At 42.5% G+C, this 57,671-nt stretch carries 38 protein-coding genes (1 of these 38 running past the window's edge); 17 read left to right on the plus strand and 21 right to left on the minus strand.

Features of this window, described 5'->3' with window-relative positions; genetic code table 11:
* Positions 1-374 precede the first annotated feature (374 nt).
* From Q5866_RS11085 to Q5866_RS11125, 9 genes are all read right to left on the minus strand, one after another.
* On the minus strand, positions 375-896 hold the full coding sequence (locus Q5866_RS11085) for a TlpA disulfide reductase family protein (protein ID WP_292268047.1): 522 nt from the start codon (positions 894-896) through the stop codon (positions 375-377).
* A 166-nt stretch (positions 897-1,062) separates the two neighbouring features.
* Positions 1,063-2,148, minus strand: a complete 1,086-nt coding sequence (locus Q5866_RS11090) for a thioredoxin domain-containing protein (RefSeq protein ID WP_292268045.1) — start codon at positions 2,146-2,148, stop codon at positions 1,063-1,065.
* 176 nt (positions 2,149-2,324) lie between these two features.
* Entirely contained in the window at positions 2,325-2,858 is a 534-nt protein-coding gene (locus tag Q5866_RS11095) for a hypothetical protein (protein ID WP_292268043.1), read from the minus strand.
* Positions 2,859-2,870: 12 nt separating this feature from the next.
* Positions 2,871-4,301 (minus strand): RagB/SusD family nutrient uptake outer membrane protein, encoded by a 1,431-nt coding sequence (locus Q5866_RS11100; RefSeq protein ID WP_292268041.1) that lies wholly within the window; start codon positions 4,299-4,301, stop codon positions 2,871-2,873.
* A gap of 16 nt (positions 4,302-4,317) precedes the next feature.
* Positions 4,318-7,593 (minus strand): SusC/RagA family TonB-linked outer membrane protein, encoded by a 3,276-nt coding sequence (locus tag Q5866_RS11105; RefSeq protein ID WP_292268039.1) that lies wholly within the window; start codon positions 7,591-7,593, stop codon positions 4,318-4,320.
* A gap of 173 nt (positions 7,594-7,766) precedes the next feature.
* Positions 7,767-8,924 (minus strand): FecR family protein, encoded by a 1,158-nt coding sequence (locus tag Q5866_RS11110; RefSeq protein WP_292268037.1) that lies wholly within the window; start codon positions 8,922-8,924, stop codon positions 7,767-7,769.
* 152 nt (positions 8,925-9,076) lie between these two features.
* Complete coding sequence (locus Q5866_RS11115; RefSeq protein ID WP_099290835.1) at positions 9,077-10,609, minus strand: RNA-binding domain-containing protein; 1,533 nt, start codon at positions 10,607-10,609, stop codon at positions 9,077-9,079.
* 30 nt (positions 10,610-10,639) lie between these two features.
* Entirely contained in the window at positions 10,640-11,992 is a 1,353-nt protein-coding gene (locus tag Q5866_RS11120; protein WP_099290836.1) for an ATP-binding protein, read from the minus strand.
* A 64-nt stretch (positions 11,993-12,056) separates the two neighbouring features.
* Positions 12,057-12,623, minus strand: a complete 567-nt coding sequence (locus Q5866_RS11125; RefSeq protein ID WP_303180312.1) for an RNA polymerase sigma-70 factor — start codon at positions 12,621-12,623, stop codon at positions 12,057-12,059.
* A gap of 178 nt (positions 12,624-12,801) precedes the next feature.
* Here Q5866_RS11125 and hisS point away from each other — a divergent pair, with 178 nt between their 5' ends.
* The 3 genes from hisS (at position 12,802) to Q5866_RS11140 (ending at position 22,125) form a co-directional block, all read left to right on the plus strand.
* Positions 12,802-14,163, plus strand: a complete 1,362-nt coding sequence (hisS, locus tag Q5866_RS11130; RefSeq protein WP_099290838.1) for a histidine--tRNA ligase — start codon at positions 12,802-12,804, stop codon at positions 14,161-14,163.
* Between the two features lie 238 nt (positions 14,164-14,401).
* Positions 14,402-15,898, plus strand: a complete 1,497-nt coding sequence (gene hutH, locus Q5866_RS11135) for a histidine ammonia-lyase (protein ID WP_303180272.1) — start codon at positions 14,402-14,404, stop codon at positions 15,896-15,898.
* A gap of 443 nt (positions 15,899-16,341) precedes the next feature.
* Positions 16,342-22,125, plus strand: a complete 5,784-nt coding sequence (locus tag Q5866_RS11140) for an alpha-2-macroglobulin (protein ID WP_303180273.1) — start codon at positions 16,342-16,344, stop codon at positions 22,123-22,125.
* Positions 22,126-22,193: 68 nt separating this feature from the next.
* Here the strand turns inward: Q5866_RS11140 and Q5866_RS11145 are convergent, their stop codons facing one another.
* From Q5866_RS11145 to alaS, 6 genes are all read right to left on the minus strand, one after another.
* Entirely contained in the window at positions 22,194-22,880 is a 687-nt protein-coding gene (locus tag Q5866_RS11145; protein WP_099290841.1) for a response regulator transcription factor, read from the minus strand.
* Positions 22,881-22,890: 10 nt separating this feature from the next.
* A complete protein-coding gene (locus Q5866_RS11150; RefSeq protein ID WP_255301885.1) occupies positions 22,891-24,498 on the minus strand; it encodes a sensor histidine kinase KdpD in 1,608 nt (535 codons plus the stop codon).
* Between the two features lie 154 nt (positions 24,499-24,652).
* Positions 24,653-25,336 carry a hypothetical protein gene (locus Q5866_RS11155; protein ID WP_099290842.1) on the minus strand — a complete coding sequence of 228 codons (684 nt, stop codon included), beginning with the start codon at positions 25,334-25,336 and terminating at the stop codon, positions 24,653-24,655.
* A 142-nt stretch (positions 25,337-25,478) separates the two neighbouring features.
* On the minus strand, positions 25,479-26,780 hold the full coding sequence (locus Q5866_RS11160) for a redoxin family protein (RefSeq protein ID WP_303180275.1): 1,302 nt from the start codon (positions 26,778-26,780) through the stop codon (positions 25,479-25,481).
* A 121-nt stretch (positions 26,781-26,901) separates the two neighbouring features.
* Positions 26,902-28,623 (minus strand): tetratricopeptide repeat protein, encoded by a 1,722-nt coding sequence (locus Q5866_RS11165; protein WP_099290844.1) that lies wholly within the window; start codon positions 28,621-28,623, stop codon positions 26,902-26,904.
* Positions 28,624-28,739: 116 nt separating this feature from the next.
* Positions 28,740-31,367, minus strand: a complete 2,628-nt coding sequence (gene alaS / locus Q5866_RS11170) for an alanine--tRNA ligase (RefSeq protein WP_303180277.1) — start codon at positions 31,365-31,367, stop codon at positions 28,740-28,742.
* A 161-nt stretch (positions 31,368-31,528) separates the two neighbouring features.
* Between alaS and Q5866_RS11175 the strand changes: the two genes are divergently transcribed.
* The 5 genes from Q5866_RS11175 (at position 31,529) to Q5866_RS11195 (ending at position 37,420) form a co-directional block, all read left to right on the plus strand.
* Positions 31,529-32,497, plus strand: coding sequence for a M23 family metallopeptidase (locus tag Q5866_RS11175; protein ID WP_303180279.1), 969 nt, complete (start codon positions 31,529-31,531; stop codon positions 32,495-32,497).
* A gap of 101 nt (positions 32,498-32,598) precedes the next feature.
* Positions 32,599-32,934, plus strand: coding sequence for a MerR family transcriptional regulator (locus tag Q5866_RS11180; protein WP_218014302.1), 336 nt, complete (start codon positions 32,599-32,601; stop codon positions 32,932-32,934).
* A 66-nt stretch (positions 32,935-33,000) separates the two neighbouring features.
* Positions 33,001-33,786 (plus strand): Nif3-like dinuclear metal center hexameric protein, encoded by a 786-nt coding sequence (locus tag Q5866_RS11185; protein ID WP_303180281.1) that lies wholly within the window; start codon positions 33,001-33,003, stop codon positions 33,784-33,786.
* 3 nt (positions 33,787-33,789) lie between these two features.
* Positions 33,790-34,632: a zinc ribbon domain-containing protein gene (locus Q5866_RS11190; RefSeq protein WP_099290848.1), complete on the plus strand. Its 843-nt coding sequence runs from the start codon at positions 33,790-33,792 to the stop codon at positions 34,630-34,632.
* A gap of 166 nt (positions 34,633-34,798) precedes the next feature.
* On the plus strand, positions 34,799-37,420 hold the full coding sequence (locus Q5866_RS11195; RefSeq protein ID WP_303180283.1) for a valine--tRNA ligase: 2,622 nt from the start codon (positions 34,799-34,801) through the stop codon (positions 37,418-37,420).
* Positions 37,421-37,495: 75 nt separating this feature from the next.
* On the opposite strand, the gene Q5866_RS11200 is transcribed toward Q5866_RS11195, so the two are convergent.
* The 3 genes from Q5866_RS11200 to Q5866_RS11210 form a co-directional block, all read right to left on the minus strand.
* On the minus strand, positions 37,496-40,786 hold the full coding sequence (locus tag Q5866_RS11200; protein ID WP_303180285.1) for a hypothetical protein: 3,291 nt from the start codon (positions 40,784-40,786) through the stop codon (positions 37,496-37,498).
* Between the two features lie 135 nt (positions 40,787-40,921).
* Positions 40,922-41,323 carry an immunoglobulin domain-containing protein gene (locus Q5866_RS11205; protein WP_303180286.1) on the minus strand — a complete coding sequence of 134 codons (402 nt, stop codon included), beginning with the start codon at positions 41,321-41,323 and terminating at the stop codon, positions 40,922-40,924.
* Between the two features lie 137 nt (positions 41,324-41,460).
* Positions 41,461-44,421 carry a hypothetical protein gene (locus Q5866_RS11210; protein WP_303180288.1) on the minus strand — a complete coding sequence of 987 codons (2,961 nt, stop codon included), beginning with the start codon at positions 44,419-44,421 and terminating at the stop codon, positions 41,461-41,463.
* 690 nt (positions 44,422-45,111) lie between these two features.
* On the opposite strand from Q5866_RS11210, the gene Q5866_RS11215 reads away from it, so the two are divergent.
* The 8 genes from Q5866_RS11215 (at position 45,112) to Q5866_RS11250 (ending at position 54,179) form a co-directional block, all read left to right on the plus strand.
* A complete protein-coding gene (locus Q5866_RS11215) occupies positions 45,112-45,918 on the plus strand; it encodes a M48 family metallopeptidase (protein WP_099290850.1) in 807 nt (268 codons plus the stop codon).
* A gap of 285 nt (positions 45,919-46,203) precedes the next feature.
* On the plus strand, positions 46,204-47,673 hold the full coding sequence (gene cysS, locus Q5866_RS11220) for a cysteine--tRNA ligase (RefSeq protein ID WP_303180290.1): 1,470 nt from the start codon (positions 46,204-46,206) through the stop codon (positions 47,671-47,673).
* Positions 47,674-47,689: 16 nt separating this feature from the next.
* A complete protein-coding gene (locus tag Q5866_RS11225) occupies positions 47,690-48,811 on the plus strand; it encodes a glutaminyl-peptide cyclotransferase (RefSeq protein WP_303180292.1) in 1,122 nt (373 codons plus the stop codon).
* A 102-nt stretch (positions 48,812-48,913) separates the two neighbouring features.
* The gene (gene ung, locus Q5866_RS11230) at positions 48,914-49,582 is read left to right on the plus strand and encodes a uracil-DNA glycosylase (RefSeq protein WP_099290853.1); all 669 of its coding nucleotides are present in this window, start codon (positions 48,914-48,916) and stop codon (positions 49,580-49,582) included.
* A gap of 202 nt (positions 49,583-49,784) precedes the next feature.
* Positions 49,785-50,780, plus strand: a complete 996-nt coding sequence (locus Q5866_RS11235) for a class II fructose-bisphosphate aldolase (RefSeq protein WP_099290854.1) — start codon at positions 49,785-49,787, stop codon at positions 50,778-50,780.
* A gap of 82 nt (positions 50,781-50,862) precedes the next feature.
* Positions 50,863-52,671, plus strand: coding sequence for a translational GTPase TypA (gene typA / locus Q5866_RS11240; RefSeq protein ID WP_099290855.1), 1,809 nt, complete (start codon positions 50,863-50,865; stop codon positions 52,669-52,671).
* A 100-nt stretch (positions 52,672-52,771) separates the two neighbouring features.
* On the plus strand, positions 52,772-53,821 hold the full coding sequence (locus Q5866_RS11245; protein ID WP_303180293.1) for a winged helix DNA-binding domain-containing protein: 1,050 nt from the start codon (positions 52,772-52,774) through the stop codon (positions 53,819-53,821).
* 79 nt (positions 53,822-53,900) lie between these two features.
* Complete coding sequence (locus Q5866_RS11250) at positions 53,901-54,179, plus strand: hypothetical protein (protein WP_227215682.1); 279 nt, start codon at positions 53,901-53,903, stop codon at positions 54,177-54,179.
* Here the strand turns inward: Q5866_RS11250 and Q5866_RS11255 are convergent.
* From Q5866_RS11255 to cobC, 3 genes are read right to left on the minus strand one after another with little or no spacing between them, the layout of a single operon-like run.
* Positions 54,174-56,591 carry a GAF domain-containing sensor histidine kinase gene (locus Q5866_RS11255; RefSeq protein WP_303180294.1) on the minus strand — a complete coding sequence of 806 codons (2,418 nt, stop codon included), beginning with the start codon at positions 56,589-56,591 and terminating at the stop codon, positions 54,174-54,176. The two genes, Q5866_RS11250 and Q5866_RS11255, sit on opposite strands and share 6 nt — an antisense overlap.
* A complete protein-coding gene (locus tag Q5866_RS11260; RefSeq protein ID WP_303180295.1) occupies positions 56,581-56,979 on the minus strand; it encodes a hypothetical protein in 399 nt (132 codons plus the stop codon). The genes Q5866_RS11255 and Q5866_RS11260 overlap by 11 nt, the downstream gene beginning before the upstream one ends.
* Positions 56,976-57,503, minus strand: a complete 528-nt coding sequence (gene cobC / locus Q5866_RS11265; RefSeq protein WP_303180297.1) for an alpha-ribazole phosphatase — start codon at positions 57,501-57,503, stop codon at positions 56,976-56,978. The genes Q5866_RS11260 and cobC overlap by 4 nt, the downstream gene beginning before the upstream one ends.
* Positions 57,504-57,608: 105 nt before the next feature.
* Here cobC and Q5866_RS11270 point away from each other — a divergent pair, with 105 nt between their 5' ends.
* A protein-coding gene (locus tag Q5866_RS11270) for a WG repeat-containing protein (RefSeq protein ID WP_303180298.1) crosses the window boundary here: on the plus strand, positions 57,609-57,671 show its beginning. It continues 1,347 nt past the right edge of the window; only the first 63 of its 1,410 coding nucleotides appear in the window; it begins with the start codon at positions 57,609-57,611; its stop codon lies off the right edge, out of view.

The raw sequence follows: 57,671 nt of genomic DNA on the forward strand, positions 1-57,671 counted from the left end.
GCATTCCCTTGAATAAAGGCAACACCCCTTCCTTCTTCAACGAATCAAGCAAAGCGGCTTCTTGACGAGTGTAATCCCGATAAACGACATTTCCATCCCCCTGCGCAAAACATTTCATGCTTCCGACTAAAACACAGCACAACACAATACTCAATAACTTACAATAGAATCCCATAATTACATTTTTAATCTAAGTATCCACAGATATGACAATTCAAATCGAAAAAAGAGGTATCAACAAGTAGAAAATATTTGCTCCAACTTTTTTCCTCTTCCAAGAAGGTCGACACTCCATAGGTCCGATGACAATGCTCTTTAAGGATTAGAAACAAGCTATCTGCTATCGTCACGATTAACGTGCAACTTGATAGCATTTACACCCCTTTCAACCCACTCAATATTTTCTCGAATTGCGGATCCGAGGGCTTTGGCAACTTTAAATCCACCACTCGTCCCTTTTTATCCAACAATATCAACCGGGGAATCGATGACACCTGAAACGCAAGCATGAAAGAGTTATCCCCCGCTATCCACCATTGATACCCGGTCATTTTTCCCCATCCCAACTCATTCCGCCACCTCTGTTCCTGGTGATCACAAGAAATACTCACGAAAACGATATTCCGATTTTTATACTTCTCCGCTATTTTTTTCAATGTAGGGTACTCTTGTTTACAAGGATGGCACCATGACGCCCAAACATCTATAACTACATACTTTTTTTTAAATTGCTTCAACGAAACTTCTTTCCCCTCGGTATCTTTAAAAATAAACCCCGGGCAACTATCACCTTTCTTTACCTCGTTTACTTTCTTTACACTCTCGCTCTTTTTAGACCCCTGACACCAAGCAATCACGGGAATTAACAACATAATAATCATCAATAATTTTCTCATAATCAATACAATTTACAAATCCCATTAAACTTTATATATCGGACAATACCGGATTTCGTTTTCCGGATTGTCCGAGTTCAATTCATTTTCAAATTCACTTCATACAAGATGTATTCCAGCCAAAACTTAAGAAATATTCATCTTTTCTAAAGATTTTTGCCGGATATCAAAACTTTGGTATCGCTTCCGCAAAATACTGCAAAGAGTACTGCATCTGTTGTGATTCCATTCTTTTTATCAATTGTTGAGTAAACTTGATAAATCCCGTTTTTTGTTCATCAGTCCATTTTCCCTTTCCTTGAAAAAGAAGAATTGGGCGAAAATACAAATAACTCAATTTCCCCTCGCTCATATTCTCGTAAACTCTCGGGTACAATGAATAAATTTTATCAGTGTCGCCCTTGTTAATAGCCCGCATCATCTCAATATAATCATACAAATAAGTAACCTTCAAATTATAATTTTTCAATTCCTTCTCGGCTGCATCCAGATCAGCATCCGTGGCAGGTATTCTTCCCCGCAACATCTCCTCCAACCTATTATCACATAGGAATAAAAGCTTTGCATCCACCTTCTCCTCCCCAACCGTTTTACGGAATCTATCCACGTTCTCTTGGAAAAACTTCAGGTTTTCGGAACCAATTGGCGACAACTGGGGATTGTCATAAATAGACCAATAAGCCTCGGAACACTTTTTCTTGTCTGGCAAAGACGCCAATATTTCCCCGGCAACCTCTCTCGCCTTGTCATACAGCCCAGAAGCCAATAAAGAATTTATATATTCAAATAGATAACCTTCCTCCCGGTCTCCCCTCAGGTAACGTTCTTCCATCTTAAACGCAGATTTCTCCCCAAACCCTTCTTCCACTTTTGCGATAAATTCGTCAGCAGTTTCCGTTCCACCCACAATTTTATAAATTAACGAACCATCCGTCTTCAATATCAAAAACGTGGGATAAGCAGGAACACCATATTTAGCAGCAATATCCACACCTTCACCTTGTTCCGCATTAATTTTCACGCACACGAAACGTTCATTCAAGTACTTCCCTAATTTTTCTTGCGGGAATACTTTATCCGCCATATATTTGCAAGGACCACACCACGACGTGTAACAATCCACGAAAACCATTTTATCCTCTTTCTTCGCTTGCTCCAGAGCTTGAGCAAGCGTTATGTCCCGAAAATTCGTCTGAGCGAATAAACCTATAAATAAAAACATACACCCAAATAACAATACAATTCTTCTCATTTTCATTATTTTAAATATTAAACATCTATGTCAAAATTTTACATCTTACGTATACAACTTCCTTGTGTTCAATTCCTTAAACACAAAATTCAATACTTATTTTTATTTCGCTATCGCTATAAAGAATAACTAACCTTTATAAATCAACCAATATATCTATTACCACACTTACAATCTTAATACCCCTGAAACAAAATAAATCGACCTTTCATCAAACAAGAATCCCCCACTACCAAATCCTCTGAATCCACCAACCGGAAATCCGCTTGAAGCGTATTTCCCATTTTTACAGGGTTATACTTCACTATTACCGGAATATTTACATAAGCAGAATCCCCCGGTATCGTCAAATAGGATTCCATCAACGGATCATCGAAAGCAATATAATCTTCTCCAGGAACCGCAGGTAAAAAATAATTATATTCCATTTCCGCCTCATACGTTTCAAACTTTACCTTTCTCGGTTTATCGGACGGGCGTCCAATCAAATGGAGACGGAAATAGACCGTATCTTGACGTTTTGTAGAACTTAGCATGGGACGATATCCCTCATATGGCAAAAACACGGGAGAAATATAAGTCTGCTCCACCGGCCATATATAATAAAATTGTACCCAATTATCCTCTCCCTCGTAATATTCTGCTCTCTCTTCTGTACAAGCAATAAAACCAAGAATACAGCATATTATAATAAAGAAAATTTTTCTCATAATTTCACAACTTTAGTCATTTAACAATTCTGCGCTAGGAATAACCAACCGGTACTGCTCATCAGTCAATTCACGAACACCAAATAACATATTTTTAGTATTATAACGCTTATATGTATAGAAATTTTGTCCTTCCCCGCAAAATTCCCGAATATACTCTAACAAAATTCTCTCTCTTCTATCACTTTCAGTCAAAGGTATATAAGGAACATTTCGAGCATCGCAATATTCCTTGTACACTTCATTTGCCTCAGTCAATGGAGCGGTTTCTGCCACAATCAAATATATCTCCGCCAAACGCATAATCGGAAAATTTTTCGGAGATGTTGAAGAAGCGTAAAAATTCAAGTACTTCGAGCAATAATACCCACTTGTTCCAAAACGATTGTAATAATACGCCCAAAACCATAGATAACGCTTATCTTCGACATTACCCGCAAACAAATCCTCAAAAAATGTATTATTATAATTGAGAACATAAACATTTTGCGGTCGCCATGACGTTCCTCTGGTATAATCATAATTATCACATTTTGTTCCGATAAGATGTTCACAATAACAAGTCAAATCCGTAGATGCATTATTATAAAGCACGGTATCCGCCGGGGTCATTAATCTCAACTTGAAAGAACCATCTTCATTTCTAGCCTCCTTTACCATCCGAGCATAGCGTAACGCATCTTCCGTATCCCCTTTCCATAAACGTACGCGCGCCTGTAAACCCAACACACCGTAATAATTAACATGACTCTTCCGAAATGACCATTCTGCAGTTGAAACATCCATGGTCTCAAACTTTTCCTTGAGAACAGGATCTGAATCCGACAGTAACATTTCTGCCGAATCTAAATCAGTCAACAAATAATTCATGTATTTCTCATACGTTATATACTCGTAAAGATTAATATCATTTACACGCACATAAGGTAAGTAAGTCTCCGAGGCATCCACATTCGAAGGTACCGGTCCATATAACCGGAGTAAATCAAAATGCATCAAAGCCCGAATAGCCAAAGCTTCTCCTCGCCCAAGATTATACACATCTTTTTTCAATTTGGATTGATTCTCTTTTGCCCCGGCAATTAAAGAATTCGCATTAGCTATAACATTGTAAAGCCCTTGAAAAATCATCGTGTTGTTTGTATTATCCGGTTGATCACTGTAATAATGTCCAGCCCACATGTATCCCGGAGTTCCTTCACTCCATGTATAAGTGCATCCCATTGATTCAACACACCCAGCTCCCCCCAAATAACCTTCCGGTGTATATAATCCCCGCATGTTGAGATAAAGCCCATTTAAACTTTGCAATACCCCCTCGTTCGTCGTAAACAACTTATCTCCAGTGATTGCCGTTTCTGGTTCAACCGTTAGCCAATCTTCACATCCGATAGAAAAAAACACCAAAACCACGCTTAATATAGAATATAATTTCTTTTTCATACGATTAATTATTAAATTAAAATGTACAAGATATTGACAAATTTGGATTAATCGAATAAGGATAAGAAGTCCCTCTTTCCCTATGAATCGTGGAAAAATAGAATATATCCGAAAGTTCCGTGGAAATAGATAGCATCTCCATTCCTAATTTCTTTGTCCACCTTTTAGGAAAATTATAACGGACATTTATGCTGTTACAAGTGAATATATTATTCTTATGTATGAACATATCACACGGGTAAGTGTTCATTACATTATAACCTTGTTTCTTATACAACGCTTCGTCTCCAATTTTCTGCCAGCCATCCTTCAAAACCTGGCGATCCACGTTATAAGTCAAATCCAAGTTTTCCCTTTTATTCAATTCTGTATAATTTTCCGCAACCCCTCCCCACTGAAAACCAAAACCTAATGACACTGACAAGCCCTCATAAGAAAGTGTCGTAAAGAGAGACCCATTCACTTTAGGTTCAGTATCTCCTAGATACACCAAATCTTCCCCGCTCTGATACAGTGTCATTTGTCCATCCTTCGATAAAAATATTCGTTGACCGGAAAGCGGGTCCACCCCTATCGTGCGCAAACCGTAAACAGCCGTCATTGAATATCCTTCACGATAACGCAAATAAGTAGAAGCTGAACTTAACGACTTATCATACAATTCTAACGTGTTTTTAAATCCTTCTGATAGCTTTACTAATTTTGACTTGTTATGCGAAAACTTTCCGCTAATACTCCAATCCCACTTCTTCGTCCCGACCAATTTTACTATCACGCTTCCATCATATCCCGTGTTCCGAATCTCTCCCACGTTACCACTGACCTTATCAAAACCATGAGAAATCGGCAAGTAAATATCCGTAAGAGTATTATCTGTCAACTTCGTATAGTAATTAAGTACGATTGCGATTTTATTATTGAAAAATCCCAAGTTCATTCCCACATTATGCTGGAATGTATTCTGTTGCTTCAAATTCGGGTTCGCAAAAGCAGACATCATAACCCCCAAATTACCATTATACGTGTAGTTCGCATCTCTCTTAAAAACCTCCATTGACTGTTCTGGTGAAAAAGCCATATTCCCGGAAACGCCGTAAGAATAACGTACCGACCAGTCTGAAACAAACGGTAAATACTCCATCACGTACTCTTCTTTACTGATTGTCCACCCCGCTCCTATCGCATAATATGAAGAAAAACGACTATTTTTCCCGAAAGAAGAACCACCATCCATACGATACGTCAAATCCAAGAAATATCGTGAATCATAATAATAATTACAAAAACCGCCAAACGATATACGACGAGAAGTTGATTCGTAACCGTAAGTTCCTCCCGTGGAGGGATATCCCAATGATGTCGCCAAGTGATTCACTTCTGAAGTCAAAAATCCTGTTGCAGACCAAGAAACACGATCATCCACTGTTTCTGACATTTCCCCGGATAGACCAATCGTTAACATGTGCCTATCGTTGAATGTTTTAGCATAATTTAAAGTCACTCGAGTCTCCCATAAACTTTCCGTTTTCTCGCCTCTGGAATATTTACCTTTTTGTTCCATATTTTCTTCGTCAGCAAACCATTTATGAGTAGGGGGAATAAACGAATCCTGAATACCGAATTTCCACGTTAATCCCAACATCGCTGTCACTTGAAAAGATGGAGATATTTGATAACGGGCCTGTGTCGTACTCCGTAAAGATGTATATTTCGACTCGTTCCAACATCCCACCTCTTTATCATACATTGGATTATCTATTACATATTGACTTTTCATCGGATGCACGTACTCCTCTATCAATGTACCATCCTCATCGTAAGGAGTCCAGTACCTATTCATTTTTACATAATTAGAGTAAAGCCCATAAGGACTATCTTGATTTTTATTCTTCCCGATCGTCAAAAGCTGTCGGACATTCCATTTCCCATGAACATAATCAAACGACATTGAACCATTAAAATTTTTCCGATCAGAACCTTTCATTACCCCAATAGTAGCATCATACATTAAAGCCAAACTAAAACGCCATGCTTCAGAACCACCCATAATATTCAACACATGCTGTTGACCAATACCTGTACGAAGTGGTTCATCCAACCAATTGTAATTTAAGCCGGAATCCACGGCATCTTTCAACTCACGATATTGTTCTTGAAGATTCGAATCATCCCATATTCCATAAACACGTTCTAATTCCAATTTCTCTTTAGCATTTGTTAAATCATCGTATGAACTTAATTCAGGAACTTCTATTTTAATCTTCCCTTGATACGATACCATAATTTTCCCAGACTTTGGGCGAAGAGTTGTTATAACAATCACACCATTCGCTCCTCGCGAACCATAAAGCGCCGTGGCACTTGCATCTTTCAATATCGTGATATTTTCAATCTCATTATCGTTCAAATCCATCACTCGTTCTAACGAAACTTCAAAACCATCCATGATAAACAGAGGTTGATTCAATTCATAATTACTCTCGTTATTTCGTATATCATCCGTAGAACGTAATGTAGACGCCCCCCTCAATTGAATTTCCGGCAAAGCATTCGGGTTAGAACCTTGTGCATTGTTCTCTATTAAACGTAAACTAGGATCCAAATTAGCTAACGTGTGTATCAAATTTCTAGAATAATGAGTTTTTAGTTCTTCTCTAGATATAGCCGTTACCGCACCAGTAAAACTTTCTTTGGGACGATTAAAAATACCAGTTACAACCACTTCTTCCATCTCTTGCAAATCTTCCTGTAACACCACACGTAAAGTATCCGTGCTACCGGAAAAATCAATTTGTTGTTTCTTGTACCCCACGAAAGAAAATTCCAGCTTTCCTTTTTGCATCGGCAACTCGATTGAAAACCACCCCCTCACGTTCGTAGAGGTACCCAAGGGTACACCGACGACCTTTACCGTTACCCCCGGTAAAGGCACCTTCTTCTCGTCATATACAAATCCTCTCACACGAACAGACTTTTTCTCCGGTTCGTCCTCCCCTACTGTAGGTTTAATAATAACCATTTTGTCAATATATTCCCACGAGAATCTTCTCCCTAGCATTTGCCGCAATACCTCATCAACCTTCGCATCTTTCACGTCAAGCGAGATCGCTTGGTTCACGTCCACCTCGTCAAAACTGTAAAAGAAATCCAGTTGCGTCTGTCGCTTCAATTCGGAGATAACCTTGGTAAAAGGCATTCCCTCGACCTTCAATGTCACCATCTGATCCTGTGCCCGCACGGACGCAGAAAGCGAAAAGACAAAACCACACATCAATAAAAAAGTCAGTTTCATAACCATTAAAATTTTCGCACGTGATTTTTTTAACGGGAACCACGTGCCCGTTCGTTTTTTTTTCATAGTTTTGTAATAAGAGTTAAACATTCATCCTCGGGAAATCGCAAGTTTCCCCGGATGGTTTCGCTACACCGGGAGTTGTTGCTGCAATTCCCGGTTTATTTTTAGATTCATCTATTCAGTTCAGTCACGACAACCGTCCTACCGTTCACGGTAAATTTCACCCGCGTGGTTTTCTCTATTATCGAGAATATCTCGTTTGCCGTGTATTCTTTCTTGATTACCCCGGCAAAGACAAAACGCTTCACTCGCTCGGAAGCAAAGAAGAAATCAACATCATACCAGCGCTGCAATTGCGCAGCGATTTCCTCCAATGTCGCACCTTCTTCGAAATAGAATTTTCCATCTATCCAAGCCGAAACTGCTGCCGCATCCACCTCTTTCGTCAAGATTCTACCTTCTTCCCACACGGCTTGCTGCCCGGGTGCAAGAATGGTTGACGCTCTATCTTTTCGATCGCTTACCTGCACCTTTCCGGATACCAACGTCGTACGAATCACTTCGTCCGGAGTATAAGCATTCACGTTAAACCGGGTACCCAGTACCCGCACATCCACTTCACCAACGTCAACGATAAAAGGTTTCCCGGCATCGGGTGCCACCTCGAAGAAGGCTTCTCCCTTAAGATACACTTTGCGTTCCTCACCCGAGAAGAATGTCGGGAAGCGAATTTCCGATTCGGAATTCAAGTAAACCCTAGAACCGTCTGCCAGTGTCAACTGATACTCTCCTTTACGCGGGACTACAATCGTGTTGTATTCCACCTCGGTCGATTGCCCCTCTCCCTGTTCATAGGTCACGCTTCGAGCCGAATCCAAGCGAACACGCACGCCTCCTTTAGTTGTTAAAGTATCAACTTGGACGGATGCCAAATTTATCCGTTCTCCTTTCGCCATAATCAACACGGCTTGAGGACTGCCCGCCTCCAGTACCGGAACTTGTGCCACGGGAATCTCTTTTGTTTCACGCAACGAGAACCATATCGTGCCACCCACGAATAACGGGATCATTACCGCTGCAACCCAACGCCACAACATTGCCACCCGACGCCGATTCTGACCTTCACCCCGGTATCCCTCGACAACTCTCCACATTTTCTCCCGATCGAACATCACATCACCCCGCTCCATCATTCCCACTTCCCGCAACACGCCCCGCACCCTCGCGAAATCCGCATCCCGCCAAATTTTCCGCCACTCGGCATCGCCCGGCTTCACTCTCCCTTCCAGCACCGCTCGTAACCATTCTTTTTCGTCTTTTGTGCTCATAGTTTTTCTGTTTTCTACCCTCTAAGCGAGAAGGGGTGAAAAAAGGGTGAAAAGAAAATGAGATTTTTTCAGAAAAATTGAAAAAAATCTTCGGCAAGCACAAAATTCTAAGACCAATATAGCACTAAATGTCTATAATAACATACTAATTCTTATTCACCACCTTGTTGCTCTTTGATTATCCAATGCCCATAAGTCTTTCCACCTTCACGTATAAGATTAATGCCAAGTTTCCTAATCGCAGAAAAATCACGCTGCACAGTTTTTTCTGATACTCGAAGTCTTTCAGACATTTCCTGTCCAGTCATCGTTGGCGTACAATAGATAAATTCTAATATAGATTTCTGACGATCAGTAAGTTCCTTTAGGACATCCTTTGAGACATTCTTTAAGACATTCTTCAAGACATCCGACATGTCATTAGGCTTCTCTTCTACAAGAGTTTCTATATGCAGTATCAATTTTACCTGCATTAATTCCGGTTGCTCAATGAGTTCCGGCTTCAACCAATGCTTCTCATTCCACGCACTAAGGATAAGCGGGAAGCCTGACCCAAGATTCTCCCCGTAACCAATCGCACGAAGCATTGCTTGCATACGCTGATTACGAGCTCTTGACTCTCCACCTGCATAAATTTGTTCTACAGGAAGTTTTAGTAAGCCCGGATTTGTAAGAACAAAACGATCATCATATTTTTCTACTTTCAATACACCATTAAGCATTAGGTCTGCATGAATGATAGCATTGGTCAAAGCTTCACGCACAGCCTTATGTTGAGGTGTATCATCTTTCCTGATAACCCCCTCCATCCTGAATGGTCGTGGTAGATCTTTTGTCAATTTAGGCAACACATTTTGTATGAAATTAAAAAGGTTATTTTCCCAAGTTCCATCGTATGTAAGGCGGTCACTATAACGTTGCTCTCCTATAAGATTGGTTTTATCAATATAATCCATACGAAGATTATCAAAACGGTCACGTACGGGTAAGCCCTTACCAAACATCAACAATCCTGCCATAGTCAATCCTTCAGTCTGTTCTTTACGATTCACCACATAGCCACCAATCTGTACTAGGAATTCCTTATGTTCAAGGCTATTCCATACATGCTCTGGATGATCTGTCCTGAACAACATACGATACCGTTCCAAAGAAGGAATGTCAATATCATCCATCGTATAATATTCTAAGAACATACGATCATTGCCTGTTTCATTAGAATCACGCACCATCATTCTTAGTTCTTGTTCCGTGCAATGATAATCACCTTCGTGATTTCGCTTGTAAGTTCCTCTTGAAAGATTATTGTTAATGTACACAGGGCGAATAGTATAATCTGCTCGTGGTACATTTATTACTATCACGTTCTTCCCCTCCACAGACACAACTTGCACATCCTCGTCACGCAACAAATTGATACTTACCTTCTCATGACTATTTATCGTGTTCCACAAGTCCTTACGCATCCTATCCGCCTCTCCCACACCGGTAATGACAAATCTCTTTGCCTGGCCCTCCCCTACCATGTTCTCGTCAACACCAAGAAGAATGGTACCACCATATGTATTAGCAAAAGCAGAATACGTTTCCCATAAAGAACTTGGCACACCTTTCTGTGCTTTCTTACATTCCAATGTCACACACTCTCCATCCGCAAGTAGTTTATATATATCTTGTTCTTTCATTTTTCCAATTTTATAAACATACCCAGAAAACTACATATCCTCCAAAGAGAAGAATTTCGTTTCAATGGAATATTTCGCCATTTCCTTTTGCTTCACGTGTTCCACTTTCTCCATGAACAACTTATGATTATAGTTATTCACATTTCGTTTCACCTCTGCCACCAATGCCTCGTTGCCTCGTGCCCGTAAAGCAATAATATCAATCTCAAAAGCCTCTATCTTTTGTTTACCGGACATACTTTTCATTTCCCACCATGAGCCGATTTCTTTGAAACCTCCGGCTTCCGCAAGTTTTTGCCTGAAATACTTTTCCAATACCCGTCCGGAATAAGTCGGATAATCAGCCTGCGCCAAGTGATACAAATCATCAAAATTTTGTAATTCGATATAGGAACGATTACCCTCTATATATTTGAACCAGAAACTCAAAAAATTATCTATTATAATATAGCGAACATTTTTTTTACTACCCGGCTTCGCGAAAATAGGACGTTCACGTGTGATCAAATGATAAACATTTTCCAGTTTATTCAAATGTCCCCCGATGGCTATTCCTCCCAAACGAGCTTCAATCTCGCCCTGCGTGTAATACCCGTTAGCCAATTCTTGGAGTATAGAAAAATATGTCCCGTAATTCTTCCCGAATTCCGTGATTAACAAATTCCGCCCCTCATCTAAAAAAGGCGACATTTCAGAGAAAACAAAACGATACATCTTCTCGACAGTCAATCGATCGTTATCACAAAACAACTCCACGTATTTAGGGACTCCCCCGGTAATCGTGTACAGAGCAAGTAAATCATCGTTACTATAACCGGGAGCGTATTCTTCCATAATCTGTTTCAAAACTTCCACTTTGAACGGACGCAACTGTAAGATATTATCCGCCCGCCCGAACAGGGGTTCACTATGCTCCGTGAATATCTTCTGCATCAAAGAAAAAACGGAACCACAAATGACCAGATTTACACGTGTATCCTGCCGATATGAATCCCACAAATTTTGCAAATCACTGAAAACTGTTTCATTAATATTATAGAACTCTTGAAATTCATCTATCACGAGATTGAAGGAACGTGTTTTACCCAATTCAAAAAGATATTGCATCAAATTTGAAAACGAAATCATCCCTTCCGGTACAAACACGGATAACACTTCACGCACATGTCCCGCAAATTCGGAAACCAAAACACTTTCCGACTTCCGACCGACAAAGAAATAAAGCGTCACAGAACCATCATCCTGAAATGCCTGCTTTATCAAACTGGTCTTCCCGATACGCCTCCGCCCTGTTACAACAAGCATTCGGGAATTTCGCGTGAAAGCAAGTCCCTGCACCCGCTTCAATTCTTCAATTTCCTTTTCTCGATTATAAAACTTCATTTGAACTAAAATTATTATTTTTGCAACCACGGTTGATTCAACCGCTGTTGCAAAAATAATAATTTTACTCGAAAGCGACTAAAAGAATCATCATAAATCTCTTGTCCTTATCGCCGAATTCATCCTTAATTTTCTTATACGCTGTTTTCATCTGTGTCTTTACCGTGTTCACGGAAATATCCAGTTGCTCGGCGATTTCTTTATAACTCATGCTTTCCATGCATCCCAAGATAAAAATTTCCCTACATTTCGGGGGGAGGGTTTCCATAATGGATTGCAAACGGTCATAAAGTTCCTCGAAATTATCATTCTCGTCAGAATCATCCACTCCGGTCATCATCATTTCCTGACGATAACGTTCCTCGACCTTCTCGTGAAGTTTGTAATCGATACATGAATTTTTAACGGAACGGCAAAGATAGGCATAAACGGAACCCGTGTAAGTAATTTTATCCCGATTCGTCCACAAGTAAATAAAAACTTCCTGCACAATATCCTCCGCCTCTTCCCGATGCTTCACGAATCCCAAGGCATAATGAAATAATTGTTCCGCATAACGGTCAAAAAAGGAGTTGAAAGCACTCCAGTCACCCTCTTGCATTTTCCAGAATAATATGTCCTCTCTTATCATCACACTAAACCACTGGTCCACGAAACAAATATCAGAAAATTCTATCTAATAAACAACCTCAAAATCCGAAATCAACAATCATAAATCTAAAATCAATTAATTCCCCGAAGAAGTTTCAAAAGAAATTAGAATCGTTTATATTTGCAACACATTTAAATCTAAAGCTTAAAAACGAAAAATGGCACAGACTCCATCTATTCCTAAAGGGACAAGAGATTATTCACCGGAAATTATGGTGAAAAGAAATTATATATTCGACACGATTAAATCCGTATTCAAACTGTATGGCTATTTGCCACTGGAAACTCCTGCCATGGAGAACCTTTCCACGTTGATGGGTAAATACGGGGAAGAGGGTGATAAATTACTTTTCAAGATACTAAATTCCGGCGATTTTCTTTCCTCTGTTACCGATAGCGAAATGACGGAGCGCAACATTCCTCGCCTGACAAACAAAATTTGCGAGAAGGGCTTGCGTTACGATTTGACGGTACCTTTCGCCCGTTTCGTGGTGCAACACCAGAACGAAATCACGTTCCCGTTCAAGCGTTACCAGATACAACCCGTGTGGCGTGCCGACCGTCCGCAAAAGGGACGTTACCGGGAGTTTTACCAATGCGACGTGGATGTCGTGGGTAGCGACTCCCTGTTAAACGAGGTGGAAATAGTGCAAATCGTGGACGAGGTCTACAAACGCTTGAAGATAAATGTCCGCCTGTTGATGAACAACCGGAAAGTGTTAGCCGGAATTGCCGAAACCATCGGTCACCCGGAAAAATTGGTTGACATCACCGTGGCTATCGACAAAATGGATAAAATCGGGGCAGAGAATGTAAACGCCGAATTACGGGAAAAAGGAGTATCGGAAGAGGCCATCGAAAAATTACAACCTATCCTGCATCTGGAAGGAACGAACGAAGAGAAATTAGCCCGCCTGCAAGAAATACTGCAAGGAAGCGAAATCGGTTTAAAAGGCGTGGCAGAATTAAGTACCGTGTTCCGTTACCTGCAACAACTCGATATCCGAATTGAAGTAAAATTAGACCTCACGCTTGCCCGCGGGTTAAGCTATTACACGGGGGCCATTTTCGAGGTCAAGGCATTAGACGTGGAAATCGGAAGTATCACCGGGGGAGGACGTTATGACGACCTGACCGGAATATTCGGGATGAAAAATATGTCGGGCGTGGGAATCTCGTTCGGTGCCGACCGTATCTTCGACGTGATGAACCAATTGGATATCTTCCCGAAAGACGCCACGGCAACCACTCGTATCCTGTTCGTCAACTTCGGGGAAAAAGAAGAGGCTTTCTGCCTCCCGCTCTTGAAAAATTTACGGGCAGCAGGCATTAACGCCGAGATATACCCGGAAGCCGCCAAGATGAAAAAACAAATGACGTACGCCGATAAGAAAAATATCCCGTACGTGGCATTAGTAGGGGAAAACGAAATCGCCAACAACATGGTAACCCTGAAAAATATGCTCACGGGAGAACAAGAAAGTGTTGCAATCATCGAATTGGCAGAGAAATTAAAATAAAAGCGTATGCAACTATACCGCAAAGAACAACGCCCGCTAAAAAACCACGGCTTCGATACTCGTTTTCCCTGACGGGAAAAGAGTTCATAAAGTTTATAAAGTTCATAAGGTTTATAAAGTAAAAAACTTTCAGAACCGCAGGTTCAACTTTATGAACCTTACGAACCTTATAAACCAAGGGGACCTCGTCCCCGCATGTGTGCAATCTAAAATCTAAAATTTAAAATCTAAAATTCCAATGACTCATTATATTACCCCGGAGTATTTAACCTTCGATCAAATAGAGAAAATCATTAATAAAAAATATAAACTCGCTTTATCTGACGAGAGCAAGAAGTTAATTAATGACTGTAAGGCATATCTGGATCACAAGATTGCCACTTCCGAAAAGCCGTTGTACGGCATCACGACCGGATTCGGTTCTTTATGCAAGATCACCATTTCGCCCGAAGACCTGAGTCAACTGCAAGCCAATCTCGTGATGTCACACGCTTGTAGCGTGGGAAAACCCGTGCATCAGGATATTATCCGTTTAATGTTGTTACTGAAGGCTCACGCTCTTTCCTTGGGTAAATCAGGAGTACAACTGGTGACCGTGGAGCGTATCATCGATATGTTCAACAAAGACGTGCTTCCCGTGGTAAAAGAATTAGGCTCATTGGGTGCATCCGGTGACCTTGCCCCGCTTGCTAACTTATTTTTACCGCTGATTGGAGAGGGTGAAGTATTCTATAAAAACAAAATCTATCCCGCCAAAGAGATCAACCAAAAATTCGGTTGGGAACCTATCCAATTGGGTGCAAAAGAAGGCTTGGCCTTGTTGAACGGGACTCAATTCATGAGCTCACATGCCGTTTACGCTCTATTGAACGCTTTCAAGGTGGTTAAATATGCCGATATTATCGGTGCTCTCTCTTTGGAAGCATACGACGGACGCATCGACCCGTTCTTGCCGCAAATTCACGAGGCCCGTCCTCATCCGGGACAAATCGAAACGGCACGCAATATCCGCACTTTACTCGAAGGTTCTGAATTCCAAAAGGTGGAAAAAACTCACGTGCAAGACCCGTATTCTTTCCGCTGCATGCCGCAAGTACACGGTGCAGTGAAAGATACCGTGAATTACGTGGCTTCCGTGGTGGAACGCGAAATCAACTCCGTGACCGACAACCCGACCATTTTCATGGACGACGACCTGATTATCTCCGGTGGTAACTTCCACGGCGAACCGCTGGCACTGGTTCTCGACTTCCTTAGTATAGCTATCGCCGAGTTAGGCAGTATATCTGAAAGACGGGTATACCGTTTGATTGCCGGTGACCGCAAGACTCCCGAATTCTTGGTTGCCAATTCCGGTTTGAACTCCGGTTTCATGATCCCGCAATACGCCGCAGCCGCTATCGTGAGCAAGAACAAACAACTGTGCAGCCCGTGTTCCGTTGACTCTATCCCCTCTTCCAATGAGCAGGAAGACCACGTCAGCATGGGTGGTAACGCAGCCGTGAAGACGGTACAAGTAATCGAAAACGTGGAATGCGTACTGGCTATCGAGTTAATGAACGCCGCGCAAGCTATCGACATGCAACGCCCGACCAAAACTTCCGAGTATTTGGAAAACTTCCTGTCTGAATTCCGCACTATCGTGCCGTTCAACAGCGAGGACCGCGTGATGTATCAAGATATTGAAGCTGCCGTTGAGTTCCTGAAACAAGGCGAATTCGCGAACTTCAAATAAAGTTGTCCAAAAAGCACTCATCTGCTGCGTTCCTACCTTGCATCTAAGTACTTTTTGAACAACTTTCTAAAATGAAAAAAAGGCTGTCTTTTCAGGGGCAGCCTTTTGCATATAAAACACTAGAGAGCAACACAACAAACCCACAAAATTCTTTCAACTCCTTCCCTTCATTCGTTCTTCTCTCGTTTATCTTTCGTTCTTCAGACACTCCCACATGTAGAAAGAACGACATAAAATGAACTGAAATTCATTCACCGGAACTTATTTCAACTGCAATTCGACAGAAACATTCCGGCAATAATCTATTTCCTCCAGAGATACATTAAAGAATTTTATTCGTACTTTTATGGAATTTCTGTTCCGTTTGCATCTATGTAATAACTTTCCCGTTGGGAATTGCGAATAACGTAGGATGAAAAAGTATAATTCAAACAGATAACGATATGATAAAAAGACTACTAATTATTACGGTATTATTATTCGGAGTACATGTTGCGTTCAGTCAGCAGAATCTCTCCGACAAAGAAAACGAGGCAGCCCCGAAAACGGCCTTGCTTCAAGCACAGAAGGACTATCGACAAGCGGTAAAAGAAAAAAACTCCCCGCTACTGATACAATCTCTGATTCGCCAGATCAAGTATCAGGCTTTGATTGACATGGATAGTATCCCTCCCATGTTACAGGATCTGGAAAAATACATCGGGGAAGACCGGAATACAGTAGAAAAAAGCATTCTTCATTCATTGATAGCGGAACTCTATCAAATGTATTACATGAGTGAACTTACCAAAATATACAACAGGACTCCCGTTACCGGATACATTCCCCGCAACATGGCGGAATGGACCGGTAACATATATATCGAGAAAATATTTCAGCATGCACTAGACGCAGTGAAAGCGCAACCGCAACTTGCAGAAGTAAATTGTCTGGATTACAAGGAAATAATGATTCTCGGGAAAAACTCCCCGGCTCTTCGACCGACAATGTACGATTTTCTGGTATATCGCAGTATTGATATATTAAACGGCCTCTATAATATTTCACAATATTACAAACAGAGTCCGGTCACCGATAATCAATTATTTGCTCCAGTAGCGGATTTCGTGGGAATGACTATCGAGGCTAACCCCTTCGACGTTTCTTCAAATATCATCAAACTCTATCAATCTCTATTACAATCGGAACTGACAGCCAAACGTGTGGATGCCGTTCTCATTTCCGATCTGGATCGTCTGGAATATATTCGTAGAGTAATCAACACGAACGACAGCGATTCACTATATACAAGCGCTTTAGAACAATTGGCTCACCAGTATAACAAAAGCCCTTACAACACGGAAGTTCTTTACAAACTCGCGCTGACTTATTATGAACCCGCCAGATTCAATTATGCCAATCCCGGTACCACGGAAAAACCTGAATACAAAAAAGCACTGGATATATGCAATAAAGGTATTCGCCAATACCCGAATTATTTCCGGATCAACATCTTGAAACAAATGGCTCAAGAGATAACACGAACGAACATATTTTATACGCTTGAACCCAATGTCTATCCGGGACATACTCAAAACATAAAACTCTCGTTCAAAAATTTATCCGACATATCGTTCACGCTATATAAAGTTGATGAAACCACATTAGACTATTTGCATCTTGACAAAAAAACACCGAAACTGAAAAAGATATCTACCCACACGTACCGCCTCCCCAAAGAACTGTATTCACAGGATACCGTTTTACAGATTCCCGTGACAAGTACCGGACGTTATCAACTGACAGTTTCTTACGGAACGGCAAAACAGCAAGCGGATTCCTCTTATTTCAGTTCCAGTCGTCTGTCAACCATTGCCAGCAAAACGAGTGACAAAAACTACAATGTACTTGTATGCGATCTCGTCAGCGGAAAACCGATTCAAGGGGCAAAAGTGAAAATTTACAGCAGAAGCGGACGTAAATATGTTCTGGATACAGAATTCACTTCCGACGCGAATGGAATTGCCTCTATAAAAAACGTCCCCCAAGACCGTCTCTATCAAGTTACTTTAGGGAGTGACGACCACGGGGTAGTAACCCGCCTCCCGAATCAATATTTCAGTTCCTCGAAACCGATAGTAAAAGAAACCAGTCTTTTTACCGATCGGGCAATATATAGACCGGGACAAATCGTCTATTTCAGCGGAATTTCTTGGGAAGCAACCGCCGAAGCCTCAAAAGCCGTCACGGGAAAGAAATACACGGTAACGTTATCGGATGTCAATAACCAAGTCGTGGCGAAAGAAGAAGTACAAACCAATGAATTCGGTTCCTTTGCCGGTAAATTCACGTTACCGCAAGACGTACTGAACGGACTTTTCTTCATTACCGCGGGCGAAGCCAATCACACCATTACCGTAGCCGAATACAAACGCCCGAAGTTCGAAATCACCTTTAACCCGATAAAAGGAGCTTACAAAGCTGGTGACCGACTTACGGTTTCCGGTATCGCCAAGAACTATTCCGGCGCCAACGCGGGCAATAGTAAAGTCACCTACTCCATCCAAAGCCGCTCTTTCGCGTGGAGATTCCAAGAAAATACAATTGCCGCCGGTAAAACTCAAACAAACGAGAAAGGCGAATTCAGTATTTCATTCGACACGGAAAAAACAACAGACAATTCTCCCGGGGCTCTTTATAGAAATTTCGTCACGTACACGGTTTCGGTCACGGTCACCACTCCCAACGGGGAAACACAAGAGTCCAATTATTCGGTACAAGTAGCACCCCAAAACTATCGGTTGAATTCTTCCGTTTATCCTTACATGAATAAAGAGAAACCGAATAGTATTACAGTCACGACGCTAAACTATAATGAATATCCATTAACCGAAAATATCACTTACGAATTATCCGCGTTAAAACCGCTACAAAAACTCGGGGAAGAATATGACCGGAGTAATTTACCCGTGGATAAAAAAGTATTGGAAGGCACATTTACTACCAATACGGACAAACCATTGGAGTTGAATCTATCCTCATTACCTTCCGGAGCGTATCTGTTAAAACTTTCCGGCACAGGTGACAATAGTAATATTACCGACGAAAATATCATATATCTTTATTCCCCTCAGGATAAACGCCCGCCTTATCTCACCTATTTCTGGAGCGTGGAAGAGAAAACAACTTGCATCCCGGGAGAAGATGCCAGAATCTTATTAGGCTCATCCGCTAAAGACGTGTATGTATTATATGAAATATACTCCGACCAGAAACTCATGGAACGAAAACGATTGGTACTAAACAACTCCAATGCGACTCTGGATATACCGTATAAAGAGGATTTCGGGAAGAAAGCAGAGGTAATTGTCAGCTTTATCAAAGACGGCGAATTTTTCACGAATAATTTCATGCTGACTCGTGAAGAAGCTGACAAAAAACTGGATATTATCACGAAAACATTCCGGGATCACCTTACTCCCGGGCAAAAAGAAGAATGGTCATTCATCATTAAAAACGGACAGGGAAAAGCTGTCATTGCAGAGATAATGGCAGGTATGTATGATGCTTCTCTGGACAAAATCCGTCCAAATATTTGGAATTTCAACCCGGTTTACTACAATTACAGCACAACGCCCCGGTGGAGGTTCGACAACTATCCGTTAAGGGGAACTCTCGGCTATAATCAGAAACGCATGGAGGTACCCAGATTTGAATTTAATAGATTAAACCTCTACGGATTAAGCCAATACACATTCCTCGGTTGGGATAATGCTGTTGTCGCGGGATATGGCCATTCCAGAGGAGGGGCAAAACAAGAAATTATGGTAGAAGAAATGGCAGAAGAAGAAATAGCATTGCCCAGAAAGGTTGCCGGTATTGCGGAAGATAATGATAACACGAAATTTTATATCAGAGGGTTGAGTTCATTCAAAGCATCAGCCGATTCCGGTGTTCCGGGAGTCTTATCGGAAGAAAGTGTTATTGACGCGACTCCGCAAATCAGACAAAATTTCCAAGAAACAGCATTCTTCTACCCGCAACTTTTAACGGACTCAACGGGTAACGTGGTAATCAAATTCACGGTACCAGAATCCACCACGACGTGGAAATTCATGGCACTGGCACATACCCGGGATATGCAATTCGGACAAATTGAAAGATCGGTTATCACAAGCAAAGAGTTTATGGTCAATACCAATCTGCCCCGATTCGTACGCACGGGAGATAAGGTCGTGCTGCAAGCGACAATCAATAATCTCACGACAACCGCACAACAAGGTGAAGCATACCTCGAACTGTTCGTTCCCTCGACGGATGTCGTGATCAGTAAACAACAACAACCGTTCAACGTGAATGCACAAGAGAACCAAACCGTAAATTTCGAGTTTACCGCCCCGGAAGATACGGATCTACTCGGGTGTCGTATTGTTGCATCTTCAGCACAATTCAGTGACGGAGAACAACATGTGCTTCCCGTGGTTCCCGATGCCACACTGGTGACTCAAACCTTACCGATATTCGCGAGCAAACAAGGGCAACAAACGTTCAAGTTGAATGCACCGAAAGGAATTACCCCATATCGCCTGACGCTGGAACTCACCGCCAACCCGGTATGGTACGCCGTTCTCGCCCTGCCTACGATAAACACGCCGCAAACCGAGAATGTAACCGAAATCACGGCGTCCTATTATGTCAGTACATTGGCGACGGCTATCGCTAACGCGAATCCGCGAATCACGGATGCCATCCGGCAATGGATGCAAAAACCGGATGCCGCACTAACTTCCCCGCTGGAAAAGAATCAGGAATTAAAATCCATTCTGCTACAACTTTCCCCGTGGGTAACCGAAGCACAGAGTGAAACACAACAAATGCACTCTTTAGGTGAACTTCTGGACGTGAACCGCCAAAACTATATCGCCCGGCAAGCCATCAAAAAATTGGCTGAACTGCAAAACGAAGATGGTGGTTGGTCATGGTTCAAGGGATTCTATTCCAGTACCTTCATGACTGAAAATGTCCTTGAGGCAATGGCACGGCTTGTCTCGTTAAACGCCACGAGCCACCCGGAAGAAGTAAAGATGATGCAAATCAAAGCGTTGAACTTCCTCGATAAACAAATCCAAGAATCCTACAAGAACATCAAAACTGCCGGATATTCCCAAATATTATACCTGTACACCCGCAGTTCATACCGGGATATCCCGTTGACCGATGCTCTGAAAGCTCACAAGTTCTATCTGGGACAACTGGAAACTTCATGGACCAAACTTTCACTGTACGAGAAAGCCTTGTCAGCCATCACTCTTTATCGATACGGTAAAACGGATGCGGCGAAACAAATCATACATTCTTTGAAAGAATACTCCACCACCACGCCCGAAACGGGTATGTACTGGGCGAACAACCGTTCAACCCTTTTCACCAACTCCGCTATCCAGACTCACGTCGCGATCATGAGTGCTTTCCGTGAAATTGAAGGCAATTCCACGGATACCGAAGAGATGAAACAATGGTTATTGCGCCAGAAACAAACTCAAAACTGGGGATCAACACCCACTACGGTCGACGCTATCTACGCTTTACTCCTCACGGGAAATAATCAATTGGCATCCCAAGAAGAACTGGCGGTAAAACTCGGTAACAAGAAATTGAATATTACCCCGGAAGAATCCAAATTGGGATACATCAAACAAAGTTTCACGGGCAAAGAGATTACCCCGAAAATGCTGAATGTAACGCTCTCGAAACAACAACAGCAAGCAAGCTGGGGTGGTTTATACCTGCAATATTTCGAGAAACTGGACAAAATCACCGGTCATTCGGGCGGAATCTCTGTCAAGAAACAGTTATTCATCCAACAAGAAGAAGATACCGGAAGTACGTTAATCCCGCTGGCAGAACAAGAATTAAAAGTCGGTGATAAAATCTGTATCCGTATCACGGTATCCAACGATCAGGATATGCAATTCGTGCATCTGAAAGATTTAAGAGCCGGATGTTTTGAACCGACGGAACAACTTTCCGGCAACCGTTGGCAAGAGGCTCTCGTGTATTATCAGGAAACGACAGATGTTGCTACCAACTTCTTCTTCGACTTCCTCCCGAAAGGTACGCATGTATTCGAGTACACGGTATGGATCGCACAAAGCGGAACCTATCAAGACGGTATCAGTACTCTACAATGTGTATACGCCCCACAATATTCGGCAAACAGTGATGCAGGAACCATTACCGTACACTGAACAAATTGAAATAAAAAAATAGAAGTGAGGAAAAATCCTCACTTCTATTTTTTTATTTCAATTACCGGCTATTCAAGAATCAGACGGAATCCGGAACCATGCACGTTCTCGATCTTAATGGATGAGTCGTCTTTAAAATACTTTCTCAATTTCGTCACGTACACATCCATACTACGAGCCGTGAAATAATCGCTGGCACCCCAGATTTCATTCAAAGCCTTGTCCCGTTGCAACAGACCATCCTTGTGATAGTACAACAATTCCAACAACCGGGATTCTTTCGGAGTCAATTTAATCACTTCATCCCCTTTCGTGATCGTGCGCAATTCCGTGTTGAACAGATAAGCTCCCAACTCGATCATTTTCGGTTTAACCTCCGTATCCTCGTGTTCGCAACGGCTAAGGATTGCTTTGATTTTAAAAATCAACAATTCGGAATCAAAGGGTTTTATAATATAGTCATCCGCTCCAATCTCGTATCCCTGCTTCATATCATCTTTCATACTCTTTGCCGTGATATAAACAAAGGGCACGGTTACATCCAGTTCTCTGATTTTTTTCCCTAATGTAAAACCATCCATCTCGGGCATCATGACATCCAAAAGACACAAATCGAACTTCTCTTTGCGAAATGCCTCGAATCCATCCACCCCGTTCGTGCAATGCACTACATCATAATCGGATAATTCCAGATAGGATTTCAATACTGATCCGAAACAAGGATCGTCTTCTACTAAAAGTATTTTATGTCCCATATATTCAATTTTAATTTTCCATTTTAAAAATAATCTCTACCAAAGTACCTTTATTTTTTTTCGAGGTCAAGTGAATCTCACCCCCGTGCAATTCCACGATCGATCTGGCGTAACTCAACCCCAACCCGAATCCCTTTACATTATGCACGTTACCGCTCGGCACGCGATAGAATCGCTTAAACACCTTATCCTGAGCCTCTTTCGGTATCCCGATTCCGGTATCCCGAACTCCGATGATAAAACGATTCCCCTCCCGCTTCGTAAATATATATATATTCAACGAATCATGCGAATATTTTATCGCATTATCTACCAGATTACATACCACGTTGAGCATATGTACCTCGTCGGCTTGCATCACGTATCCTTCCGGATCAAGGTCAGCTTTGATAACTCCGCCCCGTTCTTCTACCTGCAAACGGAAATGCTCAACCGTTTCATCCACCAGCACGTTCAGATTTACATTCACTTTCTTCAAATGTACTTCCCGACGATCAAGTTTAGCCTGCAACAGAATACGCTCCACGTACTTGTTCATACGTTCATTCTCGTTCCGGATCATCGAGTTGAATTTCAGCAATTGGTTTTTATCGTTTAGCACCTTTTCTTTCTCGATAGCAGCCGTTGCCAAAGAAATCGTGGCTAACGGTGTCTTAAACTCGTGTGTCATGTTATTAATAAAGTCATTCTTGATCACGGAAAGCTTCTGTTGCCTCATAATCACGACGATCGTTATAATAAACACGGACATCAAACCGATAATACAAAAACCGGAAGCAATGAACATCCACCCGATATTATTATAGAAGAGCGAATCTTTCGTGTCGAACATGATACACAAGTTAGCGTCTTTCTTGATTTGATCATTCGGGAAAAGATCCGTGTAATAGAACCCCTTCTTGCCGTGTTCCTTGATATATTTCAGCAATTCCTCGCCTTTCATCACCTTCCATTTGAAATGATTCTTTATTCCCGTGCTCGCCATCTCATCTTTCAAATAGATATCCAAATCCACCCCCTCAAGCCGTTTGGCTACATCGGCATTATGCGGATCTTCCTCTTTCATATAACGGATCACCACTTTCCGAATCATATCCGACAAACGCTGTCCGTCCAATGAATCTGTCTGTTGTTTTACCTCTTCCTCTTCCGATTTTATCAACTGATGCGGAAAACTCCTGTCCGTGGCTTCCCTTATCGTTCTGGAGATTTCTTGAAGATATCTTGAATACCCCTCTAAAGGATCCTGATACCCGACACTCATATGCCTTATCGTCACCTGTCCGTTCGCCTGCTGCATCTCAAACGAAAGACTCGCAGAATTTGTTCGCAAGCGCTGCTCTTTTCCTTTTTCCAAAGAATCCAACATCTGGTCTGTGGCCGCAATCTGTTCCTCCAGAATATTGTATTGTTCTTTGACCTCCTGATAAAGTTTTCGTTCACTGACCTGATCCACTAAACTGACAGCTTTACCTAACACGTCATACACTTTCGAGGTAAAACGTGCTTCTCCTTCCCGCATACTGTATTTCATCCAAATCCACTGCACGCTTACCACAGCAATAAAAGCAATAAGCATGACAATAGACAGTATCCTGATAATAATTTTTTTAATCATAAGCTGACATATACAATTAGCGAAGTTAGTGTTTTTTATGTCATCATGCAACGCCTGACACAAAAAATTAAAAAGAGGTACCCGGGTAGGTACCTCTAAAAAACAACTAAGTAATAAAAACGGGAAAATAAAAACCAATTAATGGTTTTATACTTTATTGCAATTTGGTTTCCAATACTTTATAAATATTGCTTTCTTTATTTTCGATCTTCATTTTCTTGAAAAGACGCTTTTGCAACGCTAAACTATCTTGTAACTCATCTTTAAGCAAGAACAAAGACAATTCTTTACCGGGATTCGCTTCAATCAATTGTTTCGTCCAATTAGCACGTTGTCTCAGGAAACGTTGTTTCTGTAACTGGTGGATACCCAACATCACCTCGTCATCCTTCGACAGCTTCTCTTTCTTGCTGATCTTCTCTATCAACCGATCTACTTTTCCAAGATCCTTTCCGTATCTCTCTTTATATTGCTTTTTCAGGTCATCGTACTCGTCCATCAAGCCGGAACCTTTAGCTTCAATCTGATCCGGGAACTTTATTTTTCCTTGAATCCAAATCATATCCTTGGTGTCCAGTATAGCTTCAACCGTGGTTTTCCCATCAATATCCACCCATACCCTACCCGGGATTTGGAATTGCTCTGTCCTCAAATCAATCTTTCCATCCGTAACATCCTGCTCGGCTAAAATAGTCAACCCGGGTTCTCCCGGCATTTCTGCCAATAACTTAACCTTCCCTTTTAATCCTTCAACCTCACCTCGCACTTTTACCGTATTACTGTCACAAGCACCCAGTAAAAATGTCACAAGCACTAAAAATAAACCAATTCTTTTCATACTAACTAAATTTTATACACCATTTGTGACCATAGCCACAAGTGTAAATTTCATCTGTTATTATACTTGCTCTAATAATTAACCTAACATTACAGCAAATAAATTTACCTGCCGTAAACATCGACAAATATACAAAAATAAATTATAACCCAATATTCTGCAAAAGTAATTTCATCGATCCTGAAGGTTTTGACGCATCAGCATCGGTAATCCTGCCGTCCGGGTTGATTAATATGAATCTGGGAGAATTGGTTATCATGTAAGAACGATAAAAATCAGGATCTTTTAACAGGAAATGTTCACCCGGAATATTTTTTACACGCGAAAATGCTTCCTCATCCGTGGCAAATGTCAGGAACCGTATATTTTTTTCTTTATATTCTTCAACAAGTTCTTTCCACGCTGTTGTTTCTTTTTCTTCCCCCATCGTACCGAAACTTGGCGTCAAGACACAAATATAAAGATATTTCCCGCGCATGTCCTTCAACTGCACGTCCTTGCCCGAAGCATCGGTTAAAAGGACATTCGGTGCTGTTGCCCCGGCGGACAATTTTCTCCAACGATCAACCAACTGACGAACTTTTACCAATTTACTGGTATCGGAGACCTCGTTCCAACATACCGAAAGCAAGTAATCAGAATCTTTCAATCCGTTTTGGGCAAAATAGACATACACCACCTCCGATAACAAGAAATCCCGTACTTTAAGATTCGTCACGTTGTTTAAAATATAATTCACGAGCCTTCTGCCACTCATGTTTTTCCCTTTGTAATAATAGAAATAATTCATCAGGAATTGTCTATAAAAAGGGAACGACAACAGTTCCTCGTTGTTAAAATCAAAACCGGTAATAAAATCCGTGAATGCGATTCCCGGTTCATATTTCACGGAGTCAGGCACTTGATGCATACTCGGATATCCCACGGCCTGCAACGCTATCTTATATCTTATTCTTTCTCTTTCCTTGTTCGTGAAATCATCACCAAGATTTTTGGCTTCCAGCAAAAGAATATTCATGTTAAGCATGTCCTGCATTCGCTGTATAAATTCTTCTTCTCCCAACTGATATACTTCATAAGGAAGATAAGACATCGTTCGCCCCTGCTCTCTCAAGTAATTATTAATCGCGCTCAACGTTCCCTTAAATTGCGGAGACACGGTATTACGAACAATATTCACTTCCAAGTCTTCTCCCGGGGAAAGATACACGTCAAAAGAGTTAGGTCTGTATACTCTTGCATAGACACCTTTTTCCAGTGGTATTTTACCGGAAAAAAAGTATTTATTGTCCAACTTGAACTCGTACGACGTCCCGTTCACATCAAAAGATATGACAGAATCACAAGTCATTCCGGTTTCGACACGCCCCGATACCTGTACACTTTTATTATGGACGCATGCAGCCAGAAGAACAATAAATAATATACCTACAAAACTCCTCATGCTCAATCACGTTAACTTTTGGAGTACAAAGATATGCATTCAAAACAAAAGTATGTGTTAAAGAAAAGGTAAATAAAAAAGGCGACCGAAGGGTCGCCTTTTTAGATATATTAACAATCGCTTATTTTACGATAGAAGTAAAATCACTGTTTTCGAAATATTTAGCGAACTCCATATCGGTAGCAGCTAATTGTTTGAATGAAGCGTCCATAGCGCATGCTTTGCTCAGATTACTCATTACAGCGTTAGCGTCATTGGTTCTCGCACCAATTACAGCTTTCAAGTAATAAGACATCGGGCATTCTTTGCTCTCTGCATTCAATTTCTTCAAAGCCTCGTTATTATTTCCGGCAAGTACGTTAGCCAAAGCGGCATTCACGCAATTGCATTTTCCGAAATAATTTACAGCCGCAGCGTAGTCACCACTCTTGATAGCGATGATACCTTTGTTGTAGTCAACTTCCGGACCGACACCGGTAGCGGCACCGAAATAAACTTCAGCTTGTTTCAAATCACCATTCTTCAAGGCCACTGCACCCAAGTTGTTTTGTACAACGGGATTGTTAGCTGACAAAGAATTAGCTTTATTGAAGTTTGCTTGAGCCTCTGCAACATTACCCATTTCGAATTGAACCATACCGGCGTCGTTGAAACCTCTCCAATCACTCGGGAATTGTTTCATGCAAGCCTGATAGATAGCCAATTTATCATTGTTATTATCAAACAAAGTAGCGGAATAAAGCAATTCGTCAACATTCAATTCAGCAGGATTGGATTTAGCCAATGCTTTCAACTCGTCGTCTGATTTACCAATCAATTCGGTATTTACCACGAACAAAGATCTTCTCAATTTCGGAAGGATTTGATCAGCCACAACGGCAAACACAGAAGCGATGTTCTTGATTTCTCTTTCTCTCACTTCAGGATCCGAATGCATTTCCAATACGCGAAGGATCAATTCTTTATCTTGGATATTTGATTCTTCCATAGCTTTCTTGAATCCGTCCCAGTCTTCAGCAACCACAAATTTCTTGAAGAAATTCTCGTCTTTGTATTGCTCAACTTTACCTTTTCTCATTTGTTTTTTCAAGAAATCGGAAGAACCGGCTTCACGTTTGTTGGCCAATTTATCATTCCAGTCGTAAGAACCGTCGGGTGAAGCGTATGATCTGATATCAATACCATTCAAGTTCATGTTTTCTTTAGAAGCAGCTTCTTTAATATATGCTTCCAACTTCTTCATTTCTTCAGAAGTCATTTGTTTTGAACGGATATTAGCTGAATTAATCAAATAATAAATAGCAGCTTCTTCTTGTTGTTTGATAATTCTTTGGAATTTATCTTCACCGATAGTAGTAGCCGGAGCGTTAACAACCAGCATTTCGGTAGCAATCACACCGTCACCGATCTTTCTCGGCTCGAATTTCACCACTTTAGCGCCTTTAGATCCGGTAATATCAATCTCCAAATCAGAAAGTCTCATCGCATCCTCAAAAGGAACACGGCTTACATAAGTAATCGTCTTTCCTGCTTCGTAAGGAATAACCTCTGCATTTCCCTGAACTTTCTCTCCTTGGATGGCTTTCATCTCGTAAGCTTTCTCTCCACCTTTAAATCTTAACACGGGAGTAGCCTCGATAGCCACTTTCTTGTTAAAATATTTAGCAGGGAATGTCACGTCGATTTTCAAATCTACCATTCCACCTTTAGCCACTAATGTTTCCGGAGTTACAGAGTACGAAATTTCTCCTGCACGCTTCTTCATCTTGTTTAATGAAGAACAGGAAACAGTTATTAACCCAGACAAGGCAACAACAGCAACCAGACCTAATGTTCTTTTCATAATGATTTCTTAATTTTATTTGTAATACTCAAATTAGTTCACATGTTTTTTCACAAAACAAATGTATAAAAATTTATCTATATACGAAATCCTTCGCACAAATTTTGTACCAAACTCTAATTAATTTTGTCCAAAATTAATTTTTCTGCTCTTTCAAGTGCGCGAGACACCCCATTCGGGTCAGATCCCCCTGCTGTAGCGAAGAATGGTTGACCACCGCCGCCACCTTTGATTTCCACCGCCGCATCTTTCACGATCTGTCCGGCATGCAATCCATAATCCTCCACTAAAGTATCGTTAATCATCACTGTCAAGTGAGGTTTTCCGTTAAATACTCCTCCTAACACGAGTACCAGATTATCCAACTCACCCTTTAACTGGAACGCAACATCTTTTGCCGCCGCCGGAGCCATACCGACCGTCCTCACGATCATGTTGATATCCCGAATCACGCGCTTTTCATTCTTCAACGCTTCCTTGAGTATTTTCAAACTCTCTTGAGTGAATTTCTCCACGTCCTTTTTCAGTCCCTCGTTCTCGTCCATCAATTCCTTGATATTCTCCAATATTCCGCGATTGGATTTGAACATGCTATCCATTTGTTTCAGCATCTTGAACGTGTTCAGTATATAACTTTCCGCTTTAGCCGCGGTAATTGCCTCTATACGACGAACTCCGGCAGACACTGAACTTTCGGACATGATCTTAAAGAAACCGATCTGTCCCGTGGCATGGGCATGTGTACCTCCACACAATTCCACAGATTCCCCAAATTTCACCACACGTACCAGATCGCCATACTTCTCTCCGAATATTGCCATCGCCCCCATTTTCTTTGCCTGACCGATCGGAATTGCCCGACTCTCCTCCAACGGATAGTTTTTCCGTATTTCCTCGTTCACGATAGCTGCCACTTTGTCCAACTCCTCGTCTGTCACTTTCTGGAAATGCGAAAAGTCAAAACGCAGATACTCGTCGCTCACGAACGATCCTTTCTGTTCCACGTGAGTTCCCAACACTTTTCTCAAAGCATAATGCAACAAATGCGTGGATGTATGATTATTCTCCGTGGCAACCCGTTTATCCAAATCGACCTTGGCAGTAAAAACCTGAGTCAGGTCTTCCGGTAAACGATCGGTGAGATGCACCGTCAACCCGTTTTCTTTCTGCGTATCCAGAATATTTATCTTTTCCGTTTCGGAAATCAACCAACCGCGATCACCTACCTGTCCCCCGCTCTCTCCATAGAAAGGTGTTATATTGAATATCAACTGATAAAACGCCTTCCCTTTCGTACTCACCCGGCGATAGCGTGTAATCTGTACTTCCGTTTCCGTGTAATCATATCCCACGAACTCCTGCGTGTCGTCTGAAATCAACTCCACCCAATCATCCGTATTCACAGCCGCAGCTGAACGCGAACGCTCTTTCTGCGCCTCCATTTCCGCCTTAAACTCCCTGCGATTCACCACCAGCCCGTGTTCTTTCAGAATTAATTCGGTCAAATCCAACGGGAATCCGTAAGTATCGTACAACTCGAAAGCCACGTTACCCGGCACGGTCAAATAATCCTCCGCCTTGGTTTTCTCTATAATCTTATCCAACAACTTGATACCCTTATCCAAGGTGCGCAAGAATGCATTTTCCTCTTCTTGAATCACACGCTCGATCAGTACCCGTTGTGACACTAATTCGGGGAAATGCAGTCCCATTACTTCAATCAGCATCGGCACCAATTTATACATGAAAGCATCTTTCTGATCCAAGAAAGTATACGCATAGCGTACGGCTCTCCGCAAAATACGACGGATCACATATCCGGCTTTCACGTTCGAGGGCAACTGCCCGTCCGTGATAGAAAAAGCTATCGTACGCAAGTGGTCGGCAATCACGCGCATAGCCACGTCCGCCGCACTGTCCTTTCCGTATTCTTTGCCGCTCAACCGGGCTATCTCCCCGATAATCGGGGTAAATACATCGGTATCGTAATTGGACGTTTTCCCTTGTACCGCCATGCACAAACGTTCGAAGCCCATCCCCGTATCCACGTGATGGCTCGGCAAGTTCTCCAGACTGCCATCCGCTTTCCGGTTATACTGCATAAACACAAGATTCCATATCTCGATCACCAAAGGATTATCCTTGTTAACCAAGTCACGTCCCGGCTTAATCTTGCGTTCTTCGTCAGGGCGCAAATCAATATGTATCTCGGAACAGGGACCGCAGGGTCCCATTTCCCCCATTTCCCAGAAATTATCTTTTTTATTCCCGTACAATATTTGTTCCTTGGGCAAATACTGCAACCAATACTCCAAGGCTTCATTATCCGCGTCAAGATGATCCTCCTTGTTCCCCTCGAAAACCGTGGCGTACAATCGGTTTTTATCCAACTTCATCTCTTCCGTCAGAAACTCCCACGCATAAGCTATTGCCTCTTTCTTGAAATAATCCCCGAATGACCAGTTCCCCAACATCTCGAACATCGTGTGATGATAAGTATCATGCCCGACCTCTTCCAAATCGTTATGTTTTCCCGACACCCGCAGACATTTCTGCGAATCCGCCACCCGAGTCGCTTTCGGACGAACATTACCTAATATAATATCCTTGAACTGGTTCATTCCGGCATTCGTGAACATCAACGTGGGATCCCCCTTGATGACCATCGGTGCCGAAGGTACTATCGTATGTGATTTCTTCTCAAAAAAATCTAAAAATCTCTGTCTGATCTCTGCCGACTTCATACACTCAATATTTAGTAAATCCACCATTAAACAACGAATGTTACTTCTCACATTCAAACGGAAATATCATGTAATCATATTGATTGCCTGATTTCCCAAGTTGCAAAATTAGATTTTTTCTTTAACTTTGCATCGGAAATACTATTTTTTATTGAGTAACTATGCGAAAAGCAGGGTATCATTTTAATTCGGACACACTATCTTTTGATAAAATAGAATCAACTCTAAGGAAAAAAACTTGGCGGTTGTTCAAAAAATTCTTCTCCAGCTTCTCGTTGGCCATCGTCATGCTATACCTCGTGTATGCATTCATTGATTCCCCGAAAGAGAAACAGTTAAAACGCAAATACGAAGAAGTTCTTACCCAATACAGCCTTCTCAGCAACAAGGTAGAATACCTTGACAATGTTCTGAAAGACATGGAATCAAGAGATGACAATATCTATCGGGTGATTTTCGAGACGGAACCGATACCGTCCACCATCAGGCGCGCCGGCTCAGGTGGAGTGGACCAATACGAACATCTGAAACATCTGGATAACTCCGATCTGATTATCGGGACAGCTAAAAAAATCGACGAACTATCCAAAGCCATTTTTGTCCAGAGCAAATCTTTTGATGCCATCGAAAATCTGGCTAAAAACAAAATAGAAATGCTGGCATCCATTCCAGCAATCTTACCCGTGTCATTAAAAGAAGCTCATCAGGTAAGCTCCTCATATGGCTACAGGATGCACCCTATATACAAAACGATGAAATTTCACGCCGGCATGGATTTCACAGGAGCCATAGGCACACCGATCTATGCCACGGGGAACGGCCTTGTCGTGGAAAGCCAGTTTGACAAAGGGTACGGTCGTCACGTTATCATTGATCATGGTTTCAGCTACAAAACGATGTACGCCCACCTTGAAAAAATTGTCGTGAAGAAAGGACAAACAGTCAAAAGAGGGGATGTCATCGGTTACCTCGGTAATTCCGGACTCTCCACGGGACCTCATTTACATTACGAAGTCCGGAAAAACGAAAAACCCGTAGATCCTATCAATTTCTACTTCAACGACCTCTCCCCTGACGAGTTCGAAAAGTTAGTAGAGATAGCGAACAACACGGGACAAAGCATGGACTAACAAATTGTAGATTTACGATTTTAGATTTAAAGATTGTATAACACTGGTATTGAAATCTGAAAATAATCTCATTTTCAACTTTCAATTTTCAACCTTCAATTATTATGGTGGAAGAAGAAGCATTAAAACTGTATTACTCTATCGGAGAAGTAGCCGAGATGTTTGGGGTTAATACTTCCCTCATCCGGTTTTGGGAAAAAGAGTTTGATGTAATCAAACCCCACAAGACCAAAAAAGGGAACCGCCAGTTCACGAAAGCAGATATAGACAACTTTCATCTGATCTACCACCTCGTGAAGGAAAAAGGAATGACGCTGAAAGGCGCGCAACAACAGTTGAAAAACCGCAAAGAAGAAACCGAGCTTCATTTCGAAGTCGTGAAACGGCTGAAAAACATAAAAGAAGAACTGTTATCTATCAAAAATCAACTGCCATAATAATTTTAGATTTATGATTTTAGATTTATGAATTTCACAAGCTAATATCATAAAAACAGCAAGACCATGTACATTAAAGAAATTATTGCGCTAATAGAAGAATATGCCCCGCTAAAATTCCAAGCGAGTTTTGATAACTCCGGGTTACTTTGTGGAGATCCCGAACGGGAATTAACTTCCGTGCTTTTATGCATTGACGTAACAGAGGAAGTCGTGAACGAGGCCATTACCCACGGTCACAACTTAATCATCTCGCACCACCCGCTTATCTTCAGCGGGTTGAAACACATTACACCTGCCACGTACGTGGAACGCTGCGTTATCTCCGCTATCAAACATGACATCACGATCTACGCCGCCCACACGAACATGGATGTCGTTGCCAATGGTGTCAGCGGGCGCATGGCAGATAAATTACACTTGCATAACAGGCAAATATTACAACCGGAAGGCGACCTCTCGGAAGGCAACGGCTTCGGCATTATCGGGGAACTTGAAACTCCGGTCGAAAGCATGGCATTTCTCCGACAAGTGAAAGCAACATTCCACTGTGACAGGCTACGCTACACGCGACCTCACACACCCTCTATCCGTAAAGTTGCTGTTTGTGGCGGAGCCGGAGCCTCTTTTTTCAACCGGGCTCTAGCGAATGCCGCGGATATCTATATCTCCGGTGATTTCAAATATCATGATTTCTTTCTCACGGAAAACCGGATTATGATAGCAGACATAGGACATTATGAAAGCGAACAATTCACAAAAGAGATATTTTATGAGATACTTACAAAAAAAATATCTACATTTGCGGTTCAGTTTTCAGAGATTAATACAAATCCGATTAAGTATTTATAATATATGGTGACGAATAACAATGAGAAAATGCAAGAACTGACAGTTGAAGAAAAACTGCAGAACCTGTATGAATTACAACGAATTGACACCGAGATCGATAAAATCAAAACTCTTCGAGGAGAATTACCTTTGGAAGTTCAAGACCTTGAAGATGAGATCGCGGGGCTAGAAACACGTATCGAAAACTTGAAGGCTGAATTAAGCGAACTTGATAAAACGACTTCCACGAGGAAGCAAGAAATCAAGAAAGCAGAAGAAGCGATAAAAAAATATAGCGAGCAACTCGACAACGTACGTAACAACCGTGAATACGATGCGTTGAGCAAGGAAATCGAATTCCAGAAACTCGAAATCGAATTACAAGAAAAAAGAATCCGTGAAGCGACCAAAGCCAAAGCGGAAAAAGACGCGTTAATGGAAGAATCCAAAAAGCGTTACGAGGATAAAGTTTCCGACCTCGAAGCCAAGAAAAACGAGTTGAACGACATTATCAACGAAACACACAAGGACGAGGAATCCTTACAAATAAAATCCGAACAATTGGCTGCAACTATCGACGATCGTCTATTGACCGCTTATCGTCGTATTCGTTCCAACGCGCGCAACGGTCTGGCTGTTGTAACCGTGGATCGTGACGCTTGCGGCGGATGTTTCAACAAAATTCCACCACAAAGACAATTGGATATCCGTTCCCGGAAGAAAATTATCGTCTGTGAATACTGTGGTCGTATCCTCATCGATAAATACATCTGTGACTACGACGGCTCGCAACAAAAAGCAGACCTTGACGCTCTCCTTGATGCACAAAAGAAAAAAGGACGAAGAATTAGAAAATCAGAAGAATAAATAAAAGTCAAAGGTCCATAAGGTCCATAAAGTCCATAAGGTCAACAATTGACACGAGGGCATAAACCTATAAACATTGACTTTACGGACATTATAGACTTTACGGACCAAAGGGGCTTTTTGAAAAGCCCCTTTTTACGAATCTAAAATTTTAATTTAAAACAAAATGATTCCAACAAACTACGATCCGCGAAAAAGCGAAGAGAAATGGTATCAATACTGGATGGAACATCGTTTTTTCCATTCCGTTGTTGATAAAAAGAGAACTCCGTATTGTATTGTTATTCCCCCGCCTAACGTCACGGGCGTCCTGCACATGGGACACATGTTGAACAACACGATACAGGATGTACTCGTCAGACGGGCTCGCTTGCAAGGAAAGAACGCTTGTTGGGTTCCCGGAACAGACCATGCCTCTATCGCCACGGAAGCCAAAGTGGTTGCCAAATTGAAAAGCGAAGGCATAGAGAAACGGGACCTTACCCGGGAAGAATTTTTGAAACATGCTTGGGCATGGACAGAAAAACACGGGGGAATCATCCTTGAACAATTGAAACGCCTCGGTGCCTCTTGCGATTGGGACAGAACCTGCTTCACGATGGATGAAATCCGTTCGGAAAGCGTGATTCGCGTATTTGTAGACCTTTACAACAAAGGATTGATCTACCGGGGTATCCGAATGGTGAATTGGGACCCGTCAGCCAAAACAGCCGTGTCTGATGAAGAAGTAATCTACAAAGAGGAACACAGCAAACTGTATTACCTCCGCTACAAAATAGAAGGCTCGGACAACGAGTACATCACCATTGCCACCACCCGACCGGAAACCATTCTCGGGGATAGCGCCGTGTGCGTGAACCCGAACGACGAGCGTTTCCGCCATCTGGCAGGTAAAAAATGTATCGTGCCGCTCGTGAATCGTGTCATCCCGATTATCCAAGACGAGTACGTGGATATGGAATTCGGTACCGGTGCGTTGAAAATCACACCCGCCCACGATATTAACGACTATGAAATCGGTTTCAAGCATCATCTTGAATCCATCGATATTTTCAACGACGACGGGACACTGAACGAGAACGCCCAACTTTTCGTGGGCAAAGATCGTTTTGTCGTGCGTCAGGAAATCATCCCGGCATTGGAACAAGCAGGTAATCTGGTAAAAATCGAGGACTACAATAATAAAGTAGGCTACTCCGAACGTACCAACGTGGTTATCGAGCCGAAGCTCTCCATGCAATGGTTCCTGAAAATGAAAGATTTGGCTCAACCGGCATTAGACGCCGTGATGAACGACGACATTCGTTTGACACCATCGAAATTCAAGAACACCTATCGTTACTGGATGGAGAACGTGAAAGACTGGTGCATCAGCCGTCAATTATGGTGGGGGCACCAGATTCCGGTGTACTATCTGCCGGATAGCAACGATTACGTGGTAGCCAATACTAGAGAAGAAGCGGCAAAACTGGTAAGAGAAAAATTCGGGAAAGACATCCCCACCGAGCAATTGCGTCAAGATGAAGACTGTCTTGATACTTGGTTCTCCTCGTGGTTATGGCCGATCTCCGTCTTCAACGGCATATTGGAGCCGGACAACGAGGACATCAATTACTATTACCCGACCACGGATCTAGTTTCAGCACCGGATATTCTTTTCTTCTGGATGGCACGCATGATCATGGCGGGTTACGAGTACAGACACGAGAAACCATTCGGGAATCTTTACCTGACAGGTATCGTACGCGACAAATTGCATCGCAAAATGTCCAAATCACTCGGTAATTCTCCCGACCCTCTTGACCTCATCAATCAATACGGGGCAGACGGCGTACGGGTAGGTATGCTTTTATGCGCACCCGCCGGTGGTGATTTATTATTTGACGAGAGTCTGCCGGAGCAAGGACGCAATTTCACGACGAAAGTGTGGAACGCCTTCCGTCTGGTAAGCAACTGGAAAGTAGCGGACATCGAACAACCGCAACATTCCAAGCTGGCACTCGATTGGTTTGAACAATACCTTAACAAGTGTAAGGAAACATTGAACAACCAATTCGACCAGTATCGCTTATCGGAAGCTCTAATGACGGTATATACCGGATTTCGCGACGAGTTCTCATCTTGGTTGTTGGAAATCATCAAACCGGGATTCGAACAACCCATTGACCGGACAACTTACGAGAAGACTATTTATCTCTTCGAAGAGATGTTGCAATTACTCCATCCCTTCATGCCGTTTATCACGGAAGAAATATGGCAAAACTTACGGGAACGCAAAGAAGGCGAGAGCATCATGATTTCCGTGCAACCTCAACCCGGCAGCTATGATGAAAACTTCCTGAGCGAATTTGAAAACACCAAAGAAGTTATCGCGGGTATCCGTACCATCCGCAAACAAAATAACGTTGCTTTCAAAGATACCATCTCGTTAAGAGTAAAAAGCAACGACCGCTACCCGCTACGCTTCGAAAGCGTAATCATTAAAATGGGTAACATCAGCGACGTTGAAATGGTGAACGAAACCGTCAAAGGCGCATGGAGTTTTATCAGCAACACCGTTGAATACTTCATCCCCGCCGTGGGCGAAGTAGACACGGAAGAAAAAAGAGCCAAACTGGAAGCCGATCTGGCTTACGCCCAAGGGTTCCTCGCTTCCGTCATGAAGAAACTGAATAACGAAAAATTCATGAGCGGTGCCCCCGCACAAGTCATCGAAAACGAACGCAAAAAACAAGCTGACGCCGAAGCCAAAATCAAAGCTATCGAGCAACAGTTAGCTGAATTATAATTCTCGAACAAATAACACGAGGCTGCCCATTCATCATTTTGAGCAGCCTCGCTTTATTTCATTGTTTGTCTTCTATTACTCCACCCTCACCCACTTCACGGCATCCGCCACGAAACCCTCACCTATTGCTGATGGTGTTCCATCATCTATCGTTCTATCACTCAAAGTCACCTTTGCCTCTTTAGAAAGATCGAACACACCTAAAGATACCCAAGTCGCCTGTTCATGCTCACTTGGGGTGATCGTAACGTCATATTCATTTTCGCCATCGGAAACCGTGTAATAACGAACCTTCCCCGCCGTATTTTGCCCATATCCCCCCTCGAATAACTCCGCATAGTAAAAGAAGACTTCATATTTCCCCTCTTGGGGCAAGACAATATTCCATTCCACTTTTTGCTTCCCGGTTCCGGGTATCTTGTATAATGCACTTCGGATAGGAAACCCGTAAAACCTTTCGCCTATTGTCGGGCACCACGCGTCTATCCCCTTGAAATATTTATAATACTTCTCATCACTTTTCTCCTTTCGGAATAAAGAAGTAATAAAATTATCCTTTGCCTTCACGATCTTGAAACCGGGATCCTCGTTATCCACGATGATTTCATTCCCCTTCGTGAAAAACAAGGAAGTATCCACACTGAAAACCCCGGTTGTAGTGTCCACATCCTCTTCCTTCATTTCAACAATCTTCAATTCTGTTCTATCGGGAAGATTCATTGCCAAAGGCATATCCAGATAAAAACCACGAGTAGCATAGACCATATTCTTTTCAGAACGAACACAGATTTCCCTACCTTCCCGGGGAGGAATAACCCACATCTTATCTTCATCTGACATAACAATTCCAGCCACCTCTCCCTTGTTAAATACCTTGAATTTGTACAACCCATACATACCGTCATCCGTTCGTTTGACTTTTACCACCCGGGCATCCTGTATCTCGAACAAAGGTAACCGGTTTGCCGTGTACCAGCCTCGAACCAACGAGTCCAACGGGTACCCGAACGTTTGGTAAAACTGTTGAAAGAACTCTTCCACGGCAACCTCTTTGAATAAATGCTTTGCCAAAAAATCAACATAAAATTGCTGGAATTGCTTCTCTCCCACCTCCATCTTGATTCTGGTGTACAATTCCTTACTTTTTCGTTCAATGATGCTAGCAAGTATTTCCGGTGATAACATTTTGTCTATCAAAGCCTCTTCCAAACTATGGCTACTCAAATATTTCATCGTCGGATAAGCTGCATAGGAACCATCCGCGAAAGCTTCCGCGATCGTGTAAAATCGAGCACGAGCCACTTGCCCCAAAACATCATGTATAATCGGACATTCCCGGGAGAAAATAAACGCGGTCTTTCCAAGGAGCTGTGGCATTATATCACAACCTCCATCTAATATTGGTTTGACATCGTTACTCAATGTAGCGGGAATCATGCTTTCACCAATGACATCTTCCTCATTTGAAGACCTTTTTAACCTTTCCTTAAAAAATCCGTCCATATAAAATCCCTTTTCCGGGAAAAATACCATTCCTCCCTGCACTCGTTCCCCCGCCAACTGCATAATCCCGGGAAAACTGTAAAAATTACAAGGAACCTCCACCAAGGTAAACCAACGGTACGGGTATTGCTGCACCGGGTCATAAACATTACTCTCGGCAAAACGTTTCGCCTTAAATTTAGCAGTTTGAATACACCCGTTCATTTCGAAATCGTTCGTTTTCAAATACATCAATTGATCTACTAAATCTTTCTCCGGAAAATCCGTATAATTCCCCAAAAGATAATCGTGCCCGAGTAAACAATAAAGCGTCATGCAAGTAGAATCCACCATGATCTCCCGTTTCTCGTAATTTCCCAAGCACAAGCTAATTCCCGGCATATCGTGATGAAAAGTAAATATCGTTTCTCCTCCCCTCTCTTCAATCATGTTTCCCTGAGAAATAGCAACCAAGCGAGAATCATGTTCCACCTTTAACGAGTATCTCGTGAAATTCACATCCCGTACTCCCGTCGCCCCATACGGTGGCACACAAACCGGATACCAAATACATTCCGGGGTAAGTAACTTGTACTCTTTTCCACAAAAAGCAGGTGCATACCCAAAACGATATATCCCGAAGCTATTCACCGACGAGGAATAATATTTCTCCCGATCAGTATCCATGAAACATATATCGTTTTCAATCCCTCCCTCGTAACGCATAGATATCTCAATCTTTTCTCCGGGATTCAACTTTTTCTCCGGGAGAATAGCTTGACGCTCCCTCTGGAAAGCAATAGCCTCCCCGTCTATTTCAAATGATACCACCTTCAAACCCGGATTCAAATATATCACAAGCGGAATGGTCTCAAGGGAACTATTCACTACAGACATCCGACTCGTCACCGAGATACCACCCCCTAAATCTTTTGTGTATAAATCATTCCGTACAACTCTTGCAGCCGGGGTATTCCCGTATTCCTCGTACACCGCTTTATACACATTCCTGTTATCCTCAGTCCTTCCATGTCGATACACATATACAAACGCCAAACTTCCCGCAACAAGAAAAACAACACAAGCGACACTGAAATTTCTTTTAAACACATACAAGCAATTAGGTATCCTAGGGTAAGGAATAATTGATAACACCAAACAACCTAATCCTACCACCAAGATAAAGCCTCTTTGTAATAGATAATTCTCTATCCCCACGTGTCCCGTGAAATCGGAAAACATATTGGGAATATTCCGGGCAAAAGGATCAAACAAACCGTTTAGCCACCCCGCCCCCCAGTACGAGAGTATTCCCAACGCCACAAATAAAATCAACATACTCAACGCTTGCTGACGAACAAGCCGTGTCACGAGGTAAGAAATCCCGAGGAAAAATATCACCGTCGGCAGATTAAGTGTCACCCAATAAAACAAATAAACAGACAAATCAAAAGACTGTGGATAGAAAGCAAAGTTTATCAAAATCGAGATCGCAAACACCAAGAAATTCACTATGGTAAAAAGAAATAACTTCCCCAAGAAATTTCCCAATACAATCTCCTCGTTATTCAACGACCGGACATGTAACGGCTCCATACCGCTAAACTTGAATATTCTTAAATCATTGGCAACGAACCCAACCACAAGAAACAACAGGACAATATTAAAAAAATAAGCCGTCTTATAAACTATCGACGAAGGCAAAGCCTGCGAGAGCCAATCCACGGAAAAACTAAACAAACTTTTTATTCCACCGGACAAGGGAGTAAACTGACAAATAACAATTCCGACAATAGCCAAAATGACCAAGATTCGAAAAAGGATATTCCTACGAGCACTCTTGAACCCGTACACGGCTTCGGTAAAAATGTTACTTTTGTTCATGATATACTTCCCCAATTTTCATAGAATTATCAACACTATATTTCCCAATTCACGACAATATTTTTCCTAAACTTACATTAATGATTAAAACTAACATTATAACTGTCAGAAGAAACGTTATCGTATTTAAACGAACTAATCTGTTACTGTTAGATAACAACTAGTTCTAACAGTCCCCGCCGCATTAGTCAATACGATCACATATTCCCCTGCATCCTCTTTGTGCGCACTTTTTATAGTAATTGTCACAATATTTAAAAGAGTTTTAACTTGAATCTCATCTGAAGGTATGATTTTTTTATCACCCTTGAAAACTTCAATAATAGGAAGCGGATTTCCTGTCACGGTAGCTTGCATCATTACATATTCTCCTTCTCGCACGGTAATATTCCGAAGAGGAACTTTAAAAGATGGTGGTGTCATTTCTCCTAAAGAAGACAATTCAATAATAAAATCACGTTCATTTGTCGCTTTTACATCTACCTTATAAATTCCTAAAAAAACTAAAAGTAATACGAATAAAAATTTCTTGTTCATAAACTTGTTATTTTGATTAGTAGCTATTTTCTTTCAAAGTTAAGCTAAACAAATACATTTTCAAAAATATTGCATCTATTTTTCTTCAATTATCAACCTTTATTTCAATTCTCTTCAAAAATCATTATCAACACACATCATTCTACCCTCACCCACTTCACGGCATCCGCCACAAGCGTTTGCTGTATCTCGCTATCCGGAACTCTATCACTCAATGTTACTTTCGCCTTACGGGAAAAATCATACACGCCTAAAGAAACCCAACTTCCGTCATCTTCTTCCGTCAAAGTAGGAGTTACCTCGTATTCTTTTTTACCATCGAAAACCGAGTAATAACGTGAAAGTTCCTTTACCTGCGCCCCCCACCCCTTCCAGTTCCACAAGTATTCCGTGTAATAAAAGAACACCTCATATTTCCCCTCTTGCGGTAAAACAACATTCCATTCCACTTTTTGTTTTCCAGAACCGGCACCATATAAGGCTGCTTTATATAACGCGCTTCGGATAGGGAAACCATAAAAACTTTTACTAATCACCGGAAACCAAGCGTCTTCTGTGAAAATATTATAATACCTTTTATCATTTTCCCCTTTTTGAAATAAAGACGTGATGAAATTATCTTTCGCCTTCACGAGCCGGAAACCGGAATCCTCGTTATCAACGACAATCTCCTCCTTCATCGTGTAAAATAAAGAAGTATCCACTTGAAAGACCCTCGTCGTGGTATCTACCTGACTCATTTCTATTTCCTTTAAGTACATTACCGACGGGATATTTTGAGCCAAAGGCATCTCCAAATAGGGGTTAGCTCCGTTATAAGGGAAACCGACATGAATCTCCATTGCCATCCGAGGCAGAATAACCCATCCTTGAGCCTTGTCCCACATGATAATCCCTGCCACGTCACCCTTGTTAAACACTTTGAATTCATACATCCTATACAACACATCGTCCGTTTTCTTGACCTCAATTACTCGAGCATCGCGTACATCCAATATAGCCAATCGATTCGTGTTATAGCAATTTTCCACCAACGAATCCAAACGAAAATCAAATGTTTGAGAAAATTGCTCGAGAAAATCTTCCAACGCCACCTCCTTGAAAAGATATTTCCCTAAAAAATCGACATAAAATTGTCGAAATTGTTCCTTTCCTACCTGCAACGCGATATAAGCACGCAATTCCTTACATTTTTTACGAATAATACTTTGAAGAATTTCCGGTTCCAACGTACTATCCCCCAAGGCATCCTTCAAACTAGCGTGTTTCAAATATTCAATAGCGCCATAATCAGCCATGTAATCCCTGCTGTCATCCATTATCCCCTCCTCCCGAGCCACCCGCATTAACACATCATGAATCAACGGGTATTCACGAGAATAAATAAACGTTGTTTTCCCCACGAGTTGGGGCTTTATATCACAACTTCCTTTCCCTATGCTCTCGCTAATCTCACTGCTTAACTTCATGCCAACCCTCGTATCCCAATCTTTTGTTTCATCTTCAAAAACCTTTCCCGGGTAATTCTTTATCGAAAACCCTTTTTCGGGCAAAAAAAACATTCCCCCCTGCACACGCTCCCCCGACAATTGCATCAAACTAGGGAAACTGTAAAAACCACAAGGCACCTCCACCAATGTCAACCAACGATAAGGATATTGTTGCGTCGGGTCATAGTTCCTTTTTCTTCCAGAAAACTTCCGAGTTCTAATGCACCCGGAGAGCTCAAAAGTATTACTCTTCGCGTACGCCAATTCGTCCAACAAACATTCTTCCGAGAAATGTTCGTATTCTTCAAGAAGATAATCATGACGGGGAAAATAATAAAGAGCCATTCGAGTTGAATCCACCGTTATTTCACGCCTCTCGTAATTACCCACGCATAAGCTAATGCCCGGCATATTATGCTCGAACGCGAATATCGTCACCCCCTCTTTCTCTTGAACAGTACTTCCCTGAGATATAGCCTTTAAACAGGGCTCATGCTCTACCTGCAAAGAATAGCGGGAAAAATTCACGTCACGCAAACCGGATACCCCGTAAGGCGGTACGCAAACCGGATACCACATACACTCCGGTGTAAACAACTTGTAATCCCGCTCGCAAAAAGCAGGAACATTCCCGAAATAATATATACCATAATTATTTATCGTTTCAGAATAATATTTTTCAGGCATCACATCAAGAAAACATATATCCTTCTCGATACCCCCCTCGTACCGAAGCAACACTTCCGCCATTTCCCCCGCTTCCAATTTTTTATCCGCAACAATAGCTTGTTGTTTCCTTTGGAAATCGACACGATTTCCGTCTATTTCAAGGGATAAAATCTTTAAACCCGGGTTCAAATACATGACAAGCGGTAGCGGCACCGGCGCTCTATTCTCGACAATCAGCCGGCTCGTCACGGATATCCCGTTTTCTTCAAGAGCCTTCACCTGCAAATCATTCTGCACGACCTTTACCCCGGTGAATTTTTCATATTCCGAATAAATACGCTTGTATTTCTCCCGATTGTTTCCGACGCTATTATACAAAGACATATACCACAATCCCAAACACGCGGCAAATACAAAAATCACACAAACACGCCCCAACACACTCCTATACCCGAACACACGATTCGGAATCCTCGGGTAAGGAATAATTGACAGCAACAAACAACTTATCCCCGTAAAAAAGATAAAACTCCTTTGTAACAAATAGTTCCCCATGCCGACGTGTCCCGTGAAATCAGAAAACATATTGGGAATATGTCGGGCACAAGGATCAAATAAACCATTCAACCAACCCGCTCCCCAAAAAATAAGCCCCCAAAAGAACACAGATAAAATTACAAAACTTAACGCTTGCTGACGCACAACTCGAATCACGAAAAAAGACACCCCGAGAAAAAAGACCAACGCCGGCAAATTAAGGGTCAACCAATAAAAAAGATAGATGCCGAAATCAAAAGCATGCGGATAAAAAGTCGCGTTAATTAAAATCGAGATTCCCAAGGTCAAAAAATTTACCAACGTGAAAAGTAACAGTTTTCCCAAAAAGTTCCCCAACACAATTTCTTCATTACTAAACGGTCTGACTCGAATCGATTCCATACCGCTAAACTTGCAAGATCTCAAATCATTATTAACAAATGCGATTACAAGCAATAATTGTATAATATTAAAAAAATAAGCCGTCCTGTAAGCCATCGACGAAGGCAAGGCTTGTGATATCCACCCCACGTAAGAATGATACTGATAATTTATCACATAATCCTCTCCAAACAACGGAATAAATTGACAAAACACACTCCCACAGACAACTAAAATAACAACAATTCGGAAAAGGGCACTTCGATACCCATTTTTAACCCCGTATAAAGCCTCTGTAAAAATATTATTCCTGTCCATAAGCCGTCCCTCATTCCTATTATAAATAAATTTCCAAACTAACTCATTCTTCTACTATTTTCAAATAACATTCTTTCAAAGATATGGCTAAATAACCGAACATCCAACAATAATATCTTTATTTTATTAATATTTTTATTATATCATTTACTCATTTTTACTCCTGCATACACCAAAGCAAACTATTCTGCATTCAAATATTTTCCACCCCATTCACCTTTTAGCCATACATGCCACAAAAACACAATAAGATTATTCTAAACTTACCACATATGCTTATTTCAAATCAAACTCACATTAACGATAAATTATTTCGTATATTTGCATTCAAATACCAAATTCATCGACCGATGAATTAATCGCCGACGAATTTGCATAATGATTGGCTAGAATATGAAAACATTAATTTCACGTATCGCATTACCGGTAATAATACTGTTACTTTTCGCGCAATGCGCCACCGTACCTATCACGGGGCGTCGTCAGCTTATCCTTTTCCCCGAAAACGAAATGGTATCCATGAGCCTAACCTCATACAGTAGCTTTTTAAAGGAAAACAAACTATCCACTGACGCGGTAAACAAAAAACGCATCAAAGACGTGGGGGCACGAATCTCGAAAGCGGTAGAACAATATCTTGCCGCTAACGGCATGCAGGATCAGATCGCCAACTTTCAATGGGAATTTAACCTTGTTGCCAGCAACGAACCGAATGCGTGGTGCATGCCGGGCGGGAAAGTCGTGTTTTACGAGGGCATCCTTCCCTATTGCAAGACGGACGCGGGGATAGCGGTCGTCATGGGACACGAGATCGCTCACGCCGTGGCACATCACAGCAACGAGCGAATGAGCCAGCAAACCTTGCTACAATACGGTCAAGCTGCCGCAACGGAAATTCTCGGGCACGACCAATCCGATACACGCAAAGCATTGCTCGCCGCGGCAATCGGCATGGGCACGAATTTAGGCGTCACTCTGCCCTTCTCCCGGAAACACGAGTATGAAGCCGATCGCTTGGGCTTGATCTTCATGACCATGGCAGGCTACGATCCTAACGAGGCTGTGGCATTCTGGAGTAGAATGGCAAGCTCGGGAAGTGCCAAACAACCCGAATTTCTCTCTACCCATCCCGCTGACCAAAACCGTATCGCGAAATTGAAGGCCACGATCCCCGAGGCATTGAAATATAAACCTCAATAACCCCCGGGCTACCCGAAGGCTACCCCTTCCTGCCCCCATGGACGTAGCATGAACGTAGCACGAACGTAGCATCATCGACGGGAAGCGAATATGCTGGCAAGTTGCTACATTTATGTTGTCATCATAAGAGCGGGAAGAGGTAGGCAACCCATCACGGACATAGGAAGGAAGACAGGAAATCGGGCAATAATTCACGATTTTCTTCATTTTCAATTTTCAATTTTCAATTTTCAATTATAAAATTCATACTTTTGTTGAATCATATCAATATAGTACTTTAGAATTATGGAAAACAAGTTGACGATATACAACACGCTAAGTCGAAAGAAAGAGTTGTTTGAACCGTTGAACCCCCCGTTCGTGGGGTTATATGTCTGCGGGCCTACCGTGTACGGGGACGCACATTTAGGACACGCCCGCCCCGGCATCACGTTCGACTTGTTGTTTCGTTATCTCAAATATTTAGGTTATCGGGTGAGATACGTCCGCAATATCACGGACGTGGGACACCTCGTGAATGACGAGGATGACGGAGAAGACAAGATCGCGAAGAAAGCAAAGCTGGAACAGTTGGAACCCATGGAAGTCGTGCAATTGTACACGAACCGTTATCACAAGAACATGGAACAACTGAACACGCTCCCTCCCAGTATAGAGCCTCACGCATCGGGACATATCATCGAACAGCAGGAATTAATCAAAACCCTGATCGACAAAGGATATGCCTACGAGAGCGAAGGGAATATCTATTTCGACGTGGAGCGTTACAGTAAAAAATACCATTACGGGATTCTTTCCGGACGAAAAATAGACGAGTTACTGGTAAATACAAGACAACTCAGCGGACAGGAAGAAAAACGGAACTCCGTGGATTTTGCCCTATGGAAAAAAGCGACTCCCGAACATATTATGCGCTGGCCTTCCCCGTGGGGAGTGGGCTTCCCGGGGTGGCATCTGGAATGTTCCTGCATGAGCCAGAAATACCTTGGCAACACGTTTGACATTCACGGGGGCGGTCTTGACCTGCAATTCCCTCATCACGAGTGCGAGATCGCGCAAAGCACAGCCGCACAAGGACATCCTGCCGTGAGATATTGGATGCATAACAATATGGTAACGATTAACGGACAGAAAATGGGTAAATCACTCGGCAATTTCATTACCTTGGACCAACTCTTCGCCGGAGATAATGCCGTTTTGGAACAAGCCTACTCGCCCATGACCGTGCGTTTCTTTATCCTTCAAGCTCACTACCGTAGTCCGCTTGACTTCTCGAATGAAGCACTGAAAGCGGCAGAAAAAGGATACGAGCGCCTGATGTCCGCCATCGTGCAATTGCATAAATTGAAAGCATCAAACGAGAATACCGTGGATGTAAAAACATTACGGGACAATTGTTTCAATGCCATGAACGACGACTTGAACACGCCCATTCTAATCGCACATTTGTTCGATGGGGTACGCATGATTAACTCTATCGCCGCCGGAAATGAAAAAATAGATGCCGAAAACCTGCAAATCTTAACGGAATTATTTGACAGTTTCGTGTTCGACATCCTCGGATTGAAGGGTGAAACGGATTCCAGCGCCAGCAATCAAGCCCTTGGCAAGGTAATCGACGCCATGATGAATGTCAGAAAGGCGGCACGGGCAAACAAAGATTGGGCAACTTCGGATAAAATCAGGGACGAATTGAAGAATGCCGGGATTCAGATCAAGGACACGAAGGACGGTTACGAATGGGAACTAGAATAATTCAACGATGCATATTATGACTTCTTGCTACTATTACATATTATTATCCATTCTTCTGGTTGCTGCCTGTCAGGGGACAAATAAAGCCAAAAACACCGGGGACACGGCTGTTTCTTCCACCACGGAAGAAGCACGCGGCACGGGTCCGAAATACGTGAAAAGCGTACAATTTGTCTATCCCATGAAAGGTGATACCTGTCAATTTAACCAAGAGTTGAAAATAGTGTACGCCAATAACAAACGCTACAAGATCGACTCGGCACACCTTTTTTTTAACCAGAAAAAGATTGCCACGCTTGACAGTACCACGAAAGAATACATATTCAAGCTCCCGAAAGAAAAGTGCGGTACGAACACGCTGAAAGTTATCGCCTTCCACCCGGATAGCAAGCAAGGAGTCGCCACCCAATCATTTATTGTGAAGCCGGATAAAGCACCGAAAAGACTGAATTACAAATTAGTCAAGACATACAACCACGCAACAGACGCCTCCACCCAAGGTTTGGTCTACATCGACGGAATCATGTACGAGGGAACCGGGATAAAAGGTCAGTCCACGCTACGCAAGATTGATTTGGAAAGCAACAAAACGTTAGCATCCCTGAGCTTGGATGCCCGTTATTTCGGGGAAGGAATCACCGTGTACAAGGATAAAATTTATCAACTCACGTGGACATCCAAAAAAGCGTTCGTGTACGATTTGGCAACCTTCACGTTATTGACCACCTTCGACTATTCCATGCAGGAAGGTTGGGGACTTACCACCATGGGTGACAAGCTCGTCATGAGCGACGGGACAGACCGTTTGTATCACCTAGACCCGGAACTGTTCACCGTGATAAAAACAGTAGAGGTATACGATAGCAAAGGTCCGGTCACCAACCTGAATGAATTGGAATATATCAACGGTTTTATCTGGGCAAACGAATGGCTCACGGATCGCATCGTGATTATCGACCCGGAAACAGGGGAAGTAACAGAAGAACTATTGTTACCGAATATGCTGACTCCCGCGGAGAAAGCCAAGTTAGACGAAAACGACGACGTGTTGAACGGTATCGCTTACAATGAAAAGAAGGGCACGATTTACGTTACCGGAAAACACTGGCCGAAATTATTTGAGATAAAAACTTACTAATTTTAAATTTTAGATTTTAAATTTTAAATTGCAATCAAGAGCGTTCGCCTCGTGCAGTGGGAATCTAAAATCTAAAATCATTAAATCTAAAATTTTAAAGTTATGGTTGACGTGAAAATCGAGCCCTCTTGGAAGGAATTATTAAAAGATGAATTTGAAAAGCCTTATTTTTCAGAATTGATTCGATTCGTGAAACAAGAATATAGTACCACGAAAATATACCCTCCCGGCAAACTCATTTTTAATGCTTTCGACCACTGTCCTGCCGACCGGACAAAGGTTGTCATTCTAGGACAAGATCCTTATCATGGTCCCGGACAGGCACACGGGCTTTGTTTTTCCGTACCCGAGGGAATCGAGCAACCACCCTCTTTGCAAAATATCTTCAAAGAGATACAAAACGACTTGGGTACCCCTATTCCTACCTCGGGAAATCTGGAACGCTGGGCAGAACAAGGAGTACTCCTGCTCAATGCCACGTTGACCGTGAGGGCACATCAAGCCGGCTCGCACCAGAACAAAGGTTGGGAAACATTCACGGACGCCGTTATCAGAGTCATCGCAGAGCGTAAAGACAATCTGGTGTTTTTCCTCTGGGGATCATACGCGCAACGTAAAGGTGCTTTCATCGACACGAACCGCCATCTGGTATTAAAATCCGTCCACCCTTCCCCCTTATCGGCAAACCGGGGCGGTTGGTTCGGTAACCACCAATTCAGCCGGGCGAATGATTATTTGAAGTCACACGGGCTGCAAGAAATAGAGTGGTAAACCACTCTATTTTTTTGTCCGTGTGACTTCAACCTACGACTCTGCAACTTGTAACTTGCAGAGCCGTAGGCTCAACCCGCAACTTGAAAATTCAAAGAATTTTCAATCTCCGCAAACGTTTGAAATTTTTCTCTCATTTCCTTGTGAAAGTCTGTTTTTAATATATAACTTTGATGCACGAAATATAAACAACATATCAGCTATGGTTAATTACAAAGACTTAGGACTGGTTAATTCCAGAGAAATGTTCAAGAAAGCAATGGAAGGCAAATACGCTATCCCGGCTTTCAATTTCAATAACATGGAGCAAATGCAGGCTATCATCGGTGCTTGCGTGGAAACGAAATCACCTGTTATCTTACAAGTATCAAGCGGTGCGCGTAAATACGCCAATCAAACGCTTCTACGCTACATGGCACAAGGAGCGGTAGAATACGCTAAAGAATTAGGATGTAATATCCCCATCTGTCTTCACCTTGACCATGGCGATACATACGAATTGTGCGTTTCCTGTATCGAGATGGGTTTCTCGTCCGTGATGATTGACGGTTCAGCCCTCCCGTATGAAGAAAACGTGGCACTCACCAAAAAAGTAGTAGAGTACGCTCATAAATATGACGTTACCGTGGAAGGAGAGCTCGGGGTATTGGCAGGAATCGAGGACGACGTGGTTGCCGCCGCGAGCGTGTACACCAGCCCGGACTTAGTGGAAGATTTCGTGAAGAAAACGGGTGTTGACTCGTTAGCTATTTCCATCGGTACCTCTCACGGGGCGAATAAATTCAAACCGGAACAATGTACCCGCAATGCTGATGGTATATTAGTACCCCCTCCATTACGTTTTGACATACTGGAAGAAATCGAAAGAAGAATCCCCGGATTCCCCATCGTTCTTCACGGTTCATCATCCGTTCCGCAAGATCAAGTTGCCAAGATCAACAAATACGGCGGTGCGTTGAAAGACGCGGTAGGTATCCCGGAAGAACAATTACGTAAAGCAGCCACTTCCGCTGTCTGCAAAATCAATATCGACTCGGATGGTCGTCTTGCCATGACCGCAGCCGTTCGCGAAGTGTTCGCCAACAAACCGGCAGAGTTCGATCCCCGCAAATATTTGGGACCGGCAAGAGATGCTTTAAAAGAATTATACAAGCACAAAACCATTAACGTTTTGGGAAGTGCCAACAGGGTAGAATAAAAAAAGGGGCTCAATGAGCCCCTTTTCTATGAAAAAAATACTACCTTTGCGCCCTATTTGGATTTAATACCATAGGAGCAAAATGCAGAAAATTAGAAACATCGCGATTATCGCACACGTTGACCACGGAAAAACAACTTTGGTTGACAAGATGATCTTTCAAGGAAACCTTTTCAGAGAAAAAGAAAACACGGGAGATTTAATCCTTGACAACAACGACTTAGAAAGAGAGAGAGGAATTACCATTCTGGCAAAGAACGTTTCAGTTCATTACAAAGATTACAAGATAAATATTATTGATACCCCCGGACATGCCGACTTTGGTGGAGAAGTGGAGCGGGTATTAAATATGGCTGACGGAGTTTTATTGTTAGTTGATGCTTTCGAGGGAACGATGCCGCAAACACGCTTCGTGCTTCAAAAAGCTCTCGCGTTAGGTAAAAAACCGATTGTAGTTGTAAACAAAGTTGACAAAACAAATTGCCGCCCGGACTTCGTGTACGAGCAAGTGTTCGACTTGATGTTCTCGTTGGATGCCACCGAAGAACAATTGGATTTCACGGTTGTTTACGGTAGCGCGAAACAAGGTTGGATGTCCACGGATTGGCGCAAACCGACAACAGACATTACTTCATTGCTGGACGCTATCATCAAAGATATTCCCGCCCCGAAAGTACAGGAAGGGACACCCCAAATGTTAATCACTTCTTTGGAGTATTCTTCATACGTGGGACGGATTGCCATCGGTAAATTAACCCGGGGCACGTTGAAATCCGGTATGCCCGTCACGCTTTGCAAAAGAGACGGCGTCACCAAAATAAAAACCCGTATTAAAGATCTGATGACCTTCGAAGGGATGGGCAAACAGAAAGTGGAAGAAGTTGAATGTGGAGAAATTTGTGCACTCGTGGGAATCGAAGGCTTTGAGATCGGGGACACCATCGCGGACTTCGAGAACCCGGAAGCTCTTGCACCCATCGCCATTGACGAACCGACCATGAGTATGTTGTTCACGATCAATGACTCGCCATTCTTCGGACGGGACGGAAAATTCGTGACTTCCCGCCATATCAAAGACCGTTTAGACCGGGAATTGGAAAAAAACCTTGCTTTACGAATTGAGCCGGGGCAATCAGCCGATTCATTTATTGTATTCGGGCGAGGCGTCCTTCATTTGAGCGTATTGATCGAAACCATGCGCCGCGAAGGTTATGAATTACAAGTCGGACAACCGAAAGTAATCATCAAGGAAATCAACGGCGTGAAATGTGAACCCGTGGAAGAATTAACCATCGACCTCCCGGAAGAGGTTTCCGGTAAAGCCATCGAGATGGTCAACCGCCGCAAAGGAACCATGACAAACATGGAACACCGTGACGAACGGGTACACCTGACTTTTGATATCCCTTCCAGAGGCATCATCGGTTTAAGAAGTAACTTGCTGACCGCTACCGCGGGAGAAGCTGTCATGGCACATCGTCTGAAAGGTTTCGAGCCCTACGCCGGAGATATCGAGATGCGCATCAACGGGTCGCTGATTGCCATGGAAACAGGAGATTCATTTGCCTACGCGATCAACAAATTGCAGGATAGAGGTAAATTCTTCATTACCCCGGGCGACGAAGTATATGCCGGACAAGTAATCGGCGAAAGTTCACGTCAAGACGATATTGTTATCAACGTCTGCAAATCCAAGAAATTAACGAATATGCGTGCCAGCGGTTCGGACGAGAAAACGAACATCGCTCCCCCGGTATTATTCAGCTTGGAAGAAGCACTGGAATATATCAAAGAAGACGAATACGTGGAAGTCACCCCTAAAGCCATGCGTCTTCGCAAGATTTACTTGGACGAAAACGAACGTAAAAGAAGAAGTAAAACGATAGAATAGTTCATAAGGTTTATAAAGTATATAAGTTTTTTCAGTAAGATGCTTGTGGCGGTAAAGACTTTATGAACTTTATAAACCTTATAATTTTACAAACCCACATATGTTGACAAACATCCGTCTGCAATGCCAACAATTGATAAATTCACGATTCGAAACACCGAAAGAACTCGTGACATGGATGGGTGCGATACAAGCTCAAAACTACCCGATGGTAAAATGGGCTATCGGAATAAGACTAAAATCAGGTTCTTTATCTGTCGTTGAAGAGGCTCTACAAAAAGGAGAAATCATCCGTACCCATGTCATGCGTCCCACGTGGCACATTGTCGCGGCAGAAGATTTACGCTGGATGCTGAAACTATGCAAACAACGTAATATAGCAGCATTCAAGTCATGGTGCAGCCAAATAAATATCGGCGAGAAAGAATATCAAAAATGTAAACAGGACATAGAGAAAATTCTTGAAGGCAAGAGCCTAACCAAGGAAGAACTGGAGAAAACTCTTGTGCAAATGAGCCATAGCGGTAATCCCATATTCTTGAAATATTGTTTGAACCGCTCTGAATCGGAAGGTATCATTTGCAGCGGTGTTGATAGGAAACAAAAACCGACTTACGCTCTCTTGGAAGAACGTATTCCCCCCGTAAAAGAGCTACACAAAGAAGAAGCTCTGGCTAAATTAGCTACCTATTATTTCAGAAGCCATTCTCCTGCCAGCCTAGAAGATTTCACTTGGTGGTCCGGTTTGCTCATCTCGGAAGCCAAACAAGCGATAGAAACCATCAAATCGGAGTTGCACGTGGAAAAATACGGCTCTTTCGAGTTACACGTGCATGAATCCTGCTCTAACGCACCTTCCATGCGACCACAACTTCATCTCTTGCCTTCCTATGACGAATACCTCATCAGCTATAAAGAGCGAGGCACAGTGATAGACCCCGTTCACCACCCGAAAGCATTCTCTAACAATGGCATATTCTATCCCGTCATCTTGTATAACGGTAGAATTGTCGGGAATTGGAAAAAGATTGCTCAAAGAAGCCAGATAAAAATAGAAACCACTTTCTTTGAACGTCAACCGAAAATCGAAAAAGCATTGCTTGAGGATGCAATTGAAAGATACCGGGAATTCTACAACACACGGGAATAAGTGCAATTTCACGTGATTGATATCTAAAATTAATTTCATACCTTTACAGAAATATAATTACGTACTAAACCACAAGGCCATGAAAACAGAAAAGGAATCTTCCGATAATGACATCATTGCTTCCACGGAAAAGAAGCTGCGGAATGTACGCACGTGTCTGTATATATTAATCTTGGCCGCAATCGCTAAATTTGCCATGACGGACTTCTACGAGTCCAGTTTCCGCACGTGGCTCAACGTCGCAATACTATTTCTAATCGTTTTCCTTGTACTTGCCGTCGAGAAAGGATTGCGCAAAAAACTCCGTGCAGAAAAAAAGAAAGCAGAGAACAGTGCATACGAACACTCCTCTCTATAATCTCGGCACGGTAAACCAGAACGTGGAACCTCGTCCCTCTTCCGATTTTACACCAATCTGCCCTTTCCATTTCTCCACGATAGTGGAACATATTGAAAGTCCCAGTCCCGTACCTTGTTTGAAAGAATCCAATTTCACGAAACGCTGAAAGATAGACTCCTGTTTCTCCCGCGGTATTCCGGTACCTGTATCCTCGACAAAGAAATACACGTCATTCTCACGGACTTCATACCCGAAATAAATATGTCCTTTCGCGGTAAATTTCAAGGCATTATTCAAATAATTACATATCACTTGACTCAACCGGTTTTTATCGACAAACAAAAACTGCAATCCGGTATGTTTACTCACAAACTCAACATTCACATTTTCCCTGACTTTCATCTTATACAATGCCTCGATGCCCGACAAAAGTAACTCCAAATCCACTTTCTCCGGGACAAAATCCAACACTCCGGCTTCAATTTTCGACAGATCGAGAATATCGTTTATCAACTGCAACAATAAATCCGTGTTCGTCCGTATCAACTTGATATACTCGTCCCTCTCCTCTTTTTCCACCTCCTCGTCCGTGGTAAGCAACTCGGAAAAACCGACGATAGCATTCAAGGGAGTCCGTATCTCGTGCGACATATTGGCAATAAAAGCAGATTTCAAACGGTCGGACTCTTCGGCCTTCGCCCTCGCCTCCACCAGTACCGTGTTATCAATCCAAACCATCATATACCCGAGAGTATTATCAACCTCATCTTTCAGTTCTTTCACGTGAACCGTGAAATAACAGGAAGAAACCCGACGGGAATAAATCCCGTACGCCTCTTTCCATGCCTTGGGAGAGAACACGTAATCCATTACCAGTTGTCCCGTTCCGTCCAGCACTTTCCAACGCTCATCGGAAAGGAAACGAAGAGAATAGAGAGATAGTCCCAACAAGTCTTTTTTGTTCATGATTCCCGTCGCCTCGAGGAAACACTCGTTCACTTCCTGCAAAACCCCTTTAGCGTCAAAAAGGCATATCGCCAAGGATGTATTGCGATAAAGATAACCGAAACGCAATTCACTCTCTTTTTGAAGTATTTCCGAACGATAGTGGGACATGCCAATGCATAAAACATGCGACAACGTGCTGAGATACAATTTATCCTGTTCCGTCCACACCTTCTTTTCCCGCACGAAATCGACACCCACGAATCCCCATGTACGATTGTTCGAATGTAAAGGAGCCACGAGAATAGACTGAATACCCTGATTCGCCAGTATCTGCCACTCCTCCTCCGGTATGCTTCCGCGGGTAGCCTCTAAATCATCCACGGCAAGCAACTCATTCTGCCATACCATGGAATAAAAATTTCCCGAGTTTGCCAAAAGTATATGTTGCAAGTATTCTTTTTGAGGTTCAATACCTTCCGCCACAATCTCGTACGTGTTGTCACAATATTGCCCGGAACGGTCCAGTTCGAATATATACGCCCGGTCGGCATTATATTCCTCCAACATCCGCAACAACATTTGATTCACCGCTTCCGCCTCGGTTTTCTCCTGTAAAAAAGTTTCCAGCGTCTCCGAAACATGAAGCTGGTTCTCCAAAGAACTCTTCAAACTCTCGCTTAACTTCCGTTGCCACTTCAAATAGTTCTTTGTCCGGTAAAAATAGAAACCGATCATTACCGCCAAGACAAAAACCAACGAACCGATCAACGCATTTAGCAGTACTCTCCTGTTCTCTTCCCAGAAAGAAAGAGGAACGTTGAAATAAGTTACCGGTTCTCCCACGACTGCCGGATCCAAGTTATACTTCACGACCAAACTCTTGTTCAGATGCGCCCCGAAATCATCACTGGCATTGTGTAACGGTATATCTTCCGGCTCAGCCCCATGCAACAGTTCGACGGCAATTCCGGCTAACCGTTGCCCGTAATTCATGGACGAATAATAATAACCACCTATAAAATCGTCGCCTTTCCCGCCCCAATCGGAAAGAGAAAACACAGGCTGCCCCACCAGCGCAAGAATGTTGTCGTTCATTCTCTCGAAATCATTCGTCTGTCCGGTAACATCCTGCAACCATGACGCGTACACGATACCCGTGTGTTCCGGTAATTGCCGTAAACGCCGCAACAAAGAATCCGTCGTGAGGAAACGACCGTCCAACGGTATATAATTCAATTCCGGATGCTCTCCCGGGATAAACTTCTGGGCAAGTAAAGAGGCAAATATCCCGTAAAAACAATTATCCCCGATAAGGGCAACATTCTTCGTATCCGGGAACAATCGTTTCATCATATGTATCGTCTTATTCACCCCCACGCGCTCCGTCAATCCTGTCGCATTATACCGCTTGCACAAATCGGCCGTTGCCACGAAATCATTCGCGGACAAATGTTGTTTGTCACAGTAACGGTCAAAATCCATTCCCCAATCCTTGACCCCGCCAAGCAGTACTTTTACATCCCCCCCATTCCCCGGAATAGGCTTTCCGGTAAGCCATCCAAGCCCCGTCGGCTATCAGTACGACAATTTTAGGAGGACGGGAAGCATGATTCCGAATAATCATCCTCATCCTCTCCAACCATATTTCAGAGGAAGAAAACCTGTCGCAATTCAGATACTCGCTATACACTTTAACCCTTCCTTCCACTCTTCCCACCTCGTCACGAAAAGTATTCTCTATCATCTTCGGCCAAGGATAGCGACTACTATACGAACTAATCAATAGAATATATTCATCCTCTTTTTCTTTCTGTTCACCAAAAAGATTCACCGTGAATAACAGGCATAAAACAATAACAATATTTCTCATATTGTAATCCTGATTTGAGATCCGTAATCCACATCGTCCGTGAAAGCTTGATTAAAATTATACTTCCCGGCATAAATCAATGCCGCCCGGATTGTTCCCCCGTGAGTGAACACGCAGACACTCCGGCTTTTCGTTTCTTTCAAATCATCCATGAAACTTGAAACCCGGTTGTATTGTTGTAAAAAACTTTCAGCCCCTCCCGCCGGCATACTTAACCAATCGTCATACCACTCCTGCAACCGGGGATCCTGAATCTCGTCCCAACGCTGTCCTTCCCAACTCCCGAAATTCAATTCTCTCAATCGCTCGTCCAACAGCATATTCTCGTACCCGCAATAAAGAGCCAGTTTACGACACCTTTGCAAAGGACTCGAATAAATAGCGTCAAACTCATGCTTTAATAATGCCAACCGTACACGCTCCGCCTCTTCTTCAAACGAAGAAGCCACATCCACATCCGTATTCCCGTAACACATGCCCGGCACGACATTTACTTTCGTATGTCTTACCAAAATTACTTCCATAATACAATCTTTCACTTTGTAAAAATCGTCTTTTTTTTCCTATCCTGCTAGAATTTTGCCAATTAATTTATATTTTTGATTCGATTAGAAGTAAATCTAACTACAATGAAAAGTTCTATTTTATTTATACTAAGCGTTTGTTACATAGTAATTGTATGTTCATGCCAA

The organism is uncultured Butyricimonas sp. (assembly GCF_959596855.1).
In the GTDB taxonomy this organism is placed as follows: domain Bacteria; phylum Bacteroidota; class Bacteroidia; order Bacteroidales; family Marinifilaceae; genus Butyricimonas; species Butyricimonas muris.

Bases quoted from the DNA above. Each gene is read 5' to 3' on its own strand.
- Q5866_RS11260 (WP_303180295.1), bottom strand. From the start codon at position 56,979: ATGAGAAATATTGTTATTGTTTTATGCCTGTTATTCACGGTGAATCTT.
- hutH (WP_303180272.1), top strand. From the start codon at position 14,402: ATGACTCATTATATTACCCCGGAGTATTTAACCTTCGATCAAATAGAG.
- Q5866_RS11100 (WP_292268041.1), bottom strand. From the start codon at position 4,301: ATGAAAAAGAAATTATATTCTATATTAAGCGTGGTTTTGGTGTTTTTT.
- Q5866_RS11115 (WP_099290835.1), bottom strand. From the start codon at position 10,609: ATGAAAGAACAAGATATATATAAACTACTTGCGGATGGAGAGTGTGTG.
- Q5866_RS11195 (WP_303180283.1), top strand. From the start codon at position 34,799: ATGATTCCAACAAACTACGATCCGCGAAAAAGCGAAGAGAAATGGTAT.
- Q5866_RS11155 (WP_099290842.1), bottom strand. From the start codon at position 25,336: ATGAAAAGAATTGGTTTATTTTTAGTGCTTGTGACATTTTTACTGGGT.
- Q5866_RS11190 (WP_099290848.1), top strand. From the start codon at position 33,790: ATGGTGACGAATAACAATGAGAAAATGCAAGAACTGACAGTTGAAGAA.
- Q5866_RS11200 (WP_303180285.1), bottom strand. From the start codon at position 40,786: ATGAACAAAAGTAACATTTTTACCGAAGCCGTGTACGGGTTCAAGAGT.
- Q5866_RS11150 (WP_255301885.1), bottom strand. From the start codon at position 24,498: ATGATTAAAAAAATTATTATCAGGATACTGTCTATTGTCATGCTTATT.
- Q5866_RS11160 (WP_303180275.1), bottom strand. From the start codon at position 26,780: ATGAGGAGTTTTGTAGGTATATTATTTATTGTTCTTCTGGCTGCATGC.
- Q5866_RS11125 (WP_303180312.1), bottom strand. From the start codon at position 12,623: ATGATAAGAGAGGACATATTATTCTGGAAAATGCAAGAGGGTGACTGG.
- Q5866_RS11215 (WP_099290850.1), top strand. From the start codon at position 45,112: ATGAAAACATTAATTTCACGTATCGCATTACCGGTAATAATACTGTTA.
- cobC (WP_303180297.1), bottom strand. From the start codon at position 57,503: ATGGAAGTAATTTTGGTAAGACATACGAAAGTAAATGTCGTGCCGGGC.
- Q5866_RS11225 (WP_303180292.1), top strand. From the start codon at position 47,690: ATGACTTCTTGCTACTATTACATATTATTATCCATTCTTCTGGTTGCT.
- Q5866_RS11165 (WP_099290844.1), bottom strand. From the start codon at position 28,623: ATGAAAAGAACATTAGGTCTGGTTGCTGTTGTTGCCTTGTCTGGGTTA.
- Q5866_RS11105 (WP_292268039.1), bottom strand. From the start codon at position 7,593: ATGAAACTGACTTTTTTATTGATGTGTGGTTTTGTCTTTTCGCTTTCT.
- Q5866_RS11175 (WP_303180279.1), top strand. From the start codon at position 31,529: ATGCGAAAAGCAGGGTATCATTTTAATTCGGACACACTATCTTTTGAT.
- Q5866_RS11250 (WP_227215682.1), top strand. From the start codon at position 53,901: ATGAAAACAGAAAAGGAATCTTCCGATAATGACATCATTGCTTCCACG.
- Q5866_RS11235 (WP_099290854.1), top strand. From the start codon at position 49,785: ATGGTTAATTACAAAGACTTAGGACTGGTTAATTCCAGAGAAATGTTC.
- Q5866_RS11185 (WP_303180281.1), top strand. From the start codon at position 33,001: ATGTACATTAAAGAAATTATTGCGCTAATAGAAGAATATGCCCCGCTA.
- Q5866_RS11110 (WP_292268037.1), bottom strand. From the start codon at position 8,924: ATGAGCACAAAAGACGAAAAAGAATGGTTACGAGCGGTGCTGGAAGGG.
- Q5866_RS11090 (WP_292268045.1), bottom strand. From the start codon at position 2,148: ATGAGAAGAATTGTATTGTTATTTGGGTGTATGTTTTTATTTATAGGT.
- Q5866_RS11085 (WP_292268047.1), bottom strand. From the start codon at position 896: ATGAGAAAATTATTGATGATTATTATGTTGTTAATTCCCGTGATTGCT.
- Q5866_RS11205 (WP_303180286.1), bottom strand. From the start codon at position 41,323: ATGAACAAGAAATTTTTATTCGTATTACTTTTAGTTTTTTTAGGAATT.
- Q5866_RS11245 (WP_303180293.1), top strand. From the start codon at position 52,772: ATGTTGACAAACATCCGTCTGCAATGCCAACAATTGATAAATTCACGA.
- cysS (WP_303180290.1), top strand. From the start codon at position 46,204: ATGGAAAACAAGTTGACGATATACAACACGCTAAGTCGAAAGAAAGAG.
- Q5866_RS11255 (WP_303180294.1), bottom strand. From the start codon at position 56,591: ATGGATTTTGACCGTTACTGTGACAAACAACATTTGTCCGCGAATGAT.
- hisS (WP_099290838.1), top strand. From the start codon at position 12,802: ATGGCACAGACTCCATCTATTCCTAAAGGGACAAGAGATTATTCACCG.
- alaS (WP_303180277.1), bottom strand. From the start codon at position 31,367: ATGAAGTCGGCAGAGATCAGACAGAGATTTTTAGATTTTTTTGAGAAG.
- Q5866_RS11140 (WP_303180273.1), top strand. From the start codon at position 16,342: ATGATAAAAAGACTACTAATTATTACGGTATTATTATTCGGAGTACAT.
- Q5866_RS11210 (WP_303180288.1), bottom strand. From the start codon at position 44,421: ATGGAATCGATTCGAGTCAGACCGTTTAGTAATGAAGAAATTGTGTTG.
- Q5866_RS11145 (WP_099290841.1), bottom strand. From the start codon at position 22,880: ATGGGACATAAAATACTTTTAGTAGAAGACGATCCTTGTTTCGGATCA.
- ung (WP_099290853.1), top strand. From the start codon at position 48,914: ATGGTTGACGTGAAAATCGAGCCCTCTTGGAAGGAATTATTAAAAGAT.
- Q5866_RS11095 (WP_292268043.1), bottom strand. From the start codon at position 2,858: ATGAGAAAAATTTTCTTTATTATAATATGCTGTATTCTTGGTTTTATT.
- Q5866_RS11120 (WP_099290836.1), bottom strand. From the start codon at position 11,992: ATGAAGTTTTATAATCGAGAAAAGGAAATTGAAGAATTGAAGCGGGTG.
- typA (WP_099290855.1), top strand. From the start codon at position 50,863: ATGCAGAAAATTAGAAACATCGCGATTATCGCACACGTTGACCACGGA.